Here is a 55,929-nt window from a genome sequence, read left to right as displayed (position 1 = left end):
GAGGTGCGGAAGCTGATCGGCCTGACCGGCCAGTACGCGTCGGTGGACGAGAAGCTGACCGGGCGGCAGAACCTGGTGATGATCGGGCGGCTCCTCGGCATGAGCCGGACCACGGCCCGGAGCAGGGCGGCCGCGCTGCTCGCGGAGTTCGGGCTGGAGGACGCCGCCGACCGGGCGGCGAGGTCCTACTCGGGCGGCATGCGGCGGCGGCTCGACCTCGCCGTCAGCCTGGTCGGCCGGCCGTCGATCATCTTCATGGACGAGCCGACGACGGGGCTCGACCCGCGCGCCAGGGCGGACCTGTGGCGCATCGTGCACGAGCAGGTGGCGGGCGGGGCGACCGTGCTGCTCACGACGCAGTACCTGGAGGAGGCCGACCAGCTCGCCGACGAGATCGTGCTCATCGACCACGGCCTGGTGGCCGCCAGGGGCACGCCACGCGAGCTGAAGGCCAGGGCGGGCGACCGGCGGCTGGAGATACGGCCCGAGCGCGACGCGGAGAAGGCGGAACTGATCCTCGCCGAGGTTTCCGGCCTCACCCCGCACCGCGGGGAGGACGGGCTGCTCAGCGTTCCACTGCTGGACCCGGCGGTGAGCCATGCCGTGTTCCGCCGGCTGCAGGAGGCCGATGTCCCCCTTTCCGAGCACGCCGTGCGCAGGCCCACGCTCGACGAAGCGTTCCTCGCCCTCACCGGCGCCGCGACCACGGGGAGGACGCGATGACCGCCGCACCCGTCACGAGATCACCACGACAGACCGACGACGTCCGCGGGGAGGACGCGATGACCGCCATGCCGTCCACGTACGGGCGCCGGAGCGCGCTCGCGCAGGGCATGACCCTCGCCCGGCGGAGCCTGGTGCCGCTGAGGAACGAACCCGGCCGGCTCGTCCAGTTCCTGCTTCAGCCGATCTTCATGGTCGTGGTCTTCGTCCTGATGTTCGGGGCGATGTCCGGCGACCCCGAGCACGCCGCGCGCTATCTGATGCCCGGCGTGCTCACGCAGGTGGCCCTCCTCTCGACGAACACCACGGGGATGAACCTCGCCGAGGACATCGTGAACGGCGTGTTCGACCGGTTCCGGAGCATGCCGATCGCCCGCTCCGCCCCGCTCGTCGGGCGGGTGACCGCGGACGCGCTGACGACGGCCGCGACCATCTCGGTGGCCCTGCTCGCCGGGATCGCGGCCGGGTTCCGGATCACCGCCACGCCTCTGGAGGCGCTGGGCGGCCTGGCCCTGCTGCTGGTGTTCACACTGGCGCTGAGCTGGGTGTCGGCCTGGCTCGGGTTGAAGGCCAGGTCCGTCGCCTCGATGCAGGGCACGGCGACCGCCGTCCTGCTGCCGCTGACGTTCGGCAGCAGCGCGTTCATCCCCCCGGCCAACCTGCCGGGCGTGCTGCGCTGGTGGTCGTCGGTCAACCCGGTCTCGCACCTGGCCGACGCCGTCCGCGCCCTGCTCACCGGCGCGCCCGTGGGGGCGCACGTCTGGGTCACCCTGGCGTGGGCCGCCGCCGTCACCGCCTGCTTCGTCCCGCTCGCCGTACGCGCCTACACCCGGAGGATCCGATGAACGCCCCGGCGATGAGCCCCGCGATCCCCGTCCCCGCACCCGGCTGCGCGGCGGATCTACCGCCCGGCCGGGACGTGTGGACGCCCATGCGCGACGGCGTACGGCTCGCCGCGACCGTCTGGCTGCCCGAGCCCGGCGGGCGGTATCCCGTCCTGCTGGCCCGGACTCCGTACGGCAGGGCGCCCTACGGCCCTGGCCTGCGGCTCGACGTCACCCGGCTGCTGTCGGCGGGCTACGCGGTGCTGGTGCAGGACGTGCGCGGCACCGGCGAGTCGGAGGGCGACCTGCGGTTCATCACCGGGGAGGCCGCCGACGGGCACGACACGGTGACCTGGGCCGCGCGCCAGTCGTGGTGCGACGGGCAGGTCGGCATGTTCGGCGACTCCTACCTCGGGATCGCCCAGCTTCTGGCCGCGAGCGAGCGGCCGGACGGGCTGCGGGCCGTCGCGCCCTCCGCCTGCCCCGCCGGGCTGCACGACGTGGTGTACGCCGGCGGCGTCCTCCGGCTGGGCGTCGTCCTCCCGGTCCTGGCGACCGTCATCGCGCCCCTGCAACGGGCACGCCGCGCCCGGCTCGATCCGGGAGAAAACGGTCACCCGGCCGCCCCGGCGACCCGGCTCGACGAGATGCTCCGGCGCCTTCCCGTCGGGGACCAGCCGGAGATCGCGGACCTCTTCCCCTTCTATTCCGACTGGCTCGCGCACCCCGGCCCCTCGCACGAGCTGTGGCGGGACGCCGACCTGGAGGCGCGCTACGACAGGATCGAGGCGCCGGCGCTGCTGTCGACCGGCTGGTACGACTACTTCCGCGACAGCACCATCCGCACCTACCACGCTCTGTGCGGCAGAGCCCGCCTCGTCGTCGGCCCGTGGACCCACGCGGTCCGCGAGCGGAGACTGGCGGGACGCGACCACGGCGAACACGCGAGCGGCGAGGCCGTCGACTGGACCGGCCTCCACCTCGACTGGTTCGGCCACTGGATGCGCGGCACGCCGCTGAGGGACGACGCGAGGGTCCGGGTGTTCGTCACGGGCGCCTGCGAGTGGCGGGCGATGGCCGGCTGGCCGCCGGAGGGGGAGTCCGTCCGCTACCACCTGGGAGACGGCGGCGCCCTCGGGCCGGAGACGGCGCTGCGCGCCTCCTTCCATTCCGACCCCGGCGATCCCGTTCCGACCATGGGCGGCGACGTGGTGGAGTTCCTGCCCCCGGGGCCCGGGCCGGTGGACCAGCGGCCGCTCGCCGGCCGGGCCGACGTGCTCCGTCACACGACCGCGCCGCTGCCGGCGCCGCTTGAGGTCATGGGGGCGGCCGAACTGGTGGTCACCGTCGAGGTCGACGCGGCGCACCCGCCGGCCGACCGCCCTGTGGCGGCGGGCCGCGACGCCGCAGGTTCCGGTGACGCGCATTTCACCGTCACCGGCAAACTCGTGGACGTGTGCCCGGACGGCCGGGAGGAGATCCTCGTGGACGGCATCGCCGGAGTCGCGGGTGGCGGCGCGGGACCGGAGAGGGTACGCGTCGTCCTCGGCAATCTGGCCCACGTCTTCGGTGCGGGACACCGGGTGCGGGTGGAGGTCGCGGGCTCGACCTTCCCCAAGTACGCCCGGCACCCCGGCGACGCGCTGATCACGGTCAGCGCGCCGTCCTACCTGGTGCTGCCGGTGGCGGGCAGGCCGAGGTCCTCACGCGACGCCGTACGGCCGCGCTCGTAGGCGGCGTCGAAGGCCGGGCCCGCCGCCTCGCGCGCCGCCGTCAGCGCCTCGGCGGCCCCGGCATCGGCCCGCAGGCCCGCATGAGCGGCGTCGGCCGCGCCGAAGAGCGACGCGGACCGCTCCGCGTCGCCTTCGGCCAGAGCGATCATGGCGAGCCCGGCCAGCACGGTCCCGAGCACGGGCAGGTCGGGGGTGGCGCCGAGGGCGCGCAGCGCCTCGTGGTGACGCGCCAGTGCGCCGTCGAGGTCGCCCTTGGCCAGCAGCGCCCTGCCGTACTCGGCGTACGTCGTCGCGAGCTGCTGCGGGACGGCGGGGTTGGCCTCCAGCACGGCCAGGGCCTCCTCGTGCGCCGCGACCGCGCCGTCGAGGTCGCCCCTGCTCCGCGCCACCTTCGCCTCACCCATGCTCACCTGGACGAGCGCGTAGGGCGAGACACCGGCGGACACCTGGGACCGGGCGGCGGCGACGTCCGCCGCCGCACCCTCGGCGTCGCCCGCCTGAAGGCGCAGCTCGGCCAGGCGGGTCAGCGTGGAGATCGTGTCGTCCGCGCTGACCCATCCGGCGGTCAGCCCCGCGATCTCGCCGATCAGATCCGCCGTCGGCGCGCCCCGGCGGGCGCGGAGTGTGGCCAGCGTGAGCAGTGCCTCGCTGAGCCCCCAGCGCTCCCCCAGCGCCCGGAACCCGCGCACCGCCTCCTCGACGTCCCGTTCGCCGTCGCCCGGCAGGCCGAGCGACCCGCCTCTGATCATCAGTGCCGAGCCGGCCAGCCAGGGGTCGTCCGAGCCGGCGTACGCGTCGAGCATCGCGGCCGCCTCCTCCCTTCGCCCGGCCATCGCCGTCACGACCGCCCGCAGGATCGGCAGCATCGGATGCACCGGGCCCTCACGCAGGCCAGCCTCGACGAGATCGCCGAGTTCCCGGCGAATCTCCTCCAGCCGGGCGGGCTCCATCCAGATCGTGCCGAGCCGGGTGACCGTGACCGCGAACCGGCATCCGGCGTAGGCGCGCACCAGCCCGGCGGGCGGGCCCTCGGGGACGAGATCGAGCACCTGCCCGGCCCAGACGGCCGCCTGACCGCGATGCCCGCGCAGCCACCAGTACCAGCCCAGCGTGCCGCACAGGCGCAGCGCGGTCTCGGTCTCGCGGGAATCGACGGCCCAGCGCAGGGCGGCGTTCAGGTTGTCCTGCTCGGCGGTCAGCCTGGCCATCCACTCCAGCTGCCCGGCTCCGCGCAGGCGCGGCTCGGCCTCCTCGGCGAGCCGCAGGAAGTGGGCCGCGTGCCGGCGCCGGTAGCGGTCGAGCTCACCCGTGTCCGTCAGCCGCCGGAGCGCGTACGCGCGGATCGTCTCCAGCATCCGGAACCGGCCGTCGCCCGTCGTCTCCAGCAAGGACTTGTCGACCAGGGACGGCAGCACCGCCACCACGTCGAGGCCGTCGCCTCCGCAGACCGGCTCCGCGTCGTCGAGCGTGGCGCCGCCGGCGAACACCGCGAGCCGCTCCGCCAGTGTCCGCTCCTCGGGTGTGAGCAGGTCCCAGCTCCACTCGACCACCGCGCTCAGCGTCCGGTGCCGCGGCAGGGCCGTACGGCTCCCGCCGGTCAGCAGGCGGAACCGGTCGTCGAGGCGGGCCGCGAGCCGTTCCGGGCCGAGCGCCCTGATCCGCGCCGCGGCCAGTTCGATGGCGAGCGGCATCCCGTCGAGACGGCGGCAGATCGTGACCACGTGCGGGGTCGTGTGCTCGTCGAGGGCGAAGCCGGGGCTCACCGCGCGGGCGCGGTCCACCAGGAGGCGTACGGCCGGGTGCTCCCCCGCCTCATCGGGGGCGACCCCCTCCGGGGGCAGGGCGAGGGGCGGGATCGGGGCGAGCGCCTCCCCCGGCACTCCGAGCGGCTCGCGGCTGGTCGCCAGCACCCGCACGCCCGCGCAGCGGCGCAGCACGAGCTCGGCCAGGCCCGCCGCGGCGTCGATCACGTGCTCGCAGTTGTCCAGGATGAGCAGCAGCTCGCGCCCGGCGAGGGAGGCGACCAGGCGCTCGGCCGGGTCCTGCGGGTCGCGCCGCCAGTCCCCGCCCACCCGCGGCTCGGCGTCGGCGCCCAGCGCCGCGAGCACGGACCGTACGACGTCCGCGGGATCCGTCAGGGGGGCCAGCTCGGCCAGCCACGCCCCCTCGCCGTACCCGTTCCCGCTGTACCTGTTCCCGCCGTGCCCGATCTCGTCGTGCCCGCTCCCGCCGTGCCCGCTCCCGCCGTGCCCGCCCGGCCCGGAGCCGCCCTCTCCGGATTTCCCCTCCCCGGCGACGCCGTTTCCGGTGAGGCGCAGAGCGGTCTCGACGGCCAGGCGCGTCTTGCCCGCCCCGCCCGGCCCGACGATCGTGACCAGCCGGGATTCGCGCAGAAGGGCCGACAGGTGCGCGACTTCCTGCTCGCGGCCGACGAAGGTCGTCGGCGGCGCCCACACCCTGCCCGCGCGCCGGCCCGTGCCGCCGGTGGCGCTCCTGGCGGTGCCGTGGACGACGCCACTGGCCGTGTCACCGCCGGTGCCGCTGGCGGTGACACTGGCGGTGACACTGGCGCTGCCGATGGTTGGACCTTGGGCACCGCCATTTGGCCGGGCGGGCGCAGCCGGGACCTGCCCGCGCAGCACGTCGAGTTGGGCGGCCCGCAGCTCCGGGCCCGGATCGACGCCGAGCTCGTCCGCGAGCGCCCGCCGGACCCGCTCGAACAGGGCCAGTGCCGCGGCCTGCCTGCCCGAGCGCGCGAGCGCGCGCATCGTCAGGGCCGACAGCCGCTCACGCAGCGGATGGGCGGCCACCTCGGCGGACAGGTCCACCTCGCGGCCCAGTGCGAGATACGCGGCGGCGCGGGCCTCGACCACGGCCAGCCGCCGCTCCTCCAGCCGGGTCGCCGCGGCCGCCAGAGCGGGCACCGCGCGCAGGTCGGCCAGGGCGGGCCCGCGCCACAACGCCAGCGCCTCGTCCAGTTCCGCGCACGCGTCATGAAGCACCGCGTTCGGGGCTGCGGCGCCCGCCGCCCGGTCCGGCAGCGTGCCCGTCGCGTAGCGAAAGGTCATCGTGGTGAACACGTGGGCGTCGACCCGCGCCGGCTCGACGCCGAGCAAATAGCCGCCGTCGCGCCACACCACCGCGCCGGGCCGCCCGAGCGCCGCGCGCAGGCGTTTCACCAGCGTCTGCAGGGCGTTCGCGGCGTTGGCCGGTGGACCGTCCTCCCACAGCGCGTCCACGAGCCGGTCGGCCGGGACGAGGCGGCCGGGCTCCAACGCGAGCAGGGCCAGCAGCGCGCGCACGCGCGTGCCCGCGACGGCGACCGCAGCCCCGTCGTCGTCGACGACCTCGAGCGCGCCGAGGAGACGAACCCGCACGTCGGTCAATCCTGCCAGGCGCCCGGGGCCGGGGCCCACCTGCCGGGCGCCGCCGAGGTCCTGCGGCGGGCGGCCGAGGCCGCGACCGCCACCCAGTGGCCGGAGCCCCGCGACGACCAGTACCTCCACTACGAACGGATCGCGTACGCGCGCAGCGAGAGCGGGGTCCCCAATGTCGGGCCGCGCCACATCAACGGCGAGATCTGGGCATCCGTCGACGGCTCCCGCTGGGCGACCTGGGCCCCGGGGGCGCCGTCTCCCGCGAATCCCTCATCTTCGACAAGGCCACCTACGTCCTGCTCGGCGGCCAGGAACACGTGCCGGGGTACGGGCGTGAACTCTGGTCCATCACGCGTCCGCGGATCACCGACGTGCTCCCGGACTGGTCCGAGTCGGTGAAGCGGAGAGACTGCGCCTGAGCCTTGCTCAGACGGCGCCGACCAGGGTGATGACGCCCGCCCCCACCAGGGCGAACGCCCACATCCTGTCGAGGTTGAACCAGGCCCGGCGCAAGACGGCCACGCCGAGGAACTCGTACACCACGACGGCGACGACGGTCGCCGTGAGGAACATCGCGAGCGTGTGCACGCCGGCGACGAGCATGCCGCCCGACAGGACGTGCCCGTGGTGACTCGCCGGCATGCGGGTCAGCACGGGCAGCAGCATCAGGCCCGCGCCGTGCACCGACGACATCAAAAACGACCAGGCGGCCAGTTGCGGCAGCGACAGCCGCATGCCCACCCAGCGGAAGTGCCGCCGGGCGAGCAGGTGCCACAGGCCGAACCCGACGAGCACGACGCCTGCCCCGATCGACAGGGCCGTGGCCGTCACGATCGACCCGGTCGCCGACACGGCGAGCACCACGAGGGCCACCGAGGCGAGGTGGCCCAGCGCGATGACCGGCAGGGACTGCAGCAGCAGGTCGCGGCTGCGCTCCTGCAGCCCCCTGGCGACGGCGAACAGCCAGCCCATCGCGGGGTTGATCCCGTGGAAGGCGCCGAGCAGGATGACGGCGGTCAGCGTCACGGGTAGCAGTAGGAGTCGGAGGACGCGTCGCCGCCCTGGAGCCGGGTCTGGTGCGGGCGCAGGCCGCGGAAGTCGTCGCCGTGCGGGAAGAACCGCTCGTCCAGGGTGAACGACTCGGTGTCGATCTTCGCCATCCAGGCGCCGACGCCGTCGGGGTAGAACTGGTCGTCCCAGGCTCCGTACAGGGAGTTGGTGACGTAGACCCGGCGGCCGTCGCGGCTCACCTCGACCATCTGCGGCCCACCGGCGAGCCGCTCGTCCGGCGCGGCGGGGTGCGCCTCGCGCCGCACGATGCCGCCGAGGCGGATCGACCCCAGCTCGACCGGCTTGAACGGGTCGGACACGTCGTACTGCTTGAGCTCGCCGGTGCCCCAGCACGACACGTACAGGCGCTGGTCGTCCACCGACAGGTCGATGTCGGTGACCAGCGGCGGTACCGCGCCGAACGGCTTGAGCACGTCGGGCAGGTCGTCCGGCGAGGCGGGCTCGGCCGGGATGGTGATCACCTTCCGCGCCGCCCAGCGGGAGCCCTCCTTGTGCCAGACCCACACGGAGGCCGACAGGTCCTCGACGCTGACGACGACCCCGGCGAAGCCGTAGGTCTTGGTGGGGTCGTGCGCGGGCCGCAGCTCCAGCGCCATCTGGTGCTGGTCGCCGAGGTCCACCTCCTGGAGGTGCTTCCGCTTGCGCAGGTCCCAGAAGTGCAGCTTGTGGCCGTACTTGCGGCCCAGCAGCAGCTCGCCGACGACGCCGTCCTCGATCATCGAGGGCGTGCCCCACTCCGAGGTGATCATCACGTCGTGGTTGATGTGCCACCAGAAGTCGTACGCCAGATACTGCGGCCCGCGGTCCACCTCCCACCGGCCGAGCACGTCGAACGAGTTGTGGTCGAGGATGGCGATGCCGCCGGGCCCGTCGTCGCCGTATCCGCCGAGCGCGCTGACGTACAGCCCCTCCGGGCCGCAGTGCACGGTGTGCGGACGGGAGTAGCCGGCCCGCTTGCCCAGCTCCTCGGCCTCGACGACCTTCACGAGCTCCGGGCTGACCCGGTCCTTGGTGTCGTAGACGTAGATCCGCGACGACCGCAGGCCGGGAACGATCAGGTAGCGCCGCTCGACGTGCGGGTGCGGCGCGTAGGGGCACAACGCGCTGCTGCACGCGTTCCAGCCGAAGTGGTGCAGCTCGTCCCCCGTGTACGGCAGGTCGGTCCAGCCGACCACGGTCCCGTACGACGAAGAGCCTGGGTCGGTGTCCAGCACGGCCAGCGCGTCGGGCCGCTGGGCCGACCGGTCGAAGGCCGCCACGTAGGCGAGCTTCTCCGGCGGCGCCTCGGCGGCGTCGCGCGGCGAGGGGTAGAAGGTCGGATCGGGCTTCCACAGCGTCATGCCGTTAAGGTTGTCCCTAATTTCCCATAGGGTCAATAGGGATCTACCGAGCTGCGGCAGGGAACGGCGAGAGGCTATAACTAGACCATTCGGCCTTTTGCGGGAGCAGGGATGTTCTTCGGGATCACCAACATCTGGACCTACGTCGTGGGCTCGTTCCTGATCATCCTGCTGCCCGGGCCGAACTCGCTGTACGTGCTCTCGACCGCCGCCCAGCGGGGGGTGCGGCAGGGCTACCGCGCGGCGGCCGGGGTCTTCGCCGGCGACTCGGTGCTCATGTTCCTGTCGGCCGCGGGCGTCGCCTCGCTGCTGAAGTCCACGCCCGTCCTGTTCACGATCGTGAAGTACTCCGGCGCGGTCTACCTGGCGTGGATCGGCTTCGGCATGCTCCGCGGCGCCTGGCGCTCGCTGCGGTCCTCCCGCGGCGGGGCGCCGGCCCAGGCGGCGGAGGCGGCGGAGGCACCCGCTGCGGCTCCCGCGGGCCACCCGTTCCGGAAGGCGTTCACGATCAGCCTGCTCAATCCCAAGGCGATCCTGTTCTTCGTGGCGTTCTTCGTGCAGTTCGTGGACCCGTCGTACGGCGCGCCGGCGCTGTCGTTCCTGATCCTGGCGCTGATCGTGCAGATCTTCAGCGTGACCTACCTGAGCACGCTCATCTTCGGCGGCACGTTCCTCGCGACCCACTTCCGGCGCCGCCGCAAGCTGGCCGCCACACTCACCTCGGGGGTCGGCGCGCTCTTCCTCGGCTTCGGCGCCAAGCTGGCCACCGCCACGCTCAGCTGAGCCTCACTCCCCGTGCAACTCGGCGAGGGCGTTTTCGAAGGCGTCCATCGCCCGCCGGATCCCGTCGTATCCGGCCGACGGCAGCCAGGCCATGACCCGCGTGACCCCGGCCGCCTCACACCGCTCCAGGGCGGCGGGGTCCGCCGGCGCGGCCAGCATCACGACCTCGACGCGCCTGCCCGCCTCCTCGGCTCGCCGGAACAGCTCGGGGATCCGCTCGACGATCCCCTCGCCGTAGTTGGGCAGCCACGCGTCGCCGTAGCCGAGCACCCGGTCGAAGACGCGCGGCCCCACGCCGCCCACCAGGATCGGCGGGTACGGCTTCTGGGCTGGTTTCGGCCATGACCAGATCGGGTCGAACGACACGAACTCCCCGTGATACTCGGCTTCGTCACGGGTCCAGATCGCCTGCATGGCCCGGATGCGCTCCCGCATGACGGCGAACCGGCGGGCAGGGTCGACGCCGTGGTGGCGCAACTCCTCGCGGTTCCAGCCCGCGCCGACGCCGAACTCGAACCGCCCGCCGGTCAGGTCGTCCACACTCGCCACCGTCTTCGCGAGGCCGAGCGGCTCGTGCTCGGGCACCAGGCAGATGCCCGTTCCCACGCGCAACCGGGTCGTCGCCGCGCCCGCGGCCATCGAGGCGACGAACGGATCGTAGGTGTGCCAGTAGCGCCGGGGCAGCTCGCCTCCCCACTCGTCCTTCGGCGTCTCGCCGCCGGGTGGCACGGGAATGTGCGTGTGCTCGGTGAACAGCAGCGCCGCGTGGCCGCGCTGCTCCACGAGTCGGGCCAGGGCATCAGGACGAACCGCATCATGTGTTGCGAAGTAGCCGAAACCTGAGTCCATGCCGTCAACGTAACCCGCGCCCTTCGCGCGCCGGGGAAAGCGCCCCGCGGCCACCGGTAAAGCGCTGACCAGGGGTTCGCCCGAACCCACCGGCCGGCCGCGGTCATGCCGTACCGTTATGACCCGGAAACCGGCCCGGCGCATTCGGCCCCCGCATGGTGGGCCGTCGGGTACGGTGAGCCACCGACAAGGAGCCACCCTAAGGGCGTTTCCGCCCACGATGTCCGGGTAGGCGCGTTGCCCAACTACAGCGTCGGTCTCCCCTGCCGGCCCGTTGGAGTCACCATGAACCACGCACCCTTCGCACTGCCCAGGCTCACCGCACTGATCAAGCAGGCGGTGCCCCGGCTCCTCGAAGGCGTGGTGGCTCCCCTCGTGGTCTTCTACGCGGCCCTCGCGGTGCTCGGGCTGCGCGGCGCGCTGATGGCCGCCGTGTCATGGGTCTACCTGGGCGTCCTGTGGCGGATCACCCGGCGTCAGCCCGTGCCGGGCACGATGATCATGGCGACGATCGCGATCACCTTCCGCACCGTGATCGGGCTGTGGACCGGCAGCCCCGTCCTCTACTTCATCCAGCCGGAGCTCGGCACGATCTGCATCAGCATGGTGCTCCTGGCCTCGGTGCGGATGCGCCGCCCGCTGGTCCAGCGGCTCACGCTCGACTACATCCACCTGCCGTCGTTCGTGCTGCGGCACGAGCGCGTCCGCACCTTCTTCGCCCGGATCACCCTGCTGTGGGCGTTCGTCCTCCTGGCCAACTCGGCCATGAGCATCTGGCTGCTGCTGCACGAGTCCATCGGCGACTATCTGATCATCCGCACCGCCGCCGTCGCGGTCGTCACCGGCCTGGCCTTCGTGGCGTCCATCTGGGCGTTCCGCCGGGTCCTGCGGCGCCTGCACACCGAGGTCCCGGCGATCACCCGTTAGCTCTCCAGCCTGTGCGTGCGCACCGCCTCGTCGCCGCGGGTGTGCCACGCGTCGAACGCGAAGGCCGTGACCTTCCACCCCTCGGCCCGCCGTACGAGCCTGAGCCGGTAGACGCCCCACACCTCGAACATGCCGCCGCCCAGCGCGGCGTCGAGCAGGTTGTAGGAGTATCCCTTGGTGGTCACGTGCGCCTCGGCGCCGTCGACGGTCACCGCGAAGTTGCTCACGGTGTGGAAACTCTGCTTGCGGGCGTGCAGTCCGGTCCGCCACCCGTCCACGAGGGCCTCGGCGCCGATCCGGGCCGGCTCCCCGCCGTTGAGGCTGGTGAAGTCGGCATCCACCTCGTCGGCGAACAGCTCCCGGCACACCGGCCAGTTCTTGGCGTCCACGGTGTCGAAGACGGCGGTGACGACGTCCACGATCTCGGCCCGGTCCACCAGTGCGGCGATCTCATCCATGCGCCCCATCCTGCACCACGCGATCTGTGATAGGCACATTCCTCATGGGTACCGCACTGGTCACGGGCGCCTCACGAGGTCTGGGCGCCGTCATCGCCGAACGGCTCGCCGCGGACGGCTGGCACGTCGCCGTCAACTACGCCAACGACACGGCCGGCGCCTCCGCCGTCGCCGAGCGCATCACCGCCGCCGGCGGCTCGGCCCGCCTGGCGCGGTTCGACGTCACCGACGAGGAGTCCGTGCGGGAGGGCGTGGCCGCGATCGGGCACGTCGACGTGGTCGTCAACAACGCCACCGGCCCGCAGCCGTTGATGCCGGTGGAGAAGCAGACCTGGGAGGACCACCTCGGCCAGCTCCGCTTCTTCGTCAAGGCCCCGCTGCTGATCCTGCAGGCCGTGCTGCCCGGCATGCGCGAGGCGGGCTCCGGCCGGATCGTCAACGTGGGCAGCGAGGTCGCCGACCTCGGCAATCCGGAGTTCGGGCACTACGTCTCCGCCAAGGCCGCCATGCACGGGCTCACCCGGTCGTGGGCCCGCGAGCTGGGGCCGTACGGAATCACGGTGAACACGGTCGAGCCGGGCTGGATCCCGGTGGAGCGCCACGCGGACGTCCCCCCGGAGGACTACACCGGCTATCTGCGCGACGTTCCGCTGGGGCACATGGGCGCGCCGACGGACATCGCCGAGACGGTGGCGTTCCTCGCCTCCCCCGGCGCCCGGTTCGTGACCGGGCAGCGGCTCGCCGTCAACGGCGGCAAGACGATGAGCTGACCCGCTCACGCGCCAAAGGTAAAGAATCATGTGATTCAGGAGCGGTTTAGACAAAAAATCGGTTACTGTCCGTTCATGTCCGGCGCACTTTTTCCCCGAATCCAGACCGTCACGGGCGCCGTCCCCGTCGCCGAGATCCACGGGCCGGTGCTCCCGTACGAGCACCTGCGCACCGACACCCGCTGGGGCATCGGCGTCGACTCCGATCCCCGCCGGTGGCTGGACGAGGAGCGGTACGTGCTGGCCGAGGTCAAGCATCTCGGCAGGGAGCAGGCGCTGGGCCTCGTCGTGGAGCACAGCTGCATCGGCATGGCGCGCGACCCGGCCGCGCTCGCCCGGATCTCGATGGCCGCGCGCGTCCCGATCGTGGCCGCCACCGGTTTCGCCGCGCAGCCGTTCGCGGGTGAGGCCATCACGCGGTACGGCGTGGAGGACCTGACCGCCGACCTGCTGCACGAGATCGGCGCCGGACTGGACGGGACGGGCGCGCGGCCGGGCGTCATCGTCACCGCCGCGTGGGACGAGACGCCCACCCCCGCCGAGGAACGGGCCGTCGTCGCGGCCGCCCGCGCCTCCCTGCGCACCGACCTGCCGGTCGCGACGGGCGGCCTGGAACTGCTGGAGCTCCTGCTCTCGCAGAACGTTCCCGCCCGGCGTCTCAGCGCCCGCACCGGCGACCCGCTGGCCCAGCGCAAGATCGCCGAGACCGGCGCGTACGTGAGCGTGGACGACGCCGAGGACGTCCTCACCCTCCTCGACGCCGGGCACGCCGAGCGTGTCCTGCTCAGCAGCGGCGTACGCCTGCGGGAGCATCTGGACGGGTACGGCGGGCAGGGCTACGGCCGGTTGTTCTCATCGGTCATCCCGGCCCTGCGGGAGGCCGGCGTGGACGACGGCACGCTGCGTCTCATCACGCACGAGAACCCCCTGCGCTGGCTCACCCCCTGACGGCTCGCCTGGGAGCCGCCCGACCTAGGTGCCAGGATCTTCACCCTGCTTCGCGATGAACTCGCGCAGCCAATGGAAGCTCGCCTTCTCGGTGCGGGTCTGGGTCTCGTAGTCGACGTGGACGAGCCCGAACCGGGCGGCGTACCCGCGGGCCCACTCGAAGTTGTCGAGCAGCGACCAGCAGAAGTAGCCGCGCACGTCCACACCGTCGGCCATCGCGTCGCGGATGGCGGCCAGGTGGTCGCGCAGGAAGCCGATGCGACCGGTGTCGTCGAGAGCCCCGTCGTCGCCGTAGCCGTTCTCCGTGATGAAGATCGGCGGTAGCGCGGGGTAGCGCCGGGTCAGGCCGAGGAGAGTCTGGTGGAGCCCTTGTGGCTCCATCGGCCAGCCCAGCCCGCTGGTCTGCGCGCCGTCCGGGGTGACGCTGCGCACCCCGAGATCGAAGGCGGAGCGCAGCGCGGGGTCCGCCTGCTCGTACGGCGCCGCGGCGGCGTGGATGCGGTAGTAGTAGTTGACGCCCAGGAAGTCCAGCGGAGCACCGATGATCTCCAGGTCGCCCTCGCGGCGGAAGGAGAAGTCGCTGATCGCGCCGAAGGTTTCCACCATGTCGGCCGCGTAGGCGCCGAGCAGCAGTGGGTCGGTGAACTGCCGGTTGACCAGCAGATCCATTCTGCGCGCCGCGTCGGCGTCGGCCGCCGAGCCGGACGCGGGCACCGTGGGGGACATGTTGAGCGTGATGCCGACCTGTTGTCCCGGTCGCGCCCGCGCCCGCAGCCTGGCCGTCGCGAGGCCGTGGCCCAGCAGCAGGTGGTGGGCGGCGGCGAGCGCGCCGTGACCCTCGCGTGCGCCGGGTGCGTGGCGGCCTTCGGCGTAGCCGACGATGGACGAGCAGTAGGGCTCGTTCAGCGTGATCCACCGTGACACCGTGTCGCCCAGCGCCTCGTGGGCGACCTCGGCGTAGTCGGCGAAACGCTCGGCGGTGTCGCGGTCGCGCCAGCCGCCGCGGTCCTCCAGCGCCTGGGGCAGGTCCCAGTGGTAGAGGGTGACGTACGGCTCGATGAGGTGCTCGCGCAGGGTGTCGGCGAGCCTCCTGTAGAAGTCGAGGCCGCGCTGGTTCACCTGGCCGTCGCCGTCGGGCATGATCCTGGGCCAGGCCAGAGAGAAGCGGTAGGCGCCGGCACCGAGCCGGTCCATCAGCTCCACGTCCTCCTGCCAGCGGTGGTAGTGATCGCAGGCGTGCTCGCCGCTCTCGCCCCCGGCCACCGCACCGGGGACCCGGCAGAACGTGTCCCAGATGGAGGGCCCGCGCCCGTCGGCGTCCACGGCGCCCTCGATCTGGTAGGCGGCGGTGGCCGTCCCCCACACGAACCCGGCGGGAAAGGCCGTACGTTCCCGGGTCATCCTTTGATCGCTCCTGACATGATTCCCCCGATGATCTGACGGCCCAGTACGGCGAAGACCGCCACGACGGGCACGATCGCGAGCACGGTGCCGGTGAGCACGAGCGCGTAGTCGGTGGTGTAGCCGCTGGCCAGGCTGGAGAGCGCGAGCTGGACGGTGGGGTTTTCCGGCGTGAGGACGACCAGCGGCCAGAAGAAGTCGTTCCAGGCATGCATGAAGGTGAACAGGCCGAGCACGGCGGCGGCCGGGCGGGCGGCGGGCAGCACGACGTGCCAGAACAGCCGCAGTGTGCTGCACCCGTCGATGCGGCCGGCCTCCAGCAGATCGTCGGGGATGGCGCTGGAGAGGTACTGGGTCATGAGGAACACGCCGAACGCGGTGACGAGGCCGGGCACGATCACCGCCTGGAGCCTGCCGGTCCACCCGAACTCCGCCATGAGGATGTACAGCGGGATGATGCCGAGCTGCTGCGGCACGGTGGTGGTGGCGATGGCCAGGAGGAGCAGCACATTGCGCCCGCGGAAGCGCAGCTTGGCGAAGGCGAAGCCGGCCAGCGTGGAGAACAGCACGACCGAGATGGTGACCGAGCCGGACACGAGGATGGAGTTGAGCATCGCCTTGCCGAACGGGGTGGTGTCGAAGACCCGGGCGATGTTCTCGAACAGGTGGCCGCCGGGGGTGAGGACCGGCGGAACGCTGGCGATGGCGTCGTTGTCATTGGACGCCACGACCAGCGACCAGTAGATGGGAAACAGCGAGCCGAGCAGCACGGCGACGAGCGCGGCGTAGGTCCAGAACCCGGCTCCCCGGGGGTTCAGTCGGCGTTGGACGGCCGTGGCGATTGCCATGTCAGTTGCTCCTGATCTTGCGCGTGATGGCGAAGTTGACGAGCGCCATGACCACGATGATCACGCAGAGGGCCCAGGCGATCGCCGAGGCGTAGCCGAACTTGTACAGGCCGAAGCCCTGCTCATAGAGGTAGAGGCCGACGGTCTGGAACTGGCGGTCCGAGCCACCGGTCGGGTTGCCGGTGCCGGCCTGGAACAGCAGCGGCTCGGCGATGATCTGGAAGCCGCCGATGGTGGACACGACGGCGGTGAAGATGATCGTGGGGCGGAGCATCGGCACGGTGATCTTCCGGAACTGGGTGAACTGGCTCGCGCCGTCCAGCCGGGCGGCCTCGTACAGGCCCTCGGGAATGGTCTGCATCGCGGCCAGGTAGATGAGGGCGTTGTAGCCGGTCCACCGCCAGATGACGATCAACGAGATCGCGACGTGCGAGGACAGTGTCCCGGCCTGCCAGTCGATCGGATCCAGGCCCACCAGGTCGAGGGCCCAGTTGACCATGCCGAAGTCGCGGCCGAAGAGCTGGGCGAAGATGATCGTGATCGCGACGATCGAGGTCACGTTGGGCAGCAGCACGCCCATCCGGAACAGGGTGCGGGCGCGCAGCCTGCGGTTGAGCATGTGCGCGATGAACAGCGCGGCCAGCAGCTGCGGCACGGTGGACAACAGCCAGATGCTGACGGTGTTGAACAGCGCGTTCCAGAAGTAGTCGTCGGCCAGCAGCTCGGCATAGTTGGTCAGCCCCACCCACTCATGGGTCGGCTCCAGCAGGTCCCAGTCGGTGAGCGAGACGTACGCGGTGTACAGCAGCGGGAACATGCCCACCACACCGAACAGCAGGAAGAACGGGGCGATGTAGAGGTACGGCGAGCCCTTGACGTCGAGCTGGTAGGCCCAGCGGCGCCGGGGCCCTGATCTGACGGAGGTCATGGTCGGCTCCTCGGGGGGTAAGGGTGGCGACGGCGGGCCCTGGCCGCCCGCCGTCACCGGCTCTCGCGGATCGGCGCGCGTCACTTGCTGATGCGCTCGACGTCCCCGAGCATCTGCGTCCACGCCTCGTCGGCGTTCTGCTTGCCCTCCTCGACGCGGTTGATCGCGTCGCGAATGGCGGTCTGGATGTCGCCGGCCCTCGGGCCCTGGTGTTGCGGCTTGAGCTTGCGGGCGGCGGTGGTGAAGATCTGCCCGATCGGCGCTTTGTTGAAGAACTCGCTCTTGAGTTCGGTCACCTCGGGCTTGTCGTAGGTGGCGAGGGTGGAGGGCAGGATGCCGTGCTTGGAGAACACCTCGATCTGCTGTTCCGGCGCTGTCAGCCAGGCGATCAGGTCGACGGCCTCCTTCAGGTGCTTGCCCTGGGCGGGGACGGTCAGATAGGAGCCGCCCCAGTTGCCGCCGCCCCCGGGGATGGCTGCCACGTCCCACTGCCCGGCGAAGGCCTTGGCCTGGTCCTGGATCTTGGCGAGCATCCAGGCGGGGCAGGCGATGGTGGCGAACTGGCTCTTGGCGAAGCCGGTGTTCCAGGCGGGTGAACTGCCGACGAGCTTGGCCGACTGACCGTCGGTCACGGCCTTGATCACCTGGTCGTAGGCGGAGCGGACAACCGGGTTGGTGGCGACCACGACGTTGTCCTGGCTGTCGTAGTAGCCGGTTTCGGCTTGACCGATCATCGCGTTGAACACCTGGGGACCGCCGTCGAAGAATGCGGCGCCTTCGGGCTTCTTGGCGGTGTAGCGTTTACCGGTTTCGAAGTAGGACGTCCAGTCGGGCCAGAGCTTGGAGACCTCGTCACGGTCGGTGGGTAGCCCGGCCTTCTCGAACAGGTCGCGGCGGTAGCACATGGCCAGGCCGCCGACGTCGGTGCCGTAGCCGATCTGGGCCCCCGACTTGGCCAGCGACGCCTCCCATTTCCACGGCAGCCAGCGGTCCTTGAGCTGGTCGGCCCCGTACTTGCGTAAGTCGGCGAAGTGCTGGGGCTGGTTCCTGAACTGGGCGATGAAGCCGGTGTCGATCCCCTCGATGTCGGCGGTGCCGCTGCCGGTGGCCAGGTGCGCCGCGAGGTTGCGGTGGTGGTCGTTGTACGCCGACGTCCTCTCGATGATCTTGATGTTGGGGTGAGCGGCCTCGTACTTGGCGTAGAGCTCCTTGAAGCCCATGTTCCCGAACAGGTTGAGGGTCAATGTGATCTCGCCCTCGGCCGACCCGGATCCGGTGGAGGGTGAGCCGCCGCAGCCCGCGGCGAGTATGCCGGCGGCCAGCACTCCGGCGGCGAGACGGATTCGTCCAGCAGACACCTGGGACTCCTTCGAACGGAGAGGAAGGGTGACTGCGAGATGCGATGAGAAGGCCGGGCCCCGCGGCAACAGTGCGACATCGGCCTGTCAGTGGAAATCCCACAGAACGCCACCATTTCTGTCAAGTCACAGAAAAATAACGTGCAGAAAATCTGCGGTGGTCATTGACAGTGATACGACGCCTCGCATAATTTCGTGCAACCGGTTACATGAAACCGGTTACAGCGAGATGCGCTGACGTACGACCGTGGCAACGATTTGAGAGCCGGCGCGCGCCTTTTGCGGGGGTATCGCCGGCGACTGGCTTCCGCGTGTTCAACAAGCCGGAGGTGGTGGACGTCCGGACCCGCGCGCTCGTTCATCGGCGCCTGCACACACGGCCACTGCGAGCCCGTTACGCCTGTCCCTCGTGGTCAAGCGGACGGCGGGCACCTGCCTCATTCAGCACTGTCGCGCTGCCCCCGTCCGCACTGACCGGTCAGGGGCCGGCTTCGCCTGCGGAGTGTCTGGCAAATGCTGCCCGTCGCGAGCGTGGATCCAGGTGGATGCATCGCAAGGCGGAGGAGGAGCCGGTAACAGCGTTGCCGGCGACGACGAACACGCGGCGAGCACCGCCTGGGCCACGCGCAGCGGGGCCATGATTTGCCAGACACGACCCTAGGAGTCGAAGCCGACGCCGAAGGCGTCGAGGGTGCGCAGCCAGGCGTTGCGGCGGCCCTCGTGCTCGTCGGCCCGGGCGATGGCCCAGCGGGTGAGCTGGATGACGCCGGACCGCACCGGCTCGGGCGGGAAGGGCATCGGCTTGTCCCGCACCATGCGCAGCTCCGTACGCTCGGTGACCCGGCCCTGGAGCAGGTCGAGCATGACATTGGCCCCGAAGCGGGTGGCCCCCACGCCGAGGCCGGTGTATCCGGCGGCGTAGGCGAGGCGCGAGCCGTACGCCGTGCCGAAGAAGGCGCTGAACCGGCTGCAGGTGTCGATGACCCCGCCCCATCTGTGCGTGAAGCGCAGGCCGTGCAGCTGCGGGAACGTCTCGAAGAAGTGCGTGGCGAGCTTCTCGAACGTGGCGTCGCGCTGGTCGTACTCCGGCCTGACCAGGCCGCCGTTGTGATACACGGCGTCGTAGCCGCCCCACAGGATCCGGTTGTCGTCGGTCAGCCGGTAGTAGTGGAACCGGTTGGCCGAGTCGCCGATGCCCTGGCGGTTGCGCCAGCCGACCTCCGCCATCAGGTCGTCCGGCACCGGCTCGGTCATCAGCGCGTAGTCGTACACCGGGACGAGGAAGTGCCTGAGCCGGCGCAGCAGCGGAGGGAAGGCGCCGGTGCCGAGCGCCACCCGCCCGGCCCGGACCCGGCCCTTCGGTGTGCCCAGTTCGAGCACGAGGCCGTCGTCGTGCAGGGAGCGCACCGGCGTGTGCTCGAAGACGCGCACGCCCAGCCGCACGCAGACGTCGCGCAACCCCCACGCCATGCGCGCCGGGTCGACCATGGCGACGCCCTGCCGGTCCCATACCCCGCCGAGATACGCCGGGGAATCCACCTCGGCCCGCACCTGCTCGCGGTCGAGCCGCTCCAGCCGCCCGCCGAGCGAGGCCGCCGCGCTGACCTCCTCGTCGAGCCCGGCGAGCTGCCACTCCTCGGTGGCCACCCGCAGCTCGCCGGTCCGCTCGAAGGAGCACTCGACGCCATATCGGGTGAGGGTGCGCTCGATCTCGTCGAGGTTCTCCCGGCCGAGCCGTTCCAGCGTCGCGATCTCCGCGGGCCAGCGGTCCTGGCCGTTGCCGAGCCCGTGGGTCAGGCTCGCCGCGCAGAAGCCGCCGTTGCGGCCGGAGGCGGCCCACCCGACCGCGCGGCCCTCCAGGAGGACCACGTCGAGCGAGGGGTCGCGCTCCTTGGCCATCAGGGCGGTCCACAGACCGGTGAAGCCGCCGCCGACCACCGCCAGGTCCGCCGTGACCTCCCCCGTCAGCGGGGGCAGCGGCTCGGGTGCGATCGACCGGTCCAGCCAGTACGGTTTGCGCTCCGCGTCAGCGAGAGCTTTCAGCGGACTCACACATTTCACTTCCCCTCGAGATCCCGGGGGATCTCACAGGTTCTTGCAGGGTCTGTCAGCTGCGGCGGCGGGCCATCAGGGCGTTGACCACGGCGATCAGCACGCCGGCCGCGAAGATCAGCGTGCCCATGACGTTCACCTGCGGCGGGAGGCCGACGCGGGTGGCGCCCCAGATCCACAGCGGGAACGTCATGGTGCCGCCGGAGTTGAAGTTGGTGATGACGAAGTCGTCGATCGACAGCGCGAAGGCCAGCATGGAGCCCGCCATCACGCCGGGGAAGATCATGGGCAGCGTCACCAGGCGGAACGTCGTCCACGGCCCCGCGCCGAGGTCGCGGGCCGCCTCCTCCAGGGAGGAGTCGAGCGTCATCACCCTGGCCCGCACGGTCACGGCCACGAACGAGATCGAGAACATGACGTGCGAGATCAGGATCGTCCAGAAGCCGAGCGGCACGGCGAGCGTGACGAACAGCGACAGCAGCGACGCGCCCATGACGATCTCGGCGCAGGAGATCGCCGCGAACATCACCAGGTTCATCGCCCCGGAGCCGCGGAAGCGGTAGCGGCCGAGCGCCAGCCCGATCAGCGACCCGAGCACCCCGGCGACCAGCATCGTCAGCACGGCGATGAGCAGCGAGTTCACCAGCGCCTGGGTGAGGTCGCCGATCTCGAACAACTTGCCGTACCACTTGAGCGTGAAGCCCTGCCAGGCCGTGTTGTACCGGCCGTGGGTGTCGTTGAAGCCAAACAGGATCATGACGGCGATCGGCAGCACGAGCCACGCGATCACCAGCCAGGTGTAGATCTGCAGACCGCGGCCCCGCAGCAGGCCACCCTTCATCGGGCCGCCACCTCCAGCACGTCCTCGGTGCCGAGCGCCTTGGCGTACGCGAAGATGCCCACCAGCAGCAGGGCCATCAGCGTGAAGGACAGCGCCGAGGCGATCGGGTAGTCCTGGTTGACCAGGAACTGGTTCTGGATGACGTTGCCGATCATCGTGTTGCCGGTGCCGCCGAGCACGGAGGCGTTGACGTAGTCGGACGTGGCCGGCACGAACGTCATCAGCACGCCGGCGAACACGCCCGGCAGCGACAGCGGCAGCACGACGCGCAGGAAGGTCTGCAGCTTGCTCGCGTAGAGGTCCTGCGCGGCCTCCAGGACGCGCGGGTCGATCCGCTCCAGCGCCACGTACATCGGCAGGATCATGAACGGCAGGAAGTTGTACGCCAGGCCGCCGATGACCGCCGCGCTCGTGGCCAGGATGTGGAAGTCCTGCGGCACCAGGCCCATCGACTTCAGCGGCCCGAGCAGCATGCCGTTGTCGGACAGGAAGAACTGCCAGGAGATGGTGCGCAGCACGAACGACACCAGGAAGGGCAGCAGCAGCAGGAACAGGTAGACCGACTTGCGGCTACCGCCCTTGAAGGCGATCCAGTAAGCCACCGGGAACCCGATGACGATCTGGAGCACCGTCGAGATCACGCCGTACACCAGCGACCGGATGATCTGGTCGTGGTAGGTGCTGATCCCGTCGACGTAGCTGTGCCAGTTGAACGTGAACGCGTAGCCGTTGACGACGTCGCCCGACTGCAGCGACAGCGACAGCATGACGACCGTCGGGATGACGAAGAAGATCGCCAGCCAGAGCGTACCGGGGAAGAGCAGCAGGTACGGCGTCAGCGAAGCCTTGAGCCTGCTCATGACGTCGTGATCGCCTGGAAGATGGACTCGAACTTCTTCTGCTCCTGCGGCGTCTTGAAGCTCACGTAGTTGCGCAGCCTGGCGGTGTCCTGCTCGCTCGGGAACACCAGCGGGCTGCTCGCCACCTCCTCCAGGAGCTTCTTCCTGTCCCCGGACGCCTTGGCCGCGTCGGCGGCGATGACGTCCTTGGCGGCCGGGACCGGCGTCACGTAGTTGATGTACTCCGCGAGGTGCGCCGCCACGCTCGGGCCGTAGAAGAAGTCCATCAACATGATCGCGTCGACCGGGTTCGTCGCGGTCTTCGGGATCGTCATGTTGTCGGTCCAGATGGTCCCGCCCTCCTGCGGCACCACGAACTTGAGGTCCGTGCCGTCGGAGACGTTCTTCTGGAAGACGTCGCCGGACCACGCCATGGTGAGCCAGATGTCACCCTTGGCCAGCGGGTCCATGTACGCCTGGTCGTAGTACTTGCGGACGATGCCGCCGTCGCGCTGCTCCTGGAGCTTGGCCGCGGCCTTCTCCCAGTCCGCCTCGGTGGACTTGTCGGGGTCGGCGCCGATCGCGAACAGGCCGAAGTTGGCGATCTCCTGTGAGTCGGACATCATGCCGACCTTGCCCTTGTACTTGGGGTTCCACAGGTCGGCGATGCTGGTCGGCGGGGTGTCGACGTACTTCGGGTTGTACGCGATGCCGGTCATGCCGGAGGCCCACGGGACACTGTAGACGTTGCCCGGGTCGTACGACTCGTGCTTGTACTGCTCCGCCGCGTTGGCCGCGAAGTTCGGCAGCTTGGAGTGGTCGAGCGGCGCCAGGTAGCCGAGCTGGACGAGCTGCTCGAAGTGCAGGCCGTTGGTGACGATCATGAGGTCGTAGTCGATCGACTGCCCGGCGGCGAGCTGCGGCTGGATCTTGGCGAACCAGCTCGGCATCTCGAGGATGACCTCTTTGTAGTTCACCGTGATGCCGGTCTGCTGGGTGAACTGCTTGAGCTCGGGCTGCTTGGGGTCCATGTAGAGCGGCCAGCTGGCGAAGTCGACGTGGCCGTTCTTCGCCTTGCCCGACCAGAACTTCTCCACCTCGGACTGGGCCTGCGCGGAGGAGGTCGGCTTGGCCGTGCCCTTGCCCTGCACACCGCAGGCGGCGAGGGCGAGCCCGGCGGCCGACAGGCCCGCGAGCCGGAAGGCGTCGCGCCTGCCGAGCCGGCGCTGGGTCATGCCACGGAGGAAGGCGGGGTCCTGCCTGTAGGGGTGGTTCATTGGGGTTCGGTGCTCCGGGTTCTATGTACCGGGGGGTTCGGGGTGTTACCGCAGGGCGTAGGAGTGCCAGGGCTGCCAGGAGAGCCAGACCGAGTCGCCTCGCTCGGCGGTGATCGTGCTGTCGTTCGCGTTCTGCTCGAACACCGTGATCTCGGCGCCGTCGCCGAGCACCACGACGTAGCTGTTGTAGGTGCCGAGGTAGACGACCTCGGCCACCGTCCCCCGCACGACGCTGAGATCGCCCTCGGGCTGGTCCTTCGCGATCTTGATCTTCTCCGGCCGGACCGTGAGGTCGACGCTCTGGCCTGCCGAGAGCGTGCCGTCCGCGGGGATCAGGATCCGGTCGCTCTGGCCGATGGCGAGCACGGCGGTGTCTCCGCCCACCTGCTGCACGGTGCCGCTCAGCAGGTTCGACGTGCCGATGAACCCGGCCACGAACTTGCTGGCGGGCCGCTCGTAGATCTCGCGGGGATCGGCGAGCTGCTCCACGAGGCCGTCGTTCATGACGGCGATGCGGTCGCTCATCGTCAGCGCCTCGCTCTGGTCGTGCGTCACGTAGACGAACGTGATGCCGACCTCGCGCTGGATGCGCTTGAGCTCGATCTGCATGGCCTGGCGGAGCTTGAGGTCGAGCGCGCCGAGCGGCTCGTCGAGCAGGAGCGCCCGGGGCCGGTTGACCAGGGCGCGGGCGAGCGCGACGCGCTGCTGCTGGCCTCCCGACATCTCCTTCGGCCGGCGCTTCTCCCGGCCGACCAGGTCGACGACCTCGAGGATCTCACCGACGCGGCGCTTGATCTCCGCGTCGGGGACCTTCTTGCGCTTGAGCCCGAACGCGACGTTGTCCCAGACGTTCATGTGCGGGAACAGCGCATAGGACTGGAACACCATGTTGATGTCACGCTTGTTCGGCGGGACGTTCGTGACGTCCTCCCCGTGGAGCCTGACAACCCCCTGTGTGGGGTCCTCGAACCCGGCGATCATTCGCATGCTGGTGGTCTTGCCGCACCCCGAGGGGCCCAGGAGGGAGAAGAACTCCCCCTCCGCGATGGCGAGGCTCACGCCCTTGACCGCCCGTACGACCTCGCCGTGCGAGACGTACTCCTTGACCACGTTGTCGAGTTCGATGGCGGGCACGTCTCCTGATACGGGGGCAGCCGCGACGGCTGCCCCCGGGCCCGCCTGGATCTCTGTCATTCCAGGCTTATCCCTCTTTTTCGATAGGGACGTCCGGCCGGAGCCGGACGTACCTATTCGCCGATGTAGTGCATGACGTGCTTGACACGGGTGTAGTCGTGCAGGCCGAGAACGGACAGGTCCTTGCCGTAGCCCGAGTGCTTGAAGCCGCCGTGCGGCATCTCGGACACGAACGGGATGTGGGTGTTGACCCAGACCACGCCGAAGTCGAGCCGCTTGGACATCCGCATCGCCCGGCCGTGGTCGGAGGTCCACACCGAGCCGGACAGGCCGTAGCGGACGCCGTTGGCCTTGGCCAGAGCGTCGGCCTCGTCGGTGAACGTCTGGATGGTCATGACGGGACCGAAGATCTCGTCCTGCACCATCTCGTCGTCCTGCTTCAGCCCGTCCACGACCGTGGGGGCGAAGAAGAACCCCTTGTCGCCGACGCGGGCGCCGCCGGTGAGGACCTTCGCGTGCTCGGGGAGCCGCTGGAAGAAGCCCTCGACCCGCTCGAGCTGGTTGGCGTTGTTCAGCGGCCCGAAGTAGGCGTCGTCCACGTCGAGACCGCCCACCTTGGTGGCGGCGGCGGCCTCCGCCAGCGCCGCGGCGAACTCGTCGTGGATGCTCTCCTGCACGAGCACGCGGCAGGCGGCCGTGCAGTCCTGGCCGGCGTTGTAGAGACCCGCCCCCGCGACCGCCTCGGCGACGGCCTTGATGTCCTTGACGTCCTCGAAGACCACGACCGGGGCCTTGCCGCCCAGCTCCAGGTGCACCCGCTTGACGTCGTCGGCGGCGGTCCTGGCGACCGCCATGCCCGCGCCGACCGAGCCGGTGATCGCGACCATGCTCGCGGCCGGGTGCCCGACGACCATGGCGCCGGTCTCCCGGTCGCCGGTCACGACGTTGAAGACGCCGGCCGGCAGGACGTCACCGAGGATCTCGGCCAGCTTCAGCGTGGAGACCGGGGTCGTGTCGGACGGCTTTAGCACGATCGTGTTGCCGGCCGCGAGAGCGGGGGCGATCTTCCACACCGCCATCATCATCGGGTAGTTCCACGGCGTGACCTGGCCGATGACGCCGATCGGCTCGTGCCGGATCACCGAGGTGTGGTCGGCGAGGAACTCCCCGGCGGTGGGGCCCTCCAGGGTGCGGGCCGCACCGGCGAAGAAGCGGAAGTGGTCGGCGGCGACCGGTGTCTCGTCCTCGGCCATCCGGGCGCGGGGCTTGCCGGTGTTACGGCACTCGGCCTCGTTGATCTCGTCCGCGCGGACCTCGATCGCGTCGGCGACCTTCAGCAGCAGCGCCGCGCGCTCGCCCGGCGTCGCCTGTCCCCACGTCTCGAAGGCGGCCGTCGCGGCGGCGTACGCGGCGTCGACGTCCTCCTGACCCGACACCGGCGCCTGGGCGTAGACCTCCCCCGTCGTAGGGTCTACGACGTCGGAGAAACGGCCGCTCGCGGCGTCGACGAACTTCCCGTTCACGAAGTTCTGGAGACGGGTGGTCACCGTTGACCTCCTGTTGAGGTGGCTGAGTTGTCGCGACTCTGACAGAGCAAAGAGCCTACGACAAGGGATTTCGTCGCTAAGATACCAAATTGCTACGAATTCGCTTGACGCAGGCCACTGGGCTGACAACATGTCAGACCACGATCGCAACATGTCAACAACGGTGCTGTAACACAAGGTCGCTACGGCGGCCGAAGCCCGCCGAGAGAGGACACCCCCCGAGGATGACGACTCCGCCTAAGGCTCGCGCGGCTGCCGCGAAGGGTGGACCGGTGGTGCTCGACGAGATCTCCAAGCAGATCATCGAGCAGCTTCAGATGGACGGGCGAAAGCCGTACGCCGCCATCGGCAAGGCGGTGGGGCTGTCGGAGGCCGCCGTGCGCCAGCGCGTGCAGCGCCTGCTCGACCTCGGCGTCATGCAGATCGTCGCCGTCACCGACCCGCTCACCCTGGGCTTCCCCCGCCAGGCCATGATCGGTATCAAGTGCGAGGGCGACCTGGAGCGGGTCGCCGACGAGCTGGCGCAGATTCCCGAGATCGACTACGTGGTGCTCACGGCCGGCTCGGTCGACATCATGGTCGAGGTGGTCTGCGAGGGCGACACCCACCTGCTGGAGATCCTCGGGAAGATCCGGGCGATCTCCAGCGTGCGGGCGACCGAGACGTTCGTCTACCTCAAGCTCCACAAGCAGACGTACTCGTGGGGGACGCGCTGACGTCCCCCACGCACGGCCGTCAGCCGGCGCCCGGCACGGCCGTCATCACGGCCGGCAGGGGCACGTCCCGGTAGCCGAGCCGGACGTGGTCCGGCTTCACATCGAGGGTGAAGTCCGGCGGCGCCGTCAACACCCGTGCCAGGTCCTCGCTGACCGCGGGCACGGTGGGCGTGAATCCGCAGCGCCGCAGGCGGCGCAGCCAGGTGGCGGTGGGCTCCAGGGAGCGCAACCGCCGCAGGAAGACGTCGCGCGCGTCGTGCCCGGGACGCGGGTTCAGCATGTGGTGCAGGGCGAAGGAGGCCACCGCGAGCAGCGCCCCCTGAGCCTGCCCGATCAGCTTCCAGTCGTCGTCCAGCGCCTCCGTGGCGCGCGGCACCGCGTGGAAGGTCACCTCGATCCCGTGCTCCGCGCCGGCGCGCAGCAGGTTGGCCTCGGCGTCGGCCAGAGCCGCGGCCGCCGGGTCCACCCCGACGACCACGAGGCGGCGCAGCGGCAGGTTCCGTCCCGTCCGTCCCCGCCCGTGTCCCGATCGCTTTCCCGATCGCTTTCTCGGTGACAGTGCTCACCGTGACCCCCGTCCCGACGTGTGTGGTTCCCCTGGAGCCCCAATCCTCCAGGGCCGCCGCGCCGGTGCGGATCTCCAATGAGCGACCGCTTTCACTCGGGCAGTGGACAGGCCTCAGACACCGCCGATCCGGGCGACGGCGCGGACGGGGGCGCCGTCCGCGCCGGCCAGGCGCAGCGGGAACAGCGAGACCTCGATGGGACGGCCGGCGGCCTGGGCCTCCAGCAGGGGATCCAGGTTGCGCAGATTTTCGGCGATCACGGCGTGCGCCCCGCACAGGGCCCGGTGCGCCGCCAGGTCCCCGGCGTCGGCCAGGTCCCCGGCGTCGCCCGCGGGCGGCGACGTCGGGTCGACGCTGAGCGCGTCGATGCCGACCGTACGCACGCCCGCGGCGGCGATCAGGCGTGCGGTCTCCGCCGCCAGGTACGGGTGGGCCAGGTACTCCGGCGTCCCCCAGTGCTCGTCCCAGCCGGTCGCGACGAGCAGGACGGTGCCCGGCCGCAGCCGTCCGGCCACCGTCTCGAGCATTCCGGCGGTGACCGGTGAGCTCGGCGGCAGGCCCCGGACGTCGAGGACCGCCGCAGGGCCGAGGAACCGCTCCAGCGGCAGGTCGTCCAGCGTCGGCAGCGCGTCGTCGATGTGGAACGGCGCGTCCACGTGGGTGCCGGACTGGGAGCCGAGGTGCAGGCCGAGGACGTTGACGCCCTCGGCCGCCACCGTGAGGGCGGGCGCGATCTCGACCTCCGGATCGCCGGGGTAGACGGGCATGCCGTTCACGACGGGCACCGACAGGTCGACGATCACGGCTTCTCCCCCTGGCGTCAGGCCTTCCCGGGCGCGAGCAGGCCGATCAGATCGTAGGCCACGGGGAAGGCGCGGACGGAGATCCGCTTCAGTAAAGATCCGTGCGCCGGTCGCGGTGGACGTGGTTGCGCGGGCCGGTGGCCTTGTCCCTCGCGCGGGCCGGGTCGCAGTCGGCGACCAGCACGGCAGGCCCGTCCCTGAACACGGGACCCGCCAGCGGGTATCCGTCCGGGCCGATCAGCGACGTGCCGCGGACCCAGTCGACGCCGCGCTCGGCCGCGCACCGGTCGGCGACGGCGACGAACATGCTATTGGCCGCGGCGGCGACCTGGGCGTACGCGACCAGCACCGGGCGCTCGCCGGCCGGCACGGGCCAGGCGGGCCCAGCCGGTGACGGTCGGGCCGTCGGCGGGCTCGGCGAGGCTCCTGGCCTCCTCGGCGCCGGTGAAGACGTAGCCGCTGTTGACGAGCTCGGGCAGCACCACCAGCCGCGCACCGGCCCCGGCCGCCTCCAGGATCGCCGCCTCGGCGGCGGCGCGGTTCGCCTCCGGCTCGCCCACCCGCAGCTCGAGCTGCGCGGCCGCGACCCGCGTCACCGCCGCACCCCCGGCTCCACCACCGTACGAAGCCCGGCCGAGGCGGAGGGAGCTGCCGTCGTCATGAGTTCTTCCAGGTCAAGGGAGACCGTGGGCGTCCGCCTAATCGCCCATGTCAGGACAATTAGGGTAATCATGGGAAATAGGGTGACCGTTGTGGACGGGCACAACACCGTGGAGGACCTGCTGCGCTCCCCCGCGCTCCAGCTGCGGGTGCTGGCGGGCGAGCGCGGCCTCGGCAGATCGGTCTCCTGGGCCCACGTCAGCGAACTGGAGGACCCCACGCCCTGGCTGCTCGGGGCCGAGGTCATCATGACGACCGGCATCGGAGTCCCCCGCGCCGCCGCGGCGCAGCGCGCGTACCTGGAGCGGCTCGACGACGCGGGGGTGGCCGCGCTCGCGCTCAGCGCGGGCCTGCACGTCCCGCCGCTGCGCCGGTCCTTCCTCGACACCGCCGAGGAGCGGGGATTCCCCGTGCTGGAGGTGCCGCTGGCCGTGCCGTTCATCGCGATCGCGCAGGAGGTCGCGGCGGTCGTTCAGGAGGACGCGCACCAGCGGCTGGGGGCCCAGCTCCAGGTGTTCGGCGCGCTGCGCTGGCTCGCGTCCGAGGGACTGGACACGGCCGGGCTGTTCCGCCGGCTCGAACGGCTGTCGGGCTACGAGATCTACCTGAGCACGCCGCAGGGCCGCCCGCTGCTGCCGGGCGTGCCGGCGCCCCCGCCGTCGGTACGGCTGCCCGCGTCCGCGGACGCGCCGCCGACGATCCCCGGCGGCTTCGCCCTCCCGGTCCCCGCGCCCGGCGGGCCGGCCGGATTTCTGGTCGCCTTCGAGCGGGAGGGCGCCCGTCCGGCCGGGCTGGCCGTGGTCCAGCACATCGCGACCGTCGCCGCCCTCCGGGTGACGATGGTGCGCAGCGAACGCGAGACGCTGCGCCGTCAGGGCGCGGAGACGCTGGCTGAACTGCTGCAGGACGTGCTCGACCCGGAGACCGCCCGGCGCAGGCTCGCCCTGATGGGCCTGCCGCCGGACCGCGACGTCGTGCTGCTCGTGGTGCGCGACGCCGTCGACGACGCCGTCGTCCAGGCCCTCGGCGAGCACCCGCACCTCATGCTCCGCCGGCACCGGGACCTGTACGTGCTGACGGCGGCGGGCGTCGTCGCCGCGGAGGCGGAGGCGTCGACCGCCGATTCCGGCGGAGACGGAGCGGCCCGGGCGGGGGCGGCGCTGCGCGAGATCCCGGGAATCGCGGCCGGCGTCAGCCGCCCCCTGCCGCCCGGGTCGTCGCTGCGCGTCGCCCAGCGCGAGGCGTTGTGGGCGGCCTCCCGCGCCGCCGAGGCGGGCAGGCCGCTGGTCGCCTACGGCGAGGACAGGATGGGCCGGTGGCTGCCGGACGACGTGGGCGTGCTGGCCGCCCTGGTCGAGCACGTGCTCGGCGACGTCCTGCGATACGACGCCGAGCACGGGTCGGACCTGATCGCGTCGGTCCGGACGTGGATGGAGCGCGACCGGCGCGTCGACGACGCCGCGCGGGCCCTGCACATCCACCCCAACACGCTGTCGTACCGGCTGCGCCGCTTCGGCGCGCTGACCGGGCGTGACCTGTCGGCGACCGGCGACTTCGCCGAGGTGTGGCTGGCCATCCGGGCGGCCGCGCAGCTCGGCGGCCTGTGAGGGCGGGCTCGCCGGTCCTTCGCGCCGGCAGCGCGGGAGCATCTCAGGGAGCGATGGCCTCGCCGGCTTCTGCCGCGCCGGGCGTCACGGGAGTCGTCTTCCCCAGCCGCGTGTCGATCAGGAGCAGAGCGGCCACCGCGGCCGCGAGCAGAATCGCCGCCGCCCACCCGGTCGCGCTGGTGTATCCGTGAACCCGGCTCTGCACGGAGGAACCGTGAGCGGCGAGATAGGCCGCCGCGCCGTTGGCCGCGACCGTGTTCAGCAATGCGGTGTCGAGCGACGCGCCGGTCTGCTGGGAGACGTTGAACATGGCGCCGGCCACACCCGCCTCGCCGGGCGGCAGGCCGAACGTCGACAGGTCGAGTGCGGCCGGCAGGACGAGACCCATCCCGACGCCGATCAGGATGAAGGAGGGAAGGACTCCGGACGCGTATCCGCTGCCGGCGTCGAGGCGGGTCAGCAGCGCCATCCCCACGGCTCCCAGGAGGAGGCCGCCTCCCATGACGAACCGTGGTGCGATGGTCGTCGTCAGCCGGCTGCCGAGGCCCACGGCCAGCATGACGCCGAGGGTCAGCGGCAGGAAGGCCAGCCCCGTCCGCAGGGCGGAGTAGTGCTTGATGTCCTGCAGGAACAATCCCATGAAAAGGTACGCCCCGAACGGCCCGGCCATCATCAGCACGATGACGAGGTAGGAGCCGCCGCGTCCGCGGTGACGGAGGATCGACGGCGGAAGAAGCGGATCGCTCACCCGGGACTCCGCCAGCAGGAAGAGGGCCAGCAGGACGACGCCCGCGGCGAGCGACGCGATGGTGGAGCTCTGGGCCCAGCCGGCCTGCGTCGCCCTGGTGAATCCCCAGACGATCGCCACGAGACCGGCCGTGGCCGACACCGCCCCGAGGAAGTCGTAGCCGGTCGCCGCCGCCGTCCGGGACTCCCGCAGGAACACCACGACGCCGAGAGCGGCGACGAGGGCGATGGGAACGTTCACGTAGAACACCCAGTGCCAGCTCAGCGACGTCGTGAGGGTTCCACCGAGGATCAGCCCGATCGGTGATCCCGCGGCGACTACCCCGCCGAAGACGCCGAACGCGGCGGTCCGCTCCTTGGGATCGACGAAGGTCGTGGCCACCAGGGAGAGGGACGCGGGCGCGAGCAGTGCGCCGAACGCTCCCTGGGCCGCCCGGGCGACCAGCAGCGTCGTCACGTTCGTCGCCGCGCCGCCGGCCACCGATGCGGCGGCGAAGCCGGCCAGCCCGACGAGAAGCGCCCGCTTGCGGCCGGTGCGGTCGCTGACCCGCCCGCCCAGCAGGAGGAGCCCCGCGAAGGGGAGTGTGTACGCGGTGACGACCCACTGCCGGTCGGCCGTCGTGATCGCCAGATCGGCGGTGATGGAGGGCAACGCCACGTTGATGATCGTCATGTCGACGACGATCATCAACTGGGCGAGTGCGACCGAAGCCAGCCCCAACCATCGCCGGCGATTGAGCTGCGGCGACTCGCGCCTCTGCTCGGTGCTCTCCGTCATTCGGCTGATCCTTTCGCGCGGAGCCGGGATTCGCCGGAAGTGTAACAGTGCGACTGACAATCAGCGCAACGGTATATCCGCGCCGCTGTAATCTCTCGGCATGACCACCGAGGTGCCTCGAGCTCTGTCCGGCCGTCTCAGCTTTCTGCTCGGCAGGCTCTACATGCGCGCCCTCGATCTGGAGGCTCGGGAGCTCGACACGCTGGGAGTCTCCGTGAAGCAGCACGCCGTCCTCGCGCTGCTGGCGGAGGAGGGCCCGATGACGCAGCAGCACCTGGGCCGGCGTCTCGGCATCGACCGGACCACGGTCGTCACGGTCGTCGACGGTCTCGAACAGGCCAATCTCGTCGAGCGTCGCCGGAGTCCCGCGGACCGGCGCGCCTATCTGCTGACGCTGACGCCGGACGGCGTACGGGCGGGTGAACAGGGGCACGGCCTCGTGAGCGGGGCGGAGGACGAGCTCCTCGGCGCGCTGGACGAGGACGAACGGCGGACGCTCACCGACCTGCTCGGCCGTGCCGTCCGGAGCCAGAGCTCCGGCGACGCCGACGCCGACGCCCCGCCCCGCCCCGGTAGCGAGCGGTAGCCGCCCGCGTCGGCCGGCGTCGAAGATCGCCCGATATTCCGGCGCCGGGGAGGAACATCCCGATAGGCTCGGAAAACTATGCGGATCGCCAGCCTCTCCTTCCGATACGGACGGCGAGCCCCTTGGGTCCTGTCCGACGCCGGCCTGGTCCTCGATCCGGGAGACGTGGTCGAGGTCACCGGGCCCAACGGCACCGGCAAGTCGACCCTCCTGCGGCTGGTCGCCGGACTGCTCAGGCCCGTACGCGGTAGCGTCCAGGACCGCCCCCGGGTCGTCGGGTACGCCCCCGAGCGGTTCCCCGCGGACCAGCCGTTCACCGTGGCGTCCTACCTGCGGCACATGGCGGCGGTCCGGAGGGTGAGCACGGACGCGATCGGCCGATGGAGCGAACGACTCGGCATGGACCACCTGCTCGGGCAGCGCCTGCCCGACCTGTCCAAGGGCAGCGCGCACAAGGTGGGCCTCGCGCAGGCGCTGCTCGCCGAGCCGGGGCTGCTCGTGCTCGACGAGCCCTTCGCCGGTCTCGACGCCGCCACCCGGGCCGAACTCCCCAGGATCATCGGGGAGATCGGCGCGCGCGGCGGGATCGTCGTCGTGAGCGACCACCAGGGCGATCTGCGGGCCTTTCCCGGCCTGCGCCGCTGTGAGGTCCGCGACCGCGCCGTGCGGGAACTCGAGCCGGCCGAGGAGGCCGGCGAGACGGCCCTGACCGTGCTGGAGGTGGCGGTGGACGCGTCGAGGGCGGCCGAACTGGCCGACCGCCTGCGTGCCGAGGGCTGCACGGTAAACATCACGGACCGCACCTCGGCTCACGTCGCCGGGGAGGCCGCCGGATGATCTCCGTGCTCGCACTGGCGCGGTTCCGCGTCGCCGGCTACGTCGCCTCCCACCGGGCCCTGCAACCGCTCATCGGACTGCTGGCGCTGCTCGCGGTCCTCTACGCCGGCTCCATCCCCGCCGGTCAGGAGATCGGGGCCACCGCGGACTCGGCGGCCATGCTCGTGCCGGTGCTCGCCTGGGCCGCGCGTGGCCTGCTCGACACCGAGCCCGACGAGCAGCGCAGCGTCGCCCTGTCCGCGCTGGGGCCGAGGGAACTGGTGGGCGGCCTCCTGGCGGCGTTCGCGTCGCTGCTGGCGCTGGCCGCGATCGCCGAGGCCGCGCTGCTCTTCCGCCTCGCCGCCTCCCCCACGCTCGCCGTGCTCCTGACCGGGGTGTGGCTGCATCTGCTGTCCGCGACCGCGGGGCTCGCGCTCGGGGCGCTGACCAGCCGCCCGATCCTGCCCTCCCCGGCGGTCTCCACGATCGCCCTGATCCTCGGCTACCTGTCGATGCTGGTGATCAGCCTGGCCGGGGCCCGCTGGCTCACCGTGCCGGTCATGGGCTGGATGCGCGACGCCCACCACGGCGAGCTGCAGGCGAACCTGCCTCTGCTCACCGTGCAGTCGCTGCTGTGGCCCGCGGTCGGCCTGGCGGCCTACACGTGGCTGCGCCGCACCCGGCCGTGAACGGCGCTACGGCCGGGGCGCGGCGCCGTGGGCGGCGTTACGGCTGAGGCGCGGCGGCGAGCTGCCCGCACGCCCCGTCGATCTCCCGCCCCCGGGTGTCCCGTACGGTGACGGCGACGCCGTGGGACTCCAGGCGGCGGACGAACGCCCGCTCGTCCTCGGGGCGCGAGGCGGTCCACTTCGAGCCGGGCGTGGGGTTGAGCGGGATCAGGTTGACGTGCACGAGCTTGTTCTTGAGCAGGCGGCCGAGCAGGTCGGCTCGCCACTCCTGGTCGTTGATGTCCTTGATCAGGGCGTACTCGATGGACACGCGCCGCTTCGTCCTGGCCGCGTAGTCCCACGCCGCGTCGAGCACCTCGGCGACCTTCCACCGCGTGTTGATCGGCACGAGCGTGTCCCTGAGCTCGTCGTCCGGCGCGTGCAGGGAGACGGCGAGCGTCACCGGCAGGCCCTCGTCGGCGAGCTTGCCGATCGCCGGCACCAGGCCGACCGTCGAGACCGTGACCCCGCGCGCCGAGATGCCCAGGCCCTCCGGCGCCGGATCGACCAGGCGGCGGACGGCGCCGATCACGGCCTTGTAGTTGGCCATCGGCTCGCCCATGCCCATGAAGACCACGTTGGTCACCCGGCCGGGGCCGCCCGGGACCTCGCCGCGCGCCAGCGCCCGCGCGCCCGCGACGACCTGCTCGACGATCTCGGCGGTGGACATGTTGCGGGTGAGCCCGGCCTGGCCGGTCGCGCAGAACGGGCAGTTCATGCCGCATCCGGCCTGCGAGGAGACGCACATGGTGACCCGGTCGGGGTAACGCATCAGAACCGACTCGACCAGCGACCCGTCGAACAGCTTCCACAGCGTCTTGCGCGTCATGCCGCCGTCACAGGTGATCTCGCGTACGGACGTCAGCAGCGGGGGCATGAGCTGTTCGACCAGCCGCTCGCGCAGCGCGCCCGGCAGGTCGGTCATCTGCTCGGGAGAGCCGGTCAGCCGGGTGAAGTAGTGGCGGGAGAGCTGGTCGGCGCGGAACGGCTTCTCGCCGAGCTCCGCCACGGCCGCCCTGCGTTCGGCCATCGTCAGGTCGGCGAGATGGCGCTGCGGCTTGGCCCGGCGGGGCGCCACGAAGGTCAGCTGCCCGGTCTTCGGCTGCTCGCTCACGCAAAACCCTTTCCATATCCCGCGGCCGTGGTCTTAACGACTGGCGCACGCGGCTTTACATTCTGTCTGGCGGTCGAATCCCGGAGGCGTACGAGAGGTGAGGTGTGGACACCACTGTCGTGCTCACCAGCCCCAACCCCTACGGGAGCCGCACACTGACGATCGAAGCCGACCGGACCTCCTCCGTAGCTTACCTTCGCGACGCGAAGGGGATCGTCCACGGAGCGGTCTGGCTGGCCAACCACGTGCCCGCGCCCGCCGAGGCCGATGTCGCCAGGGCCAACGCGGGGCTGCCGCCGGTGATGCCCGAGGCGCACACCGCGCATCCCTCCGGCCGGCCGCCCCTCGACCCGGAGTCGCTGTCGGTGCTGTGGTTCGAGGAGGGCGACGGCGTCGCCCTGTACGAGAACGACACGCTTCTGGCGGTCATTCCGGCGTGGGCCGACATGGAGCGCGGCCTGCCCGGGTACGCGCGGGACGCCGTCGGGGAGTCGCCGTTCGCCTGGCCGCTCGGCGAGGCGCTGGAGGGCCTGTCCCCCCGGGTGGCCAAGGCCCGCGCGTACTGGCAGTGGCGACAGGCAGAGGGCAGCTGGGCCACCTACCAGCAGTTCGTGCTCGGCCACCTCGACGGCAGGCTCGGGCCGCCCGGCCGCTACTGGGACGTCGGCGGCGACCGGTTCCCCCTGGTCGGCGTCAGCGAGCGCCCGCCCACGTTCACCCGCGACTACACGGTGCTGTCCACCGTCGGCATGAGCTGTCAGCGGATGCCCGCCGCGGAGATGTACGACACGGCGTGCCGGGTGGAACTCGCGCTGGCGACCAGGCAGGATCCGAGGACGGCCGCGCGGCTGTTCGCCTGGCTCGGGCAGTATCCGTGGCGGTCGGTGACATGGCTGGGGCACGGGCACACGGCCCGCTGGTTCCAGGACCCGCTCACGTTCCCGTTGGACGGCGGGCATCAAGGGGTGCTCATGCTGGCGGACCCGCCCGGCCTACCAGACATGTCGGGATTCGTGTTCGGCGGTGACGCCGTACGGTGGCTGTGGCTTTTCCCGCTCACGGAGTCCGAGCTGCGCCTCGTGGCCGATCACGGCCACCGGGCGGTCAGCGAGCGGCTGGCGATGACCAGCCGGATCTGACCCGGCCCGGCTCGTCCCCGCGGACGTCAGGCGACCGGGACCAGCAGCGTGAGCAGCAGCCACACGGGGACCAGCGTGAACAGCAGCGAGTCGAGGCGGTCCATGGCACCGCCGTGCCCCGGCAGCAGCGTGCCCATGTCCTTGATGCCGATGTCACGCTTGATCACCGACTCGACCAGGTCGCCGAGCGTCGCGCACACGACCCCCGCGAGGCCGACGACGGCGCCCTCCCAGTATTCGCCCCGCAGCAGGAAGTGGACCAGTAACGCGCCGCCGACGACGCAGGCGAGGGTGGAGCCGGCGAAGCCCTCCCAGGTCTTCTTCGGGCTGATGAGCGGCGACATCCGGTGCCTGCCGAAGAAGATCCCGGCGAAGTACCCCCCGATGTCGCTGCACACGGTGACCGCGATGAAGACGATCACACGGTCCGATCCGTCCTTGTCGGGAGCCAGCAGCAGCGGCACGAACCCCGCGAGCAGCGCGGGGTAGACCGCGACGAACACCGCGGCGGTCGCGTCCCTGACGAAGCCTTCCGCACCCTGGAACATGCGCCACGTCAGCAGCACCATCACGGTCACGGCGAACGCGCCGACCAGGAACGACGTGCCGCCCCAGTAGGGGCCGATCACCATGGCCGCCATGCCGGCCAGCAGGGGCGGCAGCGGCACCCGGATGCCGAGACCGCCGAACGCCTTGACGAGCTCGTGAATCCCGACGCCGACGGCCACGAGGACGACGACGAGGAAGGCGACCTTTACAAAGTAGACCGAGCCGATGACCACCGCGCCCAGCGCGACGCCGACCCCCACCGCCGCGGGGAGGTTGCGCCCCGTACGGCCCGATGCCTTCTTGGCGGCATCGCCGGACGTGCCGCCCGGGGCGCCGGGGTCCGCCGGGCCCCCCACCGGGTTCCGGTCGCCGGCGGCAGCAGTTCCGTCCACAGCGTCCCACTCTCTATATACGCGTGATCCTTGTGCCGCCCGCCGTCGCGGTGCGGCACAAGGATCACGGTCATGCCGTACGGCCCCGCGTGCCGGGCCGCGACCTCAGACCTCGAGCAGCTCGGCTTCCTTGTGCTTCAGCAGCTCGTCGATCTTCGCGACGTGCTTCTGGGTGAGGTCGTCGAGCTCCTTGACCGCGCGGTGGACCTCGTCCTCGCCGGACTCGCCGTCCTTGACGAGCTTGTCGAGGATCTCCTTGGCGTGCCGGCGGATGTTCCGTACGGACACCCGGCCGTGCTCCGCCTTGTTGCGGGCGACCTTGATGTACTCCTTGCGGCGCTCCTCCGACAGCTCGGGGAACACCACGCGGATCACGGTGCCGTCGTTGCTCGGGTTGACGCCGAGGTCGCTGTCGCGGATGGCCCTCTCGACCGCGTTCAGCGAGCCCTTGTCGTACGGCTGCACGAGCACCATGCGCGCCTCGGGGACATGGAACGACGCGAGCTGCTGAATCGGCGTCGGCGACCCGTAGTAGTCAACGTTGATCTTGTTGAACATCGAGGGCGTCACACGGCCGGTGCGGATGCTCGCGAAGTCGTCCTTGGCGACCGTCACCGCCTTGTCCATCTTCTCCTCGGCCTCGAGGAGGGTTTCGTCGATCACTGCGGCTCCCTACTTCCCTGCCGGACTCACCAGCGTGCCGATCTTCTCACCACGAACCGCCCGGAGGATGTTGCCCTCGCCCATGAGATCGAAGACCACGATGGGCAGGCCGTTGTCCATGCACAGGCTGATCGCGGTGGCGTCCATGACCCCGAGACCCCGCGTCAGCACCTCACCGTACTCAAGCTGATCGAACCGGACCGCGTCGGGGTTCTTGCGCGGATCCGAGTCGTACACGCCGTCGACCTGAGTGCCCTTGAGCAACGCCTCGGCGCCGATCTCCAGCGCCCGCTGCGCGGCGCAGGTGTCGGTCGAGAAGAACGGCGAGCCGAGCCCCGCGCCGAAGATGACCACGCGCCCCTTCTCCAGGTGTCGGATCGCCCGGCGCGGCAGGAACGGCTCGGCCACCTGCTGCATCGTGATCGCGGTCTGCACGCGGGTGTCGATGCCGCGCTTCTCCAGGAAGTCCTGCAGGGCGAGACAGTTGATGACGGTCCCGAGCATGCCCATGTAGTCGGCCCGCGCGCGGTCCATGCCGCCCTGCGACAGCGCCGCGCCGCGGAACATGTTCCCTCCGCCGACGACGACCGCCACCTGGACGCCCTCACGGACCGCTTCTGCGACCGAGTCCGCCAGCTGGGCGACGACACGCGGGTCGATCCCGAGCGACTCGCCGCCGGCGAACGCCTCGCCCGACAGCTTCAGCATCACCCGCTTCCAGCGCAGCGGCCCGTCGTACGACGAAGCCGCCGGCGTGGCGGGTCTGGTGTTCTCCTGCACGGCGGCGGCCTCCTCGGGTGTCAGCGTGGATCGGAAAGCTCCTGGCTGTAAGCCTAAGCCTGGCCGACCTTGTAGCGGGTGAAGGCCAGCACCTTGACGCCGGCCTCGTCCGCGACCTTCTCGATCGTCTTCTTGTTGTCCTTCACGAACGCCTGCTGCAGCAGGGTGAAGTCCTTGTACCAGCCGTTGACCCGGCCGTCGACGATCTTCGGGATGGCGGCCTCGGGCTTGCCCTCCTCGCGGGTCATCTGCTCGAACAGCGACCGCTCCTTCTCGATGACGTCGGCGGGAACGTCCGCGGGGCTGACGTACTTCGGCGCCATCGCGGCGGTGTGCTGGGCGATGTCCTTGGCGACCTCGGCGTTCGGCTTGTCGAGCTGCACGAGCACACCGACGGCCGGCGGGAGCTGCGGGTCGGTCTTGTGCATGTAGGAGGCGATGTAGCCGCCCTCCAGCAGCGAGAACCGGCGGATCTCGATCTTCTCGCCGAGCGCCGCGTTGGCCTCGTCGAGCAGCTCCTTGACCGTCTTGCCGTTCACCTGGGACTCGAGCAGGGTCGGCACGTCGTTGGGCTTGGTCGCGACGATGTGCGCGACGATCTCGCCCGCGAGCTCCTGGAAGCGCTCGTTCTTGGCGACGAAGTCGGTCTCGCAGTTGAGCTCCAGCAGCGCGGCGAGGGAGTCGCCCTCGTGCTTGACGGCGACCAGGCCGTTCGACGCGGTGCGGGCCTCGCGCTTGCCGACGTCCTTGGCGCCCTTCAGGCGCAGGATGTCGACGGCCTTGTCGAAGTCGCCCTCGGACTCCTCGAGCGCCTTCTTGCAGTCCATCATGCCGGCGGCGGTCAGCTCACGAAGGCGCTTGACGTCGGCCATGTTTACGGAAGCCATTGTCCAATTTCCTCTTCGGGACCCGGATGCGAATCGTCTGGGGGGCGGGCGCCGGTACCGGGCGCCCGCCCGGTGAAACCCTCAGCACGGCGGGCGTCGCCCTACCGCACCGGAACCAGGTCGCTGCCTGGGGGATCCCCGCCTGTCGCGGACGCCCGGAGGCGCCGCGCCCGACGGAGACCCGTGGTCGTTCCTCAGGCCTGCTCGTCCTGCGCGGGCTGCTCGGCGGCCGGAGCCTCAGCGGCCTCGGCGGCCGGAGCCTCGGCGGTCTCGGCAGCGGGAGCCTCGGCGGTCTCGGCGGCCGGAGCGGCCTCGCCACCCTCGAGGAGCTCGCGCTCCCACTCGGCCAGCGGCTCGGCGGCGGCGACGCCCGCGGGCTTCTCGTCACCGCGGCCGGCGCCCGCACGGGTCATGAGGCCGTCGGCGACGGCGTCGGCGATCACGCGAGTGAGGAGGCTGACGGCGCGGATCGCGTCGTCGTTGCCCGGGATCGGGTAGTCGACCTCGTCCGGGTCGCAGTTGGTGTCCAGAATCGCGACGACCGGGATGCCGAGCTTCTTGGCCTCGTTGATCGCGATGTGCTCCTTCTTGGTGTCCACGACCCAGACCGCGCTCGGGACGCGGGCCATGTCACGGATACCGCCGAGGGTGCGCTCCAGCTTCTCCTTCTCGCGGCGGCGCATCAGGAGCTCCTTCTTGGTGAGCCCGGAGCCGGCCACGTTGTCGAAGTCGAGCTCCTCGAGCTCCTTCAGGCGCTGGAGCCTCTTGTGCACGGTGGAGAAGTTGGTGAGCATGCCGCCCAGCCAGCGCTGGTTCACGTACGGCATGCCGACGCGCGACGCCTGCTCGACGATCGACTCCTGCGCCTGCTTCTTCGTGCCGATGAACATGATGGTGCCGCCGTGCGCGACGGTCTCCTTCACGAAGTCGTAGGCACGGTCGATGAACGACAGCGACTTCTGCAGGTCGATGATGTAGATGCCGTTGCGCTCGGTGAAGATGAAGCGCTTCATCTTCGGGTTCCACCGGCGGGTCTGGTGGCCGAAGTGAACGCCGCTCTCCAGCAGCTGCCGCATGGTGACGACAGGGGCCATGGTGATGGTCCTCCATGGTCGTGTGCCCTCGGGCACGGTCTCGGTTGGACACGCGGACGTCTTGCCCGCGCCCTGACGCCCCGGGCCGCCTCCACCGGACAGGGTCCGGACCGAGAATGCGGCTCGTGAGTGGGCGTGCGAATTCGGCCCGCCTAGCAGGCCGCCGAACAGTCTACCCGGATCCGCCTCTTCAGTTGACCCTCGCCGGGTCAGCGCGGGGCCCATGCCGCGGGGTGCTCCCCCTGCCGGGGCGGCGGGGTCGTCCAGCGCGGCCGCGCCCCGTCGACGGCGCCGGGCGGCGTCACATAGGTGAGCGTGCCGAAGGGGCTGTCCATCGTCGCCAGCAGGTCGTCCACCCGGGGCCGCCCCACACCCGCCGGGTCGATCCTGCCGAGATCGTCGAGCCACGCCGCGGTCCTGGCCAGCGACACCTCGACGTGCCAGGAACCGCCCTCGGCCGCCCGCCGGAGCAGCGCGGCGACCGCGCCGAACGCCGCCAGGTAGCCGGTGCCGTGGTCGAGGGCCTGCGCGGGCAGCGGGCTGGGCCGCCGGCCGTCGCCGTTCTCATGGGCGATCCCACAGGCCATCTGGACGAGGCTGTCGAACCCCCTTCTCGAGGCCCACGGCCCACGCGTGCCGTACGCGGAGATGTCGACGCACACGATGCCCGGCCTCAGGGCGGCGAGGTCGTCAGGTCCGAAGCCCCTGGCACGCAGGGCCCCGGGCCGGTACGCCTGGACGACCACGTCGGCCCGGCGGACCAGCTCCCGCAGCGTGTCCGCCTCGGATCGCAGGTCGATATGGCACGACCGCTTGCCGAACGCCGTCTCCACCACGAGCCCCGGCACCTCGGGCAGGTGTGCGGCGCCCACACGCAGGACGTCCGCGCCGTAGCCCGCGAGCGCCCGCGCGGCCACCGGCCCGGCGATCACGCGGGTCAGGTCGAGCACGCGTATGCCGCCGAGCGGGCGCTCCGGCCCGGCCGCCGGGCCCTCGGGGAGGCCGCCCGGCACATGCCCGGCCGGGATGCGGGCGTCGCCGTCACCGCCATTCCCGTCGCCGCCGTTCCCGCCCCGGCTCACCCGGCCGTTTCCGTCGGGCAGCGGGGAGACGCCGACGAGAGGAAGGCCGGCCAGCGCCCGCGCCTGGGGGTGCGCGAGCCACTCGGCCCTGGTCCGCATCGCCGCAGCGCAGCCTCCCTCGCCGATCACCGCCTCCTCGATCTCCACCGCCGTACGGCCCGCACAGGCCCTCCCGACGTCGTCACCGTCCGAGCCGGGGGGCAGCCCGAGCGCGCGCAGGGCGGCGTCACGGTGGTGGTCGAAGTTGCAGTGCAGCCGGACCCAGCCGTCCGACGTGCGGTAGTCCCCGGACAGCGCGGCCCAGACGTCCATGCCCTTCCCCTCGGCGCGGAAATGCCGCTCGCTCTGGAAGGCCACGGCGGCGTGGCGGACATCGATCGTCACCTGCGGATCGCGGTGCGCGGCGCGCGACGCCTCCCTGCCGCCGGTCCCTTCCTCCGCCCTCCCCCGAGTTTGGGCGGCGTAGGCGGCCACGGCCGCGGTCAGGGCGCCGGCCGAGGCCGCGGCCATCGTGCCGAGGGGGAAGACGGACGGCAGCACGGGGTCGTCGCCGACGACCTGGACCTCGGGCAGGGCGACCCCGGCGCTCGCGCCCAGATCCCTGATCAGTTTCGCGGTCACCGCCGGCTCCTCACTTCCGATGCCCACGGGGGGCCGATGCCCGGCGGCGTGCTCCTCACGAGCGATCTTGGTCACCCGCTTGCCGCGTCACCCGCCCTCCGGACCCGGCAAGTATCCATGCCGGTCCCAGCCTGCCCGCGACCGCCCCTCCCGCTCCGCTCCCCGCCCCTCCCGCTTCCGCTCCCCGCCTCGCCTGTGGACGGCGGGAGCGTTCTCCCGATGCCCACCTGCGCTTACCTCCGCTCGTCCACAGCCGCGGAATCGCGCGGCGACTTTTTCCACAGAAGGCGGTTCGGTAGCACGGGCAGGCGACCGCTTCGGCGAGTGTCTGCGCCGGAGGTGGTCCCATGGCGGCGAAGGATCGGCTGGGCAGACAGGGCGAGCAGCTCGCCGTGACCTTTCTGACGGCGAAGGGCATGCGCGTGATCGACCGCAATTGGCGCTGCGCGGAGGGCGAGATCGACATCGTCGCCCGTGAGGGGAACGCGCTGGTGATCGTGGAGGTCAAGACCCGCTCCGGGCGCCGCCACGGCACCGCTTTCGAGGCGGTGACCGGTGAGAAGCTGCTGCGCCTGCGGACACTGGCCCGCAGGTGGCTGGCCACGCACACCGAGCGCTTCGACACGATACGGGTCGACGTGATCGCGATCGAGCGGTTCGCCGGCGACTTCTCCCTCAGGCACGAACGCGGGGTGGTCTGAGATGCCCGTCGCCCGGACGCACTGTGTCGCTCTCGTGGGCGTCACCGGACGCCTCGTGGAGGTCGAGGCCGACGTGGGCCCCGGCATCGCCGGAACCCATTTCATCGGGCTTCTCGACACGGCGATCAGCGAAGCCCGGGGCCGCGTGCGGTCCGCGTTGATCAACAGCAGGTTCGCCTGGCCCGACGCACGGGTCACCGTGAGCCTGTTTCCCGCCACCCTGCCCAAGCGGGGATCGATCTTCGACCTGGCCATCGCGATCGCGGTGCTCGGCGCGGCCGGTGCCGTGCCCGCGCAGCGAATCGCGGCGCCGATGTTCTTCGGCGAGCTCGGGCTCGACGGGCGGGTCCGACCGGTCAGAGGCGTGCTGCCGGCCGCGCTCGCCGCCGCCGGGGCGGGGGTGCGCATGGTCGTGGTGCCCGCGCTCAACGCGGCCGAGGCCGCTCTCGTGCCCGATCTCACCGTGGTGCCCGTGGCCTCTCTCGGCGAACTGGTGGGGTGGCTGCGCTCGGGCGACCTGCACCGGCTTCCGGTGGTGGCGGACGCCGCCTCACTGTCGCAGGACGCCGATCACATCGAGCGCGCCGAGCACAGCGAGCACGCCGAAGGCACGCAGAGGCCGGACCTGTGCGACGTCGCGGGGCAGCCGATGGGCCGCAAGGCGCTGGAGGTGTGCGCGGCGGGAGGGCACAACCTCTGGATGCTGGGCCCGCCGGGAAGCGGCAAGACCATGCTCGCCGAGCGCCTGCCGACCCTCCTGCCACCGCTCGACCAGGAGAAGGCCCTGGAGGTCTCGGCCATCCACTCGGTGGCGGGAACGCTGCCGCCGGGGCGTCCGCTGCTCGCCCGGCCTCCCTTCGTCGCCCCGCATCACAGCGCGACGATGGCCGCCGTCGTCGGCGGCGGCAGCGGAGGCGTCGTGCGGCCCGGGGCGGTGTCGCTCGCGCACCGGGGTGTGCTCTTTCTCGACGAGGCGCCCGAGTTCGCGATGACCGTGCTCGACTCCCTGCGGCAGCCCCTCGAGTCGGGAACGGTGACGATCGCGCGTGCGGTCGGCACCGTCACCTTTCCCGCGCGGTTCATGCTGGTCCTGGCCGCCAATCCGTGTCCCTGCGGCCTTCAGGGAACGGTCGGGCACCCCTGCAGGTGCACCCCCGCGGGCCGGCGCCGCTATCTCGACCGGCTGTCGGGGCCGCTGCTGGACCGTGTCGACGTGAAGGTGAAGATCGGCCGGGCCACCCGCGCCGAGTTGCTCGCGGACCGGCACTTCGTGGAGACCAGCGCGACCGTGGCCGCGCGGGTGAGGCTGGCGCGCGAGCGAGCCGTCAGGCGACTGGCCGGCACCCCCTGGCGCACGAACGCCGAGGTGTCCTCATCCGCGTTACACCGTGATCTCCGCCTGCCCGACGCCGCGATGGCCCCGCTGCGTCGAGGTCTCGATGTGGGCACGCTCAGCGCGCGCGGCCTGGATCGCGTGCTCCGCATCTCCTGGACGCTCGCGGACCTCGCGGGCGAGGACCGTCCGGGCCAGGCCGAGACGTCGGCGGCCCTCGCACTGTGGCTCGGAGTGGATTGATGGAAGCGACCGAACTGCCCACCCCCGGCGACGCCCCGGCCGGTGACGTCGGTGACGCGGCCGGGCTGGGCGATGCCGAACGGCCGGCCCGCGTGGCGATCATGCGGATGGCCGAGGCGGGCGACGCGGTGATGGGCCGCTTGATCGCCCGTTTTGGCGCGGTGGACGCGATGAAGCAGGCGAGACGCGGCGTGCTGGACCCCGGCTTCGCACGTGACGAGAAGGACCGCGCAGAGGCGTCCAGGCGTCACCTGGATCTCGGCCGGCACGCGGCCGCCTGGGCCGCCCGCTACATCGATCCGGCAGATGACCTGGAGCAGGGCACGCGGCGAGGATCGCGTCTCGTCGTTCCTGGTGACGTCGAATGGCCGACCCAGCTCGACGATCTCGGCGACGCCCGGCCGTTCGGACTGTGGGTGGACGGACGGGCGAACCTGCGGTTCTCCTGCCTGCGCTCGGTCTCCGTCGTCGGGGCCAGGGCCGCGACCGCGTACGGCACGACCGTGGCGGCGGAGTTCGCCATCAGTCTCGGCGGACGGGGATGGACGGTGATCAGCGGCGGCGCCTACGGAATCGACGGCGCCGCGCACCGGGGGGCGCTGGCCTCCGGAGCGCCGACGGTCGTCGTGCTCGCCTGCGGAACGGACGTGTGTTATCCGAGCGCGCACGAGGACCTCTTCCGGGCCGTGCGCGAGCGGGGCGTGGTGATCAGCGAGTGGCCTCCGGGCGCTCACCCCACCCGGCTGCGTTTCCTCATCCGCAACCGGGTGATCGCCGCCCTGTCCCGGGGGACGGTCGTCATCCAGGCAGCCGCGCGCAGCGGTGCGCTCAACACGGCCACGCACGCCTGGAGCCTGAACAGGCACCTGATGGCCGTGCCCGGTCCCATCACCACCGAGGTCTCCACGGGCTGCCACGTCCTGATCCGTCAGGGCAAGGCCGTCTGCGTCACCTCGCCAGACGAGATCATCGAGCTCGTCGGCTCCATCGGCGACGATCTCGCGCCGGAACAACGCGGCCCCGTGCGGCCTCGTGACGGGCTGAACGACGAGACCAGGCGCGTGCTGGAGGCGATTCCCGCACGGGGTGCCACCGGTCCCGCCGCGATCGCCGTGGCCGCCGGGGTCGACATCGGGACGGCGCTCGCCTGCCTCGGCGCTCTGGCCGCCGCGGGGTTCGTCGAGAACGTGGACCGGGGGTGGCGGCTGCGGCCCGCCGCGCGCCTCTGACGGACGCCTTTGACAGGCGCCCTTCGACGGGCGCCTTCGACGGGCGGCGCCGGATTCCCGGCCGTCACGGCGAATAGCATGCGATCGTGGCCGTGTCTCCTTCTCCACTTGAGCCCACGGAAACGGACCGCGTGCGTCGGGTGCGGCCCGGGGGGAAGTGGAAAGGGGCAAAGGACGACCGGTCCGCGCCGTCGCGTGGCCGGGACGACGAGAGCCACCGGGCTCCGGCTCGGCGCGGCGGCCCCGGGGCGAGCCGGGAGCGAGGAGGAAGGACATCGTGGCAGCGGGTGAAGAGCGGGCACTCGGGGAGTTCGACACCGCCCTGGAGCAGTTCGAGCGGCATCTGCGTCTTGAGCGAGACCTGTCGCCGCACACGCTCAGGGCGTATCTCGGGGACATCTCCTCGCTGTTCGCGCACATGAGGAACGCGGGGCACGAGGACGTGTCCGCTCTCGACGTCACCGTCCTGCGCGACTGGCTGGGCGACCAGCACCAGAGCGGCCGGTCGCGGGCGACGCTGGCCCGCCGCTCCGCCTGTGCCCGGGTCTTCACCGCCTTCTGCCATCGGCGAGGGTGGCTGGCGAGTGACCCCGGGTTGCTCCTCGGCACGGCCAAGGCCGAACGCCGGCTGCCGAAAGTGCTGGACCAGGCCGAAGCCGAGGCGGTCCTCGGCACACAGGGGCCGGGCGACCCCAAGGACCTGCGCGACCGGGCGATGCTGGAGCTGCTGTACGCGACCGGCGTGCGGGTGAGCGAGTTGTGCGGCCTCGACGTGGACGACGTGGATCGGGACCGTCGCACGGTCCGCGTGCTGGGCAAGGGACGCAGGGAGCGGACCGTGCCCTTCGGGCTGCCCGCCCTGCACGCCCTGGACGCGTGGTGCGTGCGGGGCAGGCCCCTGTGGCTTCGCGAGGGAAGCGGCCCCGCGCTCTTCCTCGGCACCCGGGGAGGCCGGATCGACCAGGGCACCGTCCGGCGCGTCGTGCACGCCCGCCTGGCGCGGGTCGAGGGAACCCCCGACATGGGCCCGCACGGGCTGCGGCATACCGCCGCCACTCACCTGCTCGAAGGTGGAGCCGACCTACGATCCGTGCAGGAGATGCTCGGGCACGCCTCCCTGGCCACCACGCAGATCTACACCCACGTGTCCATCGAGCGGCTGCGGGCCGCCTACCGCCAGGCCCATCCCCGCGCCTGAGCACGGCGGACGCGGGACGCCGTCCGCGGCGCCCCGGTCGTCGGCCGGCCCGGTGGTCACGCGCCTTCCGCTCATCGTGTCGTCTCGTGGGCCGCGCCGACGGGCCACCGCGGCAGAAGGCGGACCTGCCCCCTGCCGAACAGGAGAAGCGGGTCAAGGTAGACAGGCCCGCGCAGGAGCCCCCAATGCAGGCAGGAGACGGCACAGTGTGGGCAGGAGACGGTGCAGTGCGGGCCGGTGTCCTCCTCGACCGTGCCGATGACCTCCCCGGCCGCGACGACATCGCCGGGCCGGACCAGGGCGCGGACCGGCAGGTAGGTGGTGCGCAGGCCACCGGAGTGCGAGATCGTCACGACCCCTCGCCCGGCGACCCGCTTCGCCAGCCCGACGATTCCCGGCCCCACGGCCAGGACCTCCTCACCGGGCCGCGCGGACAGGTCCACGCCCCGGTGACCGGCCAGCCACCGCTGCTCCGGCGGGTCGAAGGGCCTGATCGGACGGGCCGGCCCTGAGAGCGGCCACCGCCAGCCGCCGGACGACTCTCCCCGCGATGCCGGTGAGCGCGACGCGGCCGGCTCCACGGGCCGGGGCGCCGAAGCCTCCGCGGCCCCCGGCGCCCTCGCCGTCGCGACCGCGTACGGCTCCACGGGGCCTTCGGCCGCCACGGCTCTGATGGCGCCGGGTGGCCGGGCGAGGGCGGCGATCAGCAGGGCCGACAGGAATACGAACGGCAGGACGACGGACGCGACGAGACGCATGCCATGACGATGCGCCTCGCGGGTCCCGCGCCGAGCGGCCGAACGGCGTTCTGGGGACAAGCCCCGCCGGCGGGCCTGTCCGCACGATCAGCTGGAGAAGCCCTCCTTGGGCATCTCGAGGTCGGGCTTGGCCAGCTCCTCGACGTTGACGTCCTTGAAGGTCACGACCCGCACGTTCTTCACGAAGCGGGCTGGGCGGTACATGTCCCAGACCCAGGCGTCCTGCATCTTGACGTCGAAGAAGACGTCACCGTTTTCCGCGGTGCGGACGTCGAGGTCGACGGAGTTGGTGAGATAGAAGCGCCGCTCGGTCTCGACCACGTAGGTGAACAGGCCGACCACGTCGCGGTACTCCCGGTAGAGCTGCAGCTCCATCTCGGTCTCGTACTTTTCGAGATCTTCCGCGCTCATCCCGGTCCTCCTTCTCCGCTCCCCGTCGAGATCGCCCGTCGTGACCGGCCCCGTTCAGCAGACACCGGCCTCGACCTCATTCTCGCGCATGTCCTCATCCTGCCCCGTCCACAGGCTTTCGGCCGGGATCCGTGTCCCACGAGTCACCCTGGCCACCGTCACGAACGAGAACCGGTGGTGGGGGCTCGGCCCGTGCCGGGCCAGGGCCCGCCGATGGCCGGGGGTCACGTAGCCCTTGTGCAGGGCGAAGCCGTACTGCGGGTAGACCTCGTCGAGGCCGTACATCAGCCGGTCCCTCGTCACCTTGGCCACGATCGACGCCGCCGCCACGCACGCGGCGACCTGGTCGCCCTTCCACACCGCCAGCGACGGCGCGGGCAGCCCCGCCACCGGGAAACCGTCCACGAGGACGTAGCCGGGGACGAGCCCCAGCCCGGCGACGGCCCGCCGCATCCCCGCGATGTTGCACTTGTGCAGGCCGCGCGAGTCGATCTCCTCGGGAGGGATCACCACCACGTTCACGGCCCGGGCGGTCGCCGTGATCCGCTCGTAGAGGCGCTCGCGCACGGCCTCGGTCAGGAGCTTGGAATCGCTCAGACCGTCGATCTCCCGCCCCAGCACGACCGCGGCGACGACCAGCGGCCCGGCGCAGGCGCCGCGACCGGCCTCGTCCACCCCGGCGACCGGCGTGAAGCCCCGCCGGGCCAGGGCCCGCTCGTAGCCGTAGAGTCCGGAGTCCCGTCGTACGACACTCGGGCGCGGGCGATAGGCAGCTGTCATGTCGACAAGCAGATTACGCCCCATTCGGGACCGGCGATACGGCCGGAACCACCACCAACAGCAAAGCCGCAGGTCAGATCAGCGTACGACGGAGAAAGTCTCAGGCTGGGACAGGAGCGAGATCCGGTTCAGCGGCCAGTAGCGCAGGAACGCCCGCCCGTAGACGTCGTCCTCGGAGACCGTGCCCTGGTGTCCGTCTTCGACGTTGTAGCGCGAGTCCGCCGAATTGTTCCGGTGGTCGCCCATCAGCCACAACCGCCCCTTGGGGACCTTGACATCGAACTCGATGGTGGAGGGCTCTGCCCCCGGGTAGAGGTACTTGCCCTCCTCGTCCAGCGGCGTCCCGTTCACGGTGATGCGGTGCTTGGCGTCGCAGCACTTCACATGGTCGCCGCCGACCCCGATCACCCGCTTGATCGTGTCCTCGCCGTTCCAGCCCTTGAAGACCACGATGTCGCCGCGCTCCACCGGCCCGAACTTGTACGCGAGCTTGTTGACCACCACGTAGTCGTCGACCAGGAGCGTGTTCTGCATCGACTCCGACGGGATCCAGAACGACTGCAGCAGGAAGGTGTGGACCAGCAGCGCGACGACGACCCCGCCGAGCGAGTACGCGAGGATCTCCAGAAGGCCGGAGCCCTTCTTCTTCGCGGGCCTGCCCTTCTTCTTCTCCCCGGCGGCCGGCTCGTCCTCGCCCCCGCCCTCGGCAGGCTCCGCCGGATCTTCCGGAACGCCGTCCGCGGACCCCACCGGCCCGGCGGTTCCTAAGCGGCTTTCGTCGGCCTTCCCCACGCCTGTCTCCTCCGGCTCTGTCACGTCCTGCGCCTCTTCAGCCGCCGGCGCAGGGCCACCAGCGGCACGGCCCCGACGAAGCCCGCGACGAACGGCGCCGCCCCCAGTGCCGCCTGGAGCGCCGGCTGCGCGAACGTCTCCGGGATCGGCAGGATCTTGGCCCGGTTGAACGGCCAGACGATGACGAACGCGCGGCCGATCACCTTGTCGGCGGGAATGGTGCCGCCGCCCGGGTCGCCCGTGTGCAGGCGGGAGTCCCAGGAGACGGAGCGGTGATCGCCCATCACCCACAGGCGGTCCGGCGGGACGGTGACCTCGAATTCGCGCGCGGACGGCTCGTCGCCCGGATGGATGTAGGACTTCTCGTTCAGCGGCACGCCGTTCACCGTCACCCGGTCCTGCTTGTCACAGCACTTGACCGTGTCGCCCGGCACGCCGATGACCCGCTTGATGTAGTCCTTCTCCCCCGGCACGACCCCGAACGCGGTGCCGAGCCAGCGCAGCCCGGCCGCGACGGGGTTGGACGGCTCCTCGAGCTTCACCTCGGGATCCCAGGAGTCCACCCCGGAGAAGACGACGATGTCGCCGCGCTCGATGTCGCGGACGTGGTAGACCAGCTTGTTCACCAGCACCCGGTCGTTGATGAGAAGCGTGTTCTCCATCGACTCGGACGGGATGTAGAACGCCTGGACCACGAAAGACTTGATCAGCAGTGCCAGGGCGAGGGCGACCACGATCAGAACGGGCAACTCCCGCCAGAACGAGCCTTTTTTCTTCCCGTCTTCGGCGTTCTGCTTGACGTCTTCGGCGACCACGTCCACCCCGTCCTCGGCAGGGCGGCGCGTGTCCTGCCCCTGTCCCTCGCTAGCCATCGCTGCTGAGCCTAGATGATGTCCGCGACGGCGAGCGCCGGGGACACCGCAACAGCGGCAAAAAGAAAGTGGCCCGCACCTGAGGTACGGGCCACGATCCCAAAGCCTTACTTGCCGGCCGGCAGCGCCTCGCGCTTCTCGCGGATGCGGGCGGCCTTTCCGCGCAGGTCACGCATGTAGTACAGCTTGGCGCGGCGGACGTCGCCACGGGTCAGCACGTTGATCTTCTCGATCACGGGGCTGTGAACCGGAAAGGTGCGCTCGACCCCGACGCCGTAGCTGACCTTGCGGACCGTGAACGTCTCACGGATGCCACCGCCCTGGCGGCGCAGGACGAAGCCCTTGAACACCTGGATGCGGGACCGGTTGCCCTCGACGACGCGGACGTGGACCTCCAGCGTGTCACCCGGGCGGAAGGCCGGTACGTCGCTGCGAAGGGCAGCCTTCTCGATCTCCTGGATCTGCGTGTGCATGGCGGCGGTTCCTCATTGACATGAGCACGCGGAGGTCCACCCGGCCGGGCCGGAGGCTCGGCGACGAGGGGGACACGCGCGCTTGGCTTGATACGTCTTGTCTGCCACGTCAGGCCGGGCGCACCCGGTCATGCCGAAGTAGGCAGCAGCGATTCAGTCTGCCACATGTGTCGGTGCTACGCGAAACGCTGCGCCGAAAGCCCCACCGAACACCACACGAAAGACCACAAGGAACGCCCCGCGAAACACCAGGCGGTTCGTCACAGCTCCTCAGGATGTCCCTCACGGCGCGCCTCGAACTCCTCGATGACGCGCCGGTCGTGCTTGTCCAGGCCGTCCGGGTCAAGCCGGGCGATCAGTTCCGGCCTTCTGGCGAGCGTACGGCGCAGCGCCTCGTCACGCCGCCAGCGGGCGACTTTGCCGTGATGGCCCGACAACAGGACCTCCGGCACCTCGTGCCCCCGCCACACCGGTGGCTTGGTGTAAACGGGACCTTCCAGCAGATTGGCCATGGCCCCGGGCGCGAAGGAGTCGTCGGCGACGGAGCGCGCGTTGCCGAGGACCCCCGGCAGCAGCCTCCCCACGGCCTCGACCATCACCAGGACGGCCGCCTCTCCCCCGGCTAAGACGTAGTCACCGATGCTCACCTCGTCGGCGCGCAGGCGCTCGCCGTACTCGGCGACGACGCGGGAGTCGATGCCCTCATACCGTGCCGGAGCGAACAGCAGCCACGGCTCCTTGGCGTACTCCAGCGCCACTTCCTGTGTGAACGGCCGGCCGCTCGGCGTGGGGACGATCAGCCGGGGCGGCGCGTCCTCCCCGGAGGCGGCGCGTCCGGCCTCGATCACGGCGTCGACGGCCTCGCCCCAGACCTCCGGCTTCATCACCATGCCGGGGCCTCCGCCGTACGGCGTGTCGTCCACGGTCTTGTGGACGTCGTGCGTCCAGCCGCGGAGCTGGTGGAGGTGGATGTCGAGGATGCCGCGCTCGCGGGCCTTGCCCATGAGGGAGACGTCGAGCGGGGCGAAGTACTCGGGGAAGATCGAGATGATGTCGACGCGCATCTGCGGCCCCTACTCCGCCTCTGCGGCGTCGAGCAGTCCGGGCGGGGCGTCGACGACGAGGATCCCCTTGCCGAGGTCGATCTCGGGCACGAGCGCCTTGACGAACGGGACGTACGCGTCGTCCTGGGACGGACGGGCCACCACGAGCAGGTCCTGACCGTGGTGGAGGACGTCGCTGACCTCGCCGACCCGCTCCCCCTCGGTGGTGACCACCGTGAGGCCGATCAGTTCGTGGTCGTGGAACTCGTCGGGATCCTCCAGCGGCGGCAGGTCGGCGGAGTCCACGACGAGCAGCGTGTCGCGCAGCGCCTCCGCGGCGTCCCTGCCCTCCACTCCGGCCAGGGTCAGCAGCAGGATGCCCTTGTGCCACCGGGCCCGCTCCACCGTCAGCGGACCGGCCGACGCCGGGTCGGTGACCAGCGTCGCCCCCGCGGCGAAGCGAAGATCGGGCTCGTCGGTGCGCACCTCGACCGTGACCTCGCCCCGCACGCCGTGCGGGCGGCCGATCCTGCCCACGACTAGCTGCACTTGTCGCCTACCTCCGCTACCGCTTCACCGTGCCGGTACGAACGGGACCGCCCGAACCGGCCTGTCATCCCGAACAATCTGGAAGAGCTGGTACGAAGCCGGAAAACACGCCGGGGGACCCCGATTCGGGGCCCCCCGGACGCGTCGTTCGGCTCAGCGCGCCTCTTCCAGGTCAACCAGGTCGATCCGCACGTACTTGCCGTTGGCCAGCGCGTTGACGACGGTGCGCAACGCCTTGGCCGTACGGCCGCCACGGCCGATGACCTTGCCGAGGTCGTCGGGGTGAACCCGGACCTCGAGAACACGCCCGGTGCGGATGCGCCGCGCGCGGACCCGGACGTCGTCCGGATGCTCGACGATGCCCTTGACCAGGTGCTCGAGGGCCTCCTCGAGCACCTCAGGCCTCGCCTTCCGACTTCTCCTCCGCGGCCGGGGCCTCGGCGGTCTCTTCGGCCTTCACGGTCTTCTTGGCCTTCTTCGGCGTGGTGGCGGCGGCGCCGGTGTCACCCGACAGCGACTCCTTGGCCGCGGCCTCGTACGCGGCGTGCCGGTCGGGCCTGGGCTCGGCGACCAGGAGCGGCGTGGCGGGGGCGGGCTCGCCCTTGAACTTCTGCCAGTCGCCGGTCAGCTTGAAAATCTTCAGGACCGGGTCGGTCGGCTGCGCGCCGACGCCCAGCCAGTACTGCACCCGCTCGGAGTTCACCTCGATGCGCGAGGGGTTCTCCTTCGGGTGGTACAGGCCGATCTCCTCGATGGCACGGCCGTCCCGCTTGCTCCGGGCGTCGGCGACGACGATGCGGTACTGCGGGTTGCGGATCATGCCGAGCCGCTTGAGCTTGATCTTGACTGCCACGGGTGTGGTCTCTCCTGCATTAGAGCGTGGGTGAGCGGTGTCTCATCGAGTGGGGCACGATGGGAGCCCGCCCGAGGGACAGGCGCGACCGGCGGGGGTGAGAGGGCACCCGCCTGGCCACGATGTTCCAGCCTGACATTCTGCCAGATGATTCCCCATGCTCCGCAAAGCACGGTCCCGCCGCCGCCCTGTTTTCCGCACGGATGCGCCCATGAGACGAATCCGGAAGCGACCTGCGAACTGATCGGGCGGGTGAGCCGTCCAACTGGACATGCGAGTCACCATGAGCAGCACCCTGGCCGTGGGGGCGGCCCTCGCCCTGCTTGCCTCCGGCTGCGGCACGAACACCACACCCTCCACGCCCTCCGCGGCCATCGCACGCCCGGCCGCGACGACGACCCCGCACACCACCCCGGATGCGGCGAGAATCACCGCCGCGGACGCGGTATCCGTCCGGTACGGCGCCGCCGCGCGAACCGCGGGCGCCGCCCCCTCGCGGTGCCGTACGACCGGACTGCGGGCCCGGGTGGGACGGCAGGACGCGGCGGCCGGCAACCGCTACGCGCCGCTCGTGCTCACCAACACCTCGGCGAAGACCTGCTGGGTGTACGGCTTCGTCGGGCTCGTCCTCATCGACGGCCGGGGAGACGTGCTGCGCACGCGCACCCGCCGCGAGAGCGTCACCCCGCACCGGGTCACGTTGCGTCCGGGGGCGAGCGCGCACGCCCGGCTGCACTGGACCGTGGTGCCGAGCGGGCACGAGACCCGGTGCCCCGCCTCGGCCCGGCTGATGATCATTCCGCCGGACGAGGTGGCGCATCTGGAGGTCCCGTTCACCGCGACGGTGTGCGACGACGGCAGGATCGACACCACGCCGGCGGCTCCCGGCGCGAGCCTCTGACGACGCCTGACCGCGATTCCGGCGGCGCACGCCAGGTGATGAAGGGCGGCCCCACCGGGGTTCCGCCACGAGGTCCGCGCGGGTCCGGAACCCGCGCGCGGCCGGACCGGGCCGCCGCCCGGTGTGGACCGGACGGCGGGCGGGTCCGGGCCTGTCCTCAGTTCTGGCCGGGCAGCTTCAGCTTCGACGGGTCGAACCCGGGCGGCAGCTCCAGGCCCGGGGGCAGCTGGCCGCCGCCGAGGTTGCCGAGCATGCCCTTGGGCAGCTTCGGGGCGTCCGAGGACGACGCGTTCGCACCGGCCTTGCCGAGCGCGGCCTTGCGCGGGTCGCCGCTGACCCGGCGGCCCTTCTTGGGCTTCTGCGCCTTCTGCTTGCGCCCGCCGGGCATGCCGGGGATGCCCATGCCCTGGGTCATCCGCTTCATCATCTTCTGCGCGTCGAAGAAACGGACCACCAGGTTGTTCACCTCGGTGACCGTCACGCCCGACCCCTTGGCGATGCGTGCCCGGCGCGAACCGTTGATGATCTTCGGGTCCTGGCGCTCGCCGGGCGTCATGGAGCGGATGATCGCCGCGATGCGGTCCAGGTCGCGGTCGTCGACCTGGTTGAGCTGCTCGCGCATCTGCCCCATGCCCGGCATCATCCCGAGCAGGTTCTTGATGGGCCCCATCCGGCGCACCATCATCATCTGCTCGAGGAAGTCGTCGAGCGTGAAGCCTTCCCCGGAGACGAGCTTGCCCGCCATCTTGGCGGCTTCCTGCTCGTCGAACGTCTTCTGCGCCTGCTCGATCAGGGTGAGGATGTCACCCATGTCGAGGATCCGGCCCGCCATGCGGTCGGGGTGGAAGGCGTCGAAGTCCTCGAGCTTCTCGCCGGTGCTGGCGAACATGATCGGCCGGCCGGTGACGTGCCGCACCGACAGGGCCGCGCCGCCGCGGGCGTCGCCGTCGAGCTTGGTCAGCACCACGCCGTCGAAGCCGACGCCGTCCATGAACGCGCGGGCCGTGCTGACCGCGTCCTGGCCGATCATGGCGTCGAGCACGAACAGGACCTCGTCGGGGGTCACCGCGTCGCGGATGTCGGCGGCCTGCTTCATCAGCTCCTGGTCGATGCCCAGGCGACCGGCGGTGTCGACGATGACCACGTCGTGCTGCTGGCGGCGCGCGTGGTCCACCGACTGCCGGGCCACCTCGACCGGGTCGCCCACGCCGTTGCCGGGCTCGGGGGCGTACACCGCCACCCCGGCCCGCTCGGCCATGACGGCGAGCTGCTGCACCGCGTTGGGCCGCTGCAGGTCGCAGGCCACGAGCAGCGGGGCGTGCCCCTGGTCGCGCAGCCACCTGGCGAGCTTGCCGGCCAGGGTCGTCTTGCCGGAGCCCTGGAGACCGGCCAGCATGATCACGGTCGGCGGGGTCTTGGCGTAACGCAGCCGCCGCG

The 55,929-nt window shown here is 71.2% G+C and carries 56 protein-coding genes (2 of these 56 only partly in view); 18 read left to right on the top strand and 38 right to left on the bottom strand.

What is annotated here, in order from left to right; all coding sequences use genetic code 11:
* The 3 genes in view from ACQPZZ_RS11065 to ACQPZZ_RS11055 are tightly spaced (each overlapping or abutting the next) and all read left to right on the top strand, a layout consistent with a single transcriptional unit that may run on beyond the window.
* Window positions 1–723 carry the 3' portion of an ATP-binding cassette domain-containing protein gene (locus ACQPZZ_RS11065; protein WP_432931304.1) on the top strand. The gene continues 219 nt to the left of window position 1, outside the view, so the window shows 723 of its 942 coding nt (coding positions 220–942); its start codon lies beyond the left edge, outside the window; it ends in the stop codon at window positions 721–723.
* A complete protein-coding gene (locus ACQPZZ_RS11060; protein WP_432931302.1) occupies window positions 720–1,568 on the top strand; it encodes an ABC transporter permease in 849 nt (282 codons plus the stop codon). The genes ACQPZZ_RS11065 and ACQPZZ_RS11060 overlap by 4 nt, the downstream gene beginning before the upstream one ends.
* A complete protein-coding gene (locus tag ACQPZZ_RS11055; RefSeq protein WP_432931300.1) occupies window positions 1,565–3,280 on the top strand; it encodes a CocE/NonD family hydrolase in 1,716 nt (571 codons plus the stop codon). The genes ACQPZZ_RS11060 and ACQPZZ_RS11055 overlap by 4 nt, the downstream gene beginning before the upstream one ends.
* On the opposite strand, the gene ACQPZZ_RS11050 is transcribed toward ACQPZZ_RS11055, so the two are convergent.
* From ACQPZZ_RS11050 to ACQPZZ_RS11040, 3 genes are all read right to left on the bottom strand, one after another.
* Complete coding sequence (locus ACQPZZ_RS11050; RefSeq protein WP_432931297.1) at window positions 3,214–6,657, bottom strand: AfsR/SARP family transcriptional regulator; 3,444 nt, start codon at window positions 6,655–6,657, stop codon at window positions 3,214–3,216. The genes ACQPZZ_RS11055 and ACQPZZ_RS11050 overlap by 67 nt on opposite strands.
* A gap of 426 nt (window positions 6,658–7,083) precedes the next feature.
* A complete protein-coding gene (locus ACQPZZ_RS11045; protein ID WP_363647218.1) occupies window positions 7,084–7,683 on the bottom strand; it encodes a hypothetical protein in 600 nt (199 codons plus the stop codon).
* Window positions 7,680–9,068, bottom strand: a complete 1,389-nt coding sequence (locus ACQPZZ_RS11040; protein WP_432931295.1) for a selenium-binding protein SBP56-related protein — start codon at window positions 9,066–9,068, stop codon at window positions 7,680–7,682. The genes ACQPZZ_RS11045 and ACQPZZ_RS11040 overlap by 4 nt, the downstream gene beginning before the upstream one ends.
* A gap of 111 nt (window positions 9,069–9,179) precedes the next feature.
* Here ACQPZZ_RS11040 and leuE point away from each other — a divergent pair, with 111 nt between their 5' ends.
* Window positions 9,180–9,851 (top strand): leucine efflux protein LeuE, encoded by a 672-nt coding sequence (gene leuE, locus ACQPZZ_RS11035; protein ID WP_432931293.1) that lies wholly within the window; start codon window positions 9,180–9,182, stop codon window positions 9,849–9,851.
* A gap of 3 nt (window positions 9,852–9,854) precedes the next feature.
* On the opposite strand, the gene ACQPZZ_RS11030 is transcribed toward leuE, so the two are convergent.
* A complete protein-coding gene (locus ACQPZZ_RS11030) occupies window positions 9,855–10,700 on the bottom strand; it encodes an LLM class F420-dependent oxidoreductase (protein ID WP_432931291.1) in 846 nt (281 codons plus the stop codon).
* A gap of 285 nt (window positions 10,701–10,985) precedes the next feature.
* On the opposite strand from ACQPZZ_RS11030, the gene ACQPZZ_RS11025 reads away from it, so the two are divergent.
* Window positions 10,986–11,627 carry a VC0807 family protein gene (locus tag ACQPZZ_RS11025; RefSeq protein ID WP_432931289.1) on the top strand — a complete coding sequence of 214 codons (642 nt, stop codon included), beginning with the start codon at window positions 10,986–10,988 and terminating at the stop codon, window positions 11,625–11,627.
* Here ACQPZZ_RS11025 and ACQPZZ_RS11020 read toward each other — a convergent pair.
* Window positions 11,624–12,085, bottom strand: a complete 462-nt coding sequence (locus ACQPZZ_RS11020; RefSeq protein ID WP_432931287.1) for a nuclear transport factor 2 family protein — start codon at window positions 12,083–12,085, stop codon at window positions 11,624–11,626. The genes ACQPZZ_RS11025 and ACQPZZ_RS11020 overlap by 4 nt on opposite strands.
* A 44-nt stretch (window positions 12,086–12,129) precedes the next feature.
* Between ACQPZZ_RS11020 and ACQPZZ_RS11015 the strand changes: the two genes are divergently transcribed.
* Both ACQPZZ_RS11015 and ACQPZZ_RS11010 read left to right on the top strand, forming a co-directional pair.
* Window positions 12,130–12,855, top strand: coding sequence for an SDR family oxidoreductase (locus ACQPZZ_RS11015; RefSeq protein WP_432931285.1), 726 nt, complete (start codon window positions 12,130–12,132; stop codon window positions 12,853–12,855).
* Between the two features lie 75 nt (window positions 12,856–12,930).
* On the top strand, window positions 12,931–13,803 hold the full coding sequence (locus ACQPZZ_RS11010; RefSeq protein WP_432931283.1) for an aryldialkylphosphatase: 873 nt from the start codon (window positions 12,931–12,933) through the stop codon (window positions 13,801–13,803).
* Window positions 13,804–13,827: 24 nt separating this feature from the next.
* Here the strand turns inward: ACQPZZ_RS11010 and ACQPZZ_RS11005 are convergent, their stop codons facing one another.
* The 10 genes from ACQPZZ_RS11005 to ACQPZZ_RS10960 all read right to left on the bottom strand — a co-directional run bounded on the left by ACQPZZ_RS11005 (window position 13,828) and on the right by ACQPZZ_RS10960 (window position 26,028).
* Window positions 13,828–15,204: a GH1 family beta-glucosidase gene (locus ACQPZZ_RS11005; RefSeq protein WP_432931281.1), complete on the bottom strand. Its 1,377-nt coding sequence runs from the start codon at window positions 15,202–15,204 to the stop codon at window positions 13,828–13,830.
* On the bottom strand, window positions 15,201–16,052 hold the full coding sequence (locus tag ACQPZZ_RS11000) for a carbohydrate ABC transporter permease (protein ID WP_432931279.1): 852 nt from the start codon (window positions 16,050–16,052) through the stop codon (window positions 15,201–15,203). Before ACQPZZ_RS11000 ends, ACQPZZ_RS11005 begins: the two co-directional genes overlap by 4 nt.
* A gap of 1 nt (window position 16,053) precedes the next feature.
* Complete coding sequence (locus ACQPZZ_RS10995; RefSeq protein ID WP_363647228.1) at window positions 16,054–16,980, bottom strand: carbohydrate ABC transporter permease; 927 nt, start codon at window positions 16,978–16,980, stop codon at window positions 16,054–16,056.
* Window positions 16,981–17,060: 80 nt separating this feature from the next.
* The gene (locus ACQPZZ_RS10990) at window positions 17,061–18,338 is read right to left on the bottom strand and encodes an ABC transporter substrate-binding protein (RefSeq protein WP_363647229.1); all 1,278 of its coding nucleotides are present in this window, start codon (window positions 18,336–18,338) and stop codon (window positions 17,061–17,063) included.
* Between the two features lie 657 nt (window positions 18,339–18,995).
* A complete protein-coding gene (locus ACQPZZ_RS10985; protein WP_432931276.1) occupies window positions 18,996–20,390 on the bottom strand; it encodes an NAD(P)/FAD-dependent oxidoreductase in 1,395 nt (464 codons plus the stop codon).
* Between the two features lie 55 nt (window positions 20,391–20,445).
* Window positions 20,446–21,231, bottom strand: coding sequence for an ABC transporter permease (locus ACQPZZ_RS10980; protein WP_363647231.1), 786 nt, complete (start codon window positions 21,229–21,231; stop codon window positions 20,446–20,448).
* Window positions 21,228–22,091, bottom strand: a complete 864-nt coding sequence (locus ACQPZZ_RS10975; RefSeq protein WP_432931273.1) for an ABC transporter permease — start codon at window positions 22,089–22,091, stop codon at window positions 21,228–21,230. The genes ACQPZZ_RS10980 and ACQPZZ_RS10975 overlap by 4 nt, the downstream gene beginning before the upstream one ends.
* Entirely contained in the window at window positions 22,088–23,347 is a 1,260-nt protein-coding gene (locus tag ACQPZZ_RS10970) for a polyamine ABC transporter substrate-binding protein (protein ID WP_432931271.1), read from the bottom strand. Before ACQPZZ_RS10970 ends, ACQPZZ_RS10975 begins: the two co-directional genes overlap by 4 nt.
* Before the next feature lie 45 nt (window positions 23,348–23,392).
* Complete coding sequence (locus tag ACQPZZ_RS10965) at window positions 23,393–24,541, bottom strand: ABC transporter ATP-binding protein (protein WP_432931269.1); 1,149 nt, start codon at window positions 24,539–24,541, stop codon at window positions 23,393–23,395.
* A gap of 53 nt (window positions 24,542–24,594) precedes the next feature.
* Window positions 24,595–26,028, bottom strand: coding sequence for a gamma-aminobutyraldehyde dehydrogenase (locus tag ACQPZZ_RS10960; protein WP_432931268.1), 1,434 nt, complete (start codon window positions 26,026–26,028; stop codon window positions 24,595–24,597).
* 224 nt (window positions 26,029–26,252) lie between these two features.
* On the opposite strand from ACQPZZ_RS10960, the gene ACQPZZ_RS10955 reads away from it, so the two are divergent.
* Window positions 26,253–26,744 (top strand): Lrp/AsnC family transcriptional regulator, encoded by a 492-nt coding sequence (locus tag ACQPZZ_RS10955; protein ID WP_363647237.1) that lies wholly within the window; start codon window positions 26,253–26,255, stop codon window positions 26,742–26,744.
* A 19-nt stretch (window positions 26,745–26,763) separates the two neighbouring features.
* Here the strand turns inward: ACQPZZ_RS10955 and ACQPZZ_RS10950 are convergent, their stop codons facing one another.
* The 4 genes from ACQPZZ_RS10950 to ACQPZZ_RS10935 all read right to left on the bottom strand — a co-directional run bounded on the left by ACQPZZ_RS10950 (window position 26,764) and on the right by ACQPZZ_RS10935 (window position 28,709).
* A complete protein-coding gene (locus tag ACQPZZ_RS10950) occupies window positions 26,764–27,222 on the bottom strand; it encodes a hypothetical protein (protein WP_432931266.1) in 459 nt (152 codons plus the stop codon).
* A gap of 201 nt (window positions 27,223–27,423) precedes the next feature.
* Complete coding sequence (locus tag ACQPZZ_RS10945) at window positions 27,424–28,113, bottom strand: cyclase family protein (protein ID WP_432931264.1); 690 nt, start codon at window positions 28,111–28,113, stop codon at window positions 27,424–27,426.
* 88 nt (window positions 28,114–28,201) lie between these two features.
* Window positions 28,202–28,462, bottom strand: coding sequence for a hypothetical protein (locus ACQPZZ_RS10940; protein WP_432931262.1), 261 nt, complete (start codon window positions 28,460–28,462; stop codon window positions 28,202–28,204).
* Window positions 28,422–28,709, bottom strand: a complete 288-nt coding sequence (locus tag ACQPZZ_RS10935; protein WP_432931260.1) for a nitrilase-related carbon-nitrogen hydrolase — start codon at window positions 28,707–28,709, stop codon at window positions 28,422–28,424. Before ACQPZZ_RS10935 ends, ACQPZZ_RS10940 begins: the two co-directional genes overlap by 41 nt.
* A 147-nt stretch (window positions 28,710–28,856) precedes the next feature.
* Here ACQPZZ_RS10935 and ACQPZZ_RS10930 point away from each other — a divergent pair, with 147 nt between their 5' ends.
* Window positions 28,857–30,380 (top strand): PucR family transcriptional regulator ligand-binding domain-containing protein, encoded by a 1,524-nt coding sequence (locus ACQPZZ_RS10930; RefSeq protein WP_432931258.1) that lies wholly within the window; start codon window positions 28,857–28,859, stop codon window positions 30,378–30,380.
* Between the two features lie 43 nt (window positions 30,381–30,423).
* On the opposite strand, the gene ACQPZZ_RS10925 is transcribed toward ACQPZZ_RS10930, so the two are convergent.
* Window positions 30,424–31,905, bottom strand: coding sequence for an MFS transporter (locus ACQPZZ_RS10925; RefSeq protein WP_432931256.1), 1,482 nt, complete (start codon window positions 31,903–31,905; stop codon window positions 30,424–30,426).
* Window positions 31,906–32,005: 100 nt separating this feature from the next.
* Here ACQPZZ_RS10925 and ACQPZZ_RS10920 point away from each other — a divergent pair, with 100 nt between their 5' ends.
* The 3 genes from ACQPZZ_RS10920 (at window position 32,006) to ACQPZZ_RS10910 (ending at window position 33,996) form a co-directional block, all read left to right on the top strand.
* Window positions 32,006–32,491, top strand: a complete 486-nt coding sequence (locus ACQPZZ_RS10920) for a MarR family winged helix-turn-helix transcriptional regulator (RefSeq protein ID WP_432931254.1) — start codon at window positions 32,006–32,008, stop codon at window positions 32,489–32,491.
* A gap of 78 nt (window positions 32,492–32,569) precedes the next feature.
* Window positions 32,570–33,328, top strand: a complete 759-nt coding sequence (locus tag ACQPZZ_RS10915; protein WP_432931252.1) for an ABC transporter ATP-binding protein — start codon at window positions 32,570–32,572, stop codon at window positions 33,326–33,328.
* A complete protein-coding gene (locus tag ACQPZZ_RS10910; RefSeq protein WP_432931250.1) occupies window positions 33,325–33,996 on the top strand; it encodes a hypothetical protein in 672 nt (223 codons plus the stop codon). Before ACQPZZ_RS10915 ends, ACQPZZ_RS10910 begins: the two co-directional genes overlap by 4 nt.
* Window positions 33,997–34,033: 37 nt before the next feature.
* Here the strand turns inward: ACQPZZ_RS10910 and rlmN are convergent, their stop codons facing one another.
* The gene (rlmN, locus tag ACQPZZ_RS10905) at window positions 34,034–35,149 is read right to left on the bottom strand and encodes a 23S rRNA (adenine(2503)-C(2))-methyltransferase RlmN (RefSeq protein ID WP_346229861.1); all 1,116 of its coding nucleotides are present in this window, start codon (window positions 35,147–35,149) and stop codon (window positions 34,034–34,036) included.
* A 104-nt stretch (window positions 35,150–35,253) separates the two neighbouring features.
* Here rlmN and ACQPZZ_RS10900 point away from each other — a divergent pair, with 104 nt between their 5' ends.
* Window positions 35,254–36,288, top strand: a complete 1,035-nt coding sequence (locus ACQPZZ_RS10900; RefSeq protein WP_432931248.1) for a suppressor of fused domain protein — start codon at window positions 35,254–35,256, stop codon at window positions 36,286–36,288.
* A gap of 26 nt (window positions 36,289–36,314) precedes the next feature.
* Here ACQPZZ_RS10900 and ACQPZZ_RS10895 read toward each other — a convergent pair whose 3' ends face one another.
* The 6 genes from ACQPZZ_RS10895 to ACQPZZ_RS10870 form a co-directional block, all read right to left on the bottom strand.
* Window positions 36,315–37,229 (bottom strand): phosphatidate cytidylyltransferase, encoded by a 915-nt coding sequence (locus ACQPZZ_RS10895; RefSeq protein ID WP_432931246.1) that lies wholly within the window; start codon window positions 37,227–37,229, stop codon window positions 36,315–36,317.
* A 105-nt stretch (window positions 37,230–37,334) separates the two neighbouring features.
* On the bottom strand, window positions 37,335–37,892 hold the full coding sequence (frr, locus tag ACQPZZ_RS10890) for a ribosome recycling factor (protein WP_432931245.1): 558 nt from the start codon (window positions 37,890–37,892) through the stop codon (window positions 37,335–37,337).
* Window positions 37,893–37,901: 9 nt separating this feature from the next.
* Window positions 37,902–38,672, bottom strand: a complete 771-nt coding sequence (pyrH, locus tag ACQPZZ_RS10885; protein ID WP_111701993.1) for a UMP kinase — start codon at window positions 38,670–38,672, stop codon at window positions 37,902–37,904.
* Window positions 38,673–38,725: 53 nt separating this feature from the next.
* Entirely contained in the window at window positions 38,726–39,559 is an 834-nt protein-coding gene (gene tsf, locus ACQPZZ_RS10880; RefSeq protein ID WP_363647249.1) for a translation elongation factor Ts, read from the bottom strand.
* Between the two features lie 194 nt (window positions 39,560–39,753).
* A complete protein-coding gene (gene rpsB / locus ACQPZZ_RS10875) occupies window positions 39,754–40,653 on the bottom strand; it encodes a 30S ribosomal protein S2 (RefSeq protein ID WP_432931242.1) in 900 nt (299 codons plus the stop codon).
* A gap of 209 nt (window positions 40,654–40,862) precedes the next feature.
* A complete protein-coding gene (locus ACQPZZ_RS10870) occupies window positions 40,863–42,356 on the bottom strand; it encodes a CoA transferase (RefSeq protein WP_432931240.1) in 1,494 nt (497 codons plus the stop codon).
* Between the two features lie 347 nt (window positions 42,357–42,703).
* On the opposite strand from ACQPZZ_RS10870, the gene ACQPZZ_RS10865 reads away from it, so the two are divergent.
* The 4 genes from ACQPZZ_RS10865 (at window position 42,704) to ACQPZZ_RS10850 (ending at window position 47,060) form a co-directional block, all read left to right on the top strand.
* On the top strand, window positions 42,704–43,057 hold the full coding sequence (locus ACQPZZ_RS10865) for a YraN family protein (protein WP_363647252.1): 354 nt from the start codon (window positions 42,704–42,706) through the stop codon (window positions 43,055–43,057).
* 1 nt (window position 43,058) lies between these two features.
* Window positions 43,059–44,633 carry a YifB family Mg chelatase-like AAA ATPase gene (locus ACQPZZ_RS10860; RefSeq protein ID WP_432931238.1) on the top strand — a complete coding sequence of 525 codons (1,575 nt, stop codon included), beginning with the start codon at window positions 43,059–43,061 and terminating at the stop codon, window positions 44,631–44,633.
* Window positions 44,633–45,862 (top strand): DNA-processing protein DprA, encoded by a 1,230-nt coding sequence (gene dprA, locus ACQPZZ_RS10855; protein WP_432931236.1) that lies wholly within the window; start codon window positions 44,633–44,635, stop codon window positions 45,860–45,862. Before ACQPZZ_RS10860 ends, dprA begins: the two co-directional genes overlap by 1 nt.
* A gap of 274 nt (window positions 45,863–46,136) precedes the next feature.
* A complete protein-coding gene (locus tag ACQPZZ_RS10850; protein WP_432934345.1) occupies window positions 46,137–47,060 on the top strand; it encodes a tyrosine recombinase XerC in 924 nt (307 codons plus the stop codon).
* A gap of 71 nt (window positions 47,061–47,131) precedes the next feature.
* On the opposite strand, the gene ACQPZZ_RS10845 is transcribed toward ACQPZZ_RS10850, so the two are convergent.
* From ACQPZZ_RS10845 to rpsP, 10 genes are all read right to left on the bottom strand, one after another.
* Window positions 47,132–47,818, bottom strand: a complete 687-nt coding sequence (locus ACQPZZ_RS10845) for a M23 family metallopeptidase (protein ID WP_432931234.1) — start codon at window positions 47,816–47,818, stop codon at window positions 47,132–47,134.
* Between the two features lie 87 nt (window positions 47,819–47,905).
* Window positions 47,906–48,229, bottom strand: a complete 324-nt coding sequence (locus ACQPZZ_RS10840) for a DUF2469 domain-containing protein (protein WP_030511723.1) — start codon at window positions 48,227–48,229, stop codon at window positions 47,906–47,908.
* 54 nt (window positions 48,230–48,283) lie between these two features.
* Window positions 48,284–49,009, bottom strand: a complete 726-nt coding sequence (locus ACQPZZ_RS10835) for a ribonuclease HII (protein WP_363647257.1) — start codon at window positions 49,007–49,009, stop codon at window positions 48,284–48,286.
* A 78-nt stretch (window positions 49,010–49,087) separates the two neighbouring features.
* Entirely contained in the window at window positions 49,088–49,801 is a 714-nt protein-coding gene (lepB, locus tag ACQPZZ_RS10830; protein WP_432931232.1) for a signal peptidase I, read from the bottom strand.
* A gap of 20 nt (window positions 49,802–49,821) precedes the next feature.
* Complete coding sequence (gene lepB / locus ACQPZZ_RS10825) at window positions 49,822–50,673, bottom strand: signal peptidase I (protein ID WP_432931230.1); 852 nt, start codon at window positions 50,671–50,673, stop codon at window positions 49,822–49,824.
* Window positions 50,674–50,780: 107 nt separating this feature from the next.
* Window positions 50,781–51,146, bottom strand: coding sequence for a 50S ribosomal protein L19 (gene rplS, locus ACQPZZ_RS10820; RefSeq protein ID WP_363647260.1), 366 nt, complete (start codon window positions 51,144–51,146; stop codon window positions 50,781–50,783).
* A gap of 260 nt (window positions 51,147–51,406) precedes the next feature.
* The gene (gene trmD / locus ACQPZZ_RS10815; protein ID WP_432931228.1) at window positions 51,407–52,210 is read right to left on the bottom strand and encodes a tRNA (guanosine(37)-N1)-methyltransferase TrmD; all 804 of its coding nucleotides are present in this window, start codon (window positions 52,208–52,210) and stop codon (window positions 51,407–51,409) included.
* 9 nt (window positions 52,211–52,219) lie between these two features.
* On the bottom strand, window positions 52,220–52,738 hold the full coding sequence (gene rimM, locus ACQPZZ_RS10810) for a ribosome maturation factor RimM (protein WP_363647262.1): 519 nt from the start codon (window positions 52,736–52,738) through the stop codon (window positions 52,220–52,222).
* Between the two features lie 153 nt (window positions 52,739–52,891).
* Window positions 52,892–53,134, bottom strand: a complete 243-nt coding sequence (locus ACQPZZ_RS10805; protein WP_363647263.1) for an RNA-binding protein — start codon at window positions 53,132–53,134, stop codon at window positions 52,892–52,894.
* A gap of 1 nt (window position 53,135) precedes the next feature.
* Window positions 53,136–53,591, bottom strand: coding sequence for a 30S ribosomal protein S16 (gene rpsP / locus ACQPZZ_RS10800; protein WP_432931225.1), 456 nt, complete (start codon window positions 53,589–53,591; stop codon window positions 53,136–53,138).
* Between the two features lie 283 nt (window positions 53,592–53,874).
* Between rpsP and ACQPZZ_RS10795 the strand changes: the two genes are divergently transcribed.
* Window positions 53,875–54,492, top strand: coding sequence for a DUF4232 domain-containing protein (locus ACQPZZ_RS10795; RefSeq protein ID WP_432931223.1), 618 nt, complete (start codon window positions 53,875–53,877; stop codon window positions 54,490–54,492).
* Between the two features lie 157 nt (window positions 54,493–54,649).
* On the opposite strand, the gene ffh is transcribed toward ACQPZZ_RS10795, so the two are convergent.
* Window positions 54,650–55,929, bottom strand: partial view of a signal recognition particle protein gene (gene ffh / locus ACQPZZ_RS10790; RefSeq protein WP_363647266.1) — the 3' portion only. Its footprint extends 268 nt past the window's final position; 1,280 of the gene's 1,548 nt are visible here — the last part of the coding sequence; its start codon lies beyond the right edge, outside the window — the gene reads right to left on this strand; it ends in the stop codon at window positions 54,650–54,652.

This window comes from Microbispora sp. CA-135349 (assembly GCF_050947365.1).
GTDB lineage: Bacteria > Actinomycetota > Actinomycetes > Streptosporangiales > Streptosporangiaceae > Microbispora.
This window is presented reverse-complemented; position numbering and strand designations above follow the sequence as displayed.

Bases quoted from the DNA above. Each gene is read 5' to 3' on its own strand.
- ACQPZZ_RS11060 (WP_432931302.1), top strand. From the start codon at position 720: ATGACCGCCGCACCCGTCACGAGATCACCACGACAGACCGACGACGTC.
- ACQPZZ_RS11055 (WP_432931300.1), top strand. From the start codon at position 1,565: ATGAACGCCCCGGCGATGAGCCCCGCGATCCCCGTCCCCGCACCCGGC.
- ACQPZZ_RS11040 (WP_432931295.1), bottom strand. From the start codon at position 9,068: ATGACGCTGTGGAAGCCCGATCCGACCTTCTACCCCTCGCCGCGCGAC.
- leuE (WP_432931293.1), top strand. From the start codon at position 9,180: ATGTTCTTCGGGATCACCAACATCTGGACCTACGTCGTGGGCTCGTTC.
- ACQPZZ_RS11030 (WP_432931291.1), bottom strand. From the start codon at position 10,700: ATGGACTCAGGTTTCGGCTACTTCGCAACACATGATGCGGTTCGTCCT.
- ACQPZZ_RS11025 (WP_432931289.1), top strand. From the start codon at position 10,986: ATGAACCACGCACCCTTCGCACTGCCCAGGCTCACCGCACTGATCAAG.
- ACQPZZ_RS11020 (WP_432931287.1), bottom strand. From the start codon at position 12,085: ATGGATGAGATCGCCGCACTGGTGGACCGGGCCGAGATCGTGGACGTC.
- ACQPZZ_RS11015 (WP_432931285.1), top strand. From the start codon at position 12,130: ATGGGTACCGCACTGGTCACGGGCGCCTCACGAGGTCTGGGCGCCGTC.
- ACQPZZ_RS11010 (WP_432931283.1), top strand. From the start codon at position 12,931: ATGTCCGGCGCACTTTTTCCCCGAATCCAGACCGTCACGGGCGCCGTC.
- ACQPZZ_RS11005 (WP_432931281.1), bottom strand. From the start codon at position 15,204: ATGACCCGGGAACGTACGGCCTTTCCCGCCGGGTTCGTGTGGGGGACG.
- ACQPZZ_RS11000 (WP_432931279.1), bottom strand. From the start codon at position 16,052: ATGGCAATCGCCACGGCCGTCCAACGCCGACTGAACCCCCGGGGAGCC.
- ACQPZZ_RS10995 (WP_363647228.1), bottom strand. From the start codon at position 16,980: ATGACCTCCGTCAGATCAGGGCCCCGGCGCCGCTGGGCCTACCAGCTC.
- ACQPZZ_RS10980 (WP_363647231.1), bottom strand. From the start codon at position 21,231: ATGAAGGGTGGCCTGCTGCGGGGCCGCGGTCTGCAGATCTACACCTGG.
- ACQPZZ_RS10975 (WP_432931273.1), bottom strand. From the start codon at position 22,091: ATGAGCAGGCTCAAGGCTTCGCTGACGCCGTACCTGCTGCTCTTCCCC.
- ACQPZZ_RS10970 (WP_432931271.1), bottom strand. From the start codon at position 23,347: ATGAACCACCCCTACAGGCAGGACCCCGCCTTCCTCCGTGGCATGACC.
- ACQPZZ_RS10965 (WP_432931269.1), bottom strand. From the start codon at position 24,541: ATGACAGAGATCCAGGCGGGCCCGGGGGCAGCCGTCGCGGCTGCCCCC.
- ACQPZZ_RS10955 (WP_363647237.1), top strand. From the start codon at position 26,253: ATGACGACTCCGCCTAAGGCTCGCGCGGCTGCCGCGAAGGGTGGACCG.
- ACQPZZ_RS10925 (WP_432931256.1), bottom strand. From the start codon at position 31,905: ATGACGGAGAGCACCGAGCAGAGGCGCGAGTCGCCGCAGCTCAATCGC.
- ACQPZZ_RS10920 (WP_432931254.1), top strand. From the start codon at position 32,006: ATGACCACCGAGGTGCCTCGAGCTCTGTCCGGCCGTCTCAGCTTTCTG.
- ACQPZZ_RS10915 (WP_432931252.1), top strand. From the start codon at position 32,570: ATGCGGATCGCCAGCCTCTCCTTCCGATACGGACGGCGAGCCCCTTGG.
- ACQPZZ_RS10910 (WP_432931250.1), top strand. From the start codon at position 33,325: ATGATCTCCGTGCTCGCACTGGCGCGGTTCCGCGTCGCCGGCTACGTC.
- tsf (WP_363647249.1), bottom strand. From the start codon at position 39,559: ATGGCTTCCGTAAACATGGCCGACGTCAAGCGCCTTCGTGAGCTGACC.
- rpsB (WP_432931242.1), bottom strand. From the start codon at position 40,653: ATGGCCCCTGTCGTCACCATGCGGCAGCTGCTGGAGAGCGGCGTTCAC.
- ACQPZZ_RS10865 (WP_363647252.1), top strand. From the start codon at position 42,704: ATGGCGGCGAAGGATCGGCTGGGCAGACAGGGCGAGCAGCTCGCCGTG.
- ACQPZZ_RS10860 (WP_432931238.1), top strand. From the start codon at position 43,059: ATGCCCGTCGCCCGGACGCACTGTGTCGCTCTCGTGGGCGTCACCGGA.
- dprA (WP_432931236.1), top strand. From the start codon at position 44,633: ATGGAAGCGACCGAACTGCCCACCCCCGGCGACGCCCCGGCCGGTGAC.
- ACQPZZ_RS10845 (WP_432931234.1), bottom strand. From the start codon at position 47,818: ATGCGTCTCGTCGCGTCCGTCGTCCTGCCGTTCGTATTCCTGTCGGCC.
- ACQPZZ_RS10840 (WP_030511723.1), bottom strand. From the start codon at position 48,229: ATGAGCGCGGAAGATCTCGAAAAGTACGAGACCGAGATGGAGCTGCAG.
- ACQPZZ_RS10835 (WP_363647257.1), bottom strand. From the start codon at position 49,009: ATGACAGCTGCCTATCGCCCGCGCCCGAGTGTCGTACGACGGGACTCC.
- lepB (WP_432931230.1), bottom strand. From the start codon at position 50,673: ATGGCTAGCGAGGGACAGGGGCAGGACACGCGCCGCCCTGCCGAGGAC.
- rplS (WP_363647260.1), bottom strand. From the start codon at position 51,146: ATGCACACGCAGATCCAGGAGATCGAGAAGGCTGCCCTTCGCAGCGAC.
- trmD (WP_432931228.1), bottom strand. From the start codon at position 52,210: ATGCGCGTCGACATCATCTCGATCTTCCCCGAGTACTTCGCCCCGCTC.
- ACQPZZ_RS10795 (WP_432931223.1), top strand. From the start codon at position 53,875: ATGAGCAGCACCCTGGCCGTGGGGGCGGCCCTCGCCCTGCTTGCCTCC.